We start from the raw sequence: 57,671 nt of genomic DNA on the forward strand, positions 1-57,671 counted from the left end.
TTGCATATCATAGAAGAATCTTATTTACAGACTTTTTCTCACAGTCTCAAAATTGCGGTAGGGTTTAGGCTGTGGATTAGATGTTAGCATTTCCGGATTTGGTTCATCGTGAATCAGTCGATACAGCGGATGTTTGATAGTTTTTTCCTCGCCACCGGTACCGGTGTATTGATATACATGGACTCTGTGACCTGAACATAAAGTTTGTCATCTACTTTTGTTGCGATAAAATCCACTTCGGAATTATCCACTTTACCAATAGAGACATCATAGTCTCTACGTAGCAGTTCAAAGTAAACAACATTTTCTATTGCATGTCCGCTATCACGATCCCTGAATCCAAGCAGATAGTTTCTAAGTCCGATATCAACGATGTAATACTTTCCAAGAGTACGTAAGAATTCCTTTCCTTTAATATCAAATCTCTTGATGTCATAGAAGAAGTATGCTTCCAGTAGCGCATTCACATAGGCCTGAACAGTGTGAGCGCTTGGAGTTCATAGTGTTCGCCGGTTTTATCAAATGCTTGCTTGCGTGTGCCACCTAACGCACTTTTGGTTTCTCTTATTTCAAAATCATGGAATGTTAAAAATTCAGAGAAGGACAATGGAAGCATCTTTATTTCTACGCATCTGCCTGATAAATAGGTAGCATATTCAGAGGAGAGCATATAAGCATTCGAACCAGTAACATAAATATCGCAATTGAAATCAACATGGAAAGAGTAAGCATAAACTCATGAAAAAAATTAAGTTTATGCACTGAAATGCAGAAACTATTAAAATTTGACAATTTTTGTATTTTACAAGAAGAGAATGCCTCTATCATTGTAGACAGAAGCACCGGTATTATTTCCACAGCGGATAGCACGGTCGAGCTCATGATGGGGAGATTATTTGATGAATTATGTGCTAATATTCTGCAATTCTACTGCTGGTCGATTGATTTATGTACACTCTCATTATAATATGTGTGCAGGAGGTGGATATATGTATCAGATTAGTAATGAAAAATTCGGTTTATTTGTAACCGAATTAAGAAAGGAAAAGAATTTAACTCAAAAGGATTTGGCTGAAAAATTATATGTATCAGATAAAACAGTTAGCAAATGGGAACGTGGTCTTAGTATGCCCAATGTCGTATTACTCATACCAATAGCTGATATATTAGATGTTACCGTTACAGAATTGTTACGTGGAGAAAAAATAGATACACAGAAAAATATTGATAAAAAAGAAATCGAGGAATTGGTAGTAGGCTCTCTCGATATGGCTGTTAGGAATTCTATTCACCAGCATAGAAAAAACTGGATATTAGCATATTTGTTATGCTTTTTTATATCTATTACAGAAATTATTATGTTAGTTGTATCTGGAAGTTCGTTAGCTGAGATGAAAAGGGATATATTGCTAGTTACCGGGGGAATGCTTTTATTTGGTGCATGGTTTTGTTTCTTTGCAAAAGACATATTACCAACATATTATGATGCCAACAAGATAAATTATGTTTCACAAGGAATTTTTAGAATACATCTAGTTGGTTTATCTTTTAACAATGGAAATTGGATATATATCTGCACAACTTTAAAAATATGGATACTTGCAACAGTTGTTTTATATCCTCTTGCAGGTATTATAATAATCAATTGTTTCAATATAGCTTTATGGGATATTTTGAATAAAATTTTCCTAATTATGATATTAGGCGGTATGGTAGTTTCGATTTACATTATCGGGAAAAAATACGAATAATTAAATTACCTGTTATTGTTGTGGATAGTACTAATTTACAACATTCTTCATGGGAAATATGGAATGATGCAGAAGAGGTTGTGTTAAGAGAATTAGTGTACATTTAAAACGTGGAAAGCCCCTTCGGGAGCTTTTTTCTGTTTATAAGATAATTTCTGCCGGAGATTTTGATTTAATAATTTGATTTATAAAACTGGCAATGATACAATTAGCGTAATTTGAAAGAAAGCAGAGAAAATATGAGTGAAAACTTACTGATTGTTGAAGATGACAAAAAATTAAATGATGGAATACGTCTCGCATTGAAGAATGATTCCTATTTCTTTTATCAGTGCCAGACTTTGCAGGAGGCTAGAGAAATCTTGAAAAAGGAAGATATCACATTGGTTTTATTAGATGTGAACTTGCCGGATGGGAATGGGATTGATTTTGTAAGAGAAATAAGGAAAAACAGTCAGGTGCCGATTATCCTGCTTACAGTAAATAACATGGAAGTAGATATCGTAACAGGATTGGACGCTGGGGCAAATGATTATATTACGAAACCGTTTAGTTTGATGGTTTTGCGTGCAAGAGTGTCTGTGCAGCTTAGAAATAAAGATGCAGTAGTTAAGAATTCTATGGAGTTTGATGGATTCGAGTTCTATTTCGATAAAATGGAATTTTTCAAAAATGGAGAACTTATTGAACTGAGTAAGACAGAACAAAAACTCTTGAAAGTGCTGTGCGAAAACAGAGGAAAAGTAGTGAAGCGAGAATACCTGATTGACGAGGTATGGCAAGGAGATACAGAGTTTGTGGATGCTCATGCTCTGACTGTTGCAGTTAAACGTCTCAGAGACAAATTAGAAGATGATACGCAGAAGCCTAAATATATCAAAACGGTTTATGGAATTGGTTATACCTGGGCGGTGAATGGATGATAGAAATAATTATATTGATTGTAGGAATATTTGTTTTAAGTGGAATCTTCTGGCATAGCATTTTTTATCAGAAAGAAAAAAAGCTTTTGAACCGGCTGCAGCAAATGCTGGATTGTGCTATAGATGGAGAACTGGAACGGACAGAAATATCAGAAGAAAAGTACTCTGCTCTTGAAAACAGCATGAAACAACATTTAGACAGTAGCTTTCTGGCAAGAAAGAACCAACAGGAACAAAAAGAAGTGATACAGAAACTTATTTCCGACATTGCGCATCAGACGTTGACTCCTATTTCAAATTTGAAAATTTATGGTGAAATACTCTCTGAAACAAATCATGAAAATCAGGAGGAGATAGATACCATTTTGGAGCAGACAGAGAAATTAGATTTCCTGATACAATCATTGGTCAAATTATCACGGATGGAGAGTGGAATTATCGCAGTACATTCGGAGGATACTACTATTACACAGATGCTTGAATCCATACAGCAGCAGTTTAGCGTGAAAGCAAGGGAGAAGAATATTACTCTGAGCCTATGTGACACGGATTTGCATGTTCTATGTGATCCAAAATGGACTGTGGAGGCACTCGGAAATATTGTAGATAATGCGATTAAATACACAGCATGTGGGGGAAATGTTCAGGTAAAAGCTGAGCAGAATTCTTTCTTTGTAAAGATTGATATTATTGATGATGGCATTGGAATAGAAAAAGAAGAAATACCAAAGATATTTGGAAGGTTTTATCGGAGTCTGTCAGTGGCAGACCAGCCAGGAGTAGGAATTGGCTTATTCCTTGCAAGAGAGATTATTCAGGCACAAAAAGGGTATATAAAAGTGACATCAGAGAGAGGAAAGGGCTCTATCTTTTCTGTGTTTCTCCCGATATCAAAAAAGGAATAGTATCAAAACTGTGATATTTCAGAAACCGGATAGAGACATTGTTGTGATAAAGTCTGTATTGTAAAGAGCAATACAGGCTTTTTTAAAATATAAGACAGGGAGGAAGACATGAATATATTAAAAACGGTAGATTTACAAAAAATATATGGACAAGGAGAAACAGAAGTCAAAGCCCTTGATGGTGTAAATTTAGAAGTGGAAAAGGGGGAGTTTGTAGCGATTGTTGGAACTTCCGGGAGCGGAAAGTCTACGATGCTTCATATCATTGGAGGATTAGATAATCCAACATCTGGGCAGGTAATTGTGGATGGACAGAACTTAAGCCATATGACAGATGAAGAGCTTACCATTTTCCGACGCAGGAATATTGGTTTCGTATTTCAACAGTATAATCTGGTTCCGATGTTGAATGTATGGGAGAATATTATTCTTCCCGTGAAGCTGGATGGAAAAAAGATTGAAAAGAAATATGTAGATGAAATCATTGATACACTTGGTATTCGAACAAAATTGGAAAATCTGCCAAGTGCTCTATCCGGCGGACAGCAGCAGAGAGTGGCAATTGCGAGGGCTTTAGCTGCAAAACCTGCCATTTTGCTCGCTGACGAACCGACTGGAAATTTGGATTCGAAGACAAGTCAGGATGTATTAGGGCTTCTGAAAGTAACCAGTAAGCGTTTTCACCAAACCATCGTTATGATTACCCATAATGAAGAGATTGCCCAGATGGCAGACCGGATTTTACAGATAGAAGACGGAAAAATTGTTTCAGACAGTGGTGTGGTATAGCAGGGGGCGATTTTATGGTAAAAGTAGAGAATAAAGAGACGTTACGATTATTAACGAGTCGTTTTATGAAAATGAATCGCGCCAGGAATGTTATTGCCGTTATTGCAATCATTCTGACTTCCCTTTTATTCACAAGTCTCTTTGTGGGAAGTGTATCTATGATTCTTTCCAAAAGAGCAACGGAAATTAAGCAGTTTATGGATTCTGCCCATGCCAGTGCACAGAATCTGTCAGAAGAAGATGCAAAGCGATTGCAGCAAACAATCGAACAGAGTGAAGATGTTAAGCGATATGGTTCCGGTATTTTTCTGGGAGCTGGAATGGACGAAAGGTTTGGTTTTTCCGTAGAGGTCCGATATGCAGATGAAAATACGGCAGAAAGTTTTAATTGTCTGCCAACCACAGGAAGACTGCCGGAGAAAGAAAATGAAGTAGCACTTAGCAGCATGGTATTGGAATCTCTGGGAGTTACACCAAAGATCGGGGAAGAAGTAACGCTGACCTGGGAAGTAAATCCCATGCTGAAACAATATAAGACAGATACGTTTCAGATATGTGGATTCTGGCAAGGAGACAAAGCTGTTTTAGGTCAGATGGTCTGGGTATCCGAAGCCTATGCAAAGGAGAATCGTTATCCCGTTACGCAGGAAGAATTAGAAAATGGTATCTACAATGGAGGAAAAGAGTATTTTCTCTGGTACAAGAACCTTTGGAATCTGGAAAAGAAAACGGAAAAGATATCTAAAGCAGCGGGATTTACGAGAGCTGGGACAGGAATGGAAGTCAATCCGGCATATAATCTCTTTGAAGAGGATTCATTTTCATTTTCTTCCTTAATTATAATGATTCTATTTGTTATATTAGCTGGATACCTGATTATTTATAATATCTTTAACATTTCTGTGAAAACTGATATCCGGGCTTACGGATTGTTAAAGAACGTGGGAACAACGGGAAAGCAGTTGAAAAAAATTGTACGTATGCAGGCGTGGAGATTATCAGCTATTGGTATTCCAATCGGATTGCTTTGTGGTTATCTTGCAGGTCTTTGTATGGCTCCGTCCTTGACAGCAGATGCTGAAATTAGTGCACAGGCAGGACAGACTGCTCAGACAGTAGTATCAGCAAATCCTTTGATTTTTCTTGCAGCAGCGCTTTTGACACTTTTAACGGTGTATCTCTCTAGTCTGCAGGCTTGTAAAATGGTGGAAAGGGTATCTCCTGTGGAAGCTCTGCGTTTGGCAGAGGGAGAGCAGTCACATAGGAAAATAAAAAAGAATACTTCTGTAACCTGGTGGGGAATGGCAGTTCAAAATGTGTTACGAAATTGGAAAAAGGGATTGATTGTTATGCTTTCTATCGCTCTTTCTATGGTGGTTGTCAACTGTATCGTGATGCTGGTGCAGGGATATGATTTTGATTCTTACCGAAAAGTGCTTTTAGCTTCCGATTTTCAACTGGATCAGATGACGGGAAGTTTGTTAAATACGAATTTCAACGGTATTACACCTGAAATCAAAGAGATTCTGGACGAATGTCCTGATAGTGCTAAGACAGGATATGTGTATTATTCTGAGGAAACCCACAAGATGGAGCCGGAACTTCTGAAAACATGGGAAGCATTCGCAGATAAATATGAAAAAAACTGGAACGATTATGAAAAACAGGTTTGGGAAGAGGCAAAGGCTTCCAATACAGTAAGTGTTCATTTTCTCGGAATCAGCGAGTCGGTGTTTGACAAATTAGAATGGAGAGGGGAAAAATGCTCTTGGGATACATTTAAAAGCGGAAATTATGTGCTTGTAGATTATGGTAATAAATATGCAGAGCGTCCGGTTTCTTATTATCAGACTGGGGGTATTTTTCAGATGGATTACAAAAATGGAAACCAAAAAGATTACGAAGTCATCGGAGAAGCACTGATGCCATATGCATTGGATTATCCGTATGCGGACTGTATCTATATCACGGTATTGGTTCCCGAAGAGGAGTATATCACCCAGACAGGAAATGAATCAGCCATGTATGCTGCCATTGATGCAAAGAAGGGCGAGGACAAGCAGATAAAAGAATACATTGATAAAAATATTTTGAAAGAAAATGATATGATCAACGTGTTTTCTGTATTGGACATGAAAGAGAGCTTTCAGCGGTATGTCAGTAAATATTATATGATCGGTAGTTTTCTTGTTGTTATTTTAGCTTTTATTGGCATTATGAATTTCTTTAATACAACAGCAACCTCTGTAATCAGCAGAAAAAAAGAACTGGCACTTTTGGAAGTTGTGGGAATGACGAAAAAACAGGTATCGAAAATGCTAGTGACTGAGGGATTCCTATATTTGGGAGGCGCATTTGTGATTGCAGTATTGCTAATTGTATTTGGAGCAAAGCAGATTTTAGTAAATACGCTCGGTACGGCATTTTTCTTCCGGCTGCATCTTACAATCGTGCCATGTGTGCTTATGATTCCAATTTTGGTTGGGATTGCGTATGTGATACCAAAGTATCAGCTTGAAAAGATGAGTCGGGAAAGCATTGTTGAAAGGATTCGGAAAGAATAATAACAATATGTAAATTAGGCGTATGGATTTGATGAATCCATGCGCCTTTTTAGAAAAATATAAATATAAACAAAAGAATCCTAACTTTTTTTATAGTAGGATTGTTATATTATTTAGAAAACAGAGGGAGGCAAATTTGCGAATGGAATACAAAACTGATTCTTTGTTAGTACATCTAGCAAGAGCAGGAGATGAAGATGCGTGTGAAAAACTGGTCAAAAAATATTACTCAAGTATATATCAATATTGTTTGCTACATATCAATGATCCATATGAGGCAGAGGATTTGACACAAGAAGTGTTTACACGTTTCTTTTCCAATTTATATAGATATAAAGAATATGGAAAAGTTAAGAATTATCTTTATACAATTGCCGGAAATACCGTTAAAAATTATTACAAAAAGAAAAAAGATATTCCATCAGAGGAACTGCTAAAATCAGAGGACTGTAGTAAAAATCATGTAGAAGAGCTAGGAGTCCGATTAACTATTGAACAGGCAGTGAGAAAGTTACCGGAAGAAATTAGAGAAACGGCAGTTTTATATTTTTTTCAGGAATTGAAGCAAAGAGAAATTGCAGAATTACTTCATATCAAACTTTCTCTTGTAAAATATCGAATCGGAAGAGCAAAAGAACTTTTAATGAAAGAGTTGGAGGTGAAAAAAGATGAAGAATTATAAGCAACAAATAAAGGAATATAAAGAGGAGATTGAAGAAAAGTATGTAAGGGCTGAAGCAGAGAACAAAACAGTAAAAGCATGTCAGAATATTTTGTCAGAGTCGGTTTTATCGAAACAATCGCATAGAACATCTTATTTTGAATTTTTGTATGAGCAGACAAAATTCATAAAAAAAAGATGGTGGATTTTACAAGGTTGTGTTCTTATGTGTCTATGGATATGGTTGAGTAATTATACGTCAGACATAAAAGATATGATGAGGATTATGGGAATATCTGCCACAATATTTGTGGTTCTGATTATCCCGGAAATTTGGAAAAACAGAAGAAATGGTGCGATTGAGATTGAGCAGGCGTCTTATTACACACTGCGTCAGATTTGTACAGCAAGAATGTTAATGTTTGGAGTAGTGGATCTGGTGATCGTTATGGTGTTTTTGGCAATTACATATCAAACAACAATACTCTCGTTAAGTGATTTGGTGGTTAATTTTTTGCTTCCGGTAAATGTTTCATGTTGTATATGTTTTCGTGTATTGTACAGCAGATGGGAAAAAGCAGAATATATAGCAGTGCTTTCTTGTCTGGTATGGGTTGGTTTATGGATGATGATTGTTGCAAATGATGTTATTTATCAGAAAATTGTAACTCCGGTATGGGTGGCTATGCTGATATTGACTTTTGTATATTTTGTTTTTTGTGTTCAGAAGTCATTAGTATTTGATGAAAAAATTTTGGAGGATTACACGTATGAAATTAGAATTTAAAAATGTAACAAAACAATACGGAGAAGTAAATGCTGTTAATAAAGTGAATTGTGTTATGGAAAAAGGAATTTATGGACTGCTTGGAGTAAATGGAGCAGGAAAGACCACATTAATGCGTATGCTTTGTACGATTGTTCAACCATCAGAAGGACAAATATTATGGAATGGTAAAGATATATGGAAACTAGGAGGTGAATACCGAGAAGTTCTGGGATATTTACCACAGGATTTTGGATATTATCCAGATTTGACCGTATATGATTATATGATGTACATTTCTTCTATAAAAGGGTTAAAAATGCCGTTTGCCAGAAAAAAAGTGAAGCAATTATTAAATCAAGTAGGAATGGAAAAATTCAGTAAAAGAAAAATGAAGAATTTGTCTGGAGGAATGGTTAGACGTGTAGGAATAGCACAGGCGATGTTAAACGATCCGCAAATTCTTGTCCTGGACGAACCTACCGCTGGATTAGACCCGAATGAAAGAATACGTTTTCGTAATTTAATTAGTGAATTGTCGGAAGAACGTTTGGTGCTCTTGTCTACACATATTGTATCGGATATTGAGTACATTGCGAATAACATTATGTTAATGAAAGATGGAGAACTTTTTTATGCAGGTACTGCGGAAGATTTAGTATCTTCTATGAAAGAAAAGGTATGGCAATGTAATGTTTCGAGAAGTATGATAGACAAATATATGAATGAATATTTGGTTGGAAATATAAAAACAACAAAAACCGGAGCAGAGCTTAGAATTATTTCAATAGAAAAGCCAACAGAAGATGCTGTGGCTGTAGAAAAAAATCTGGAAGATGCATTTCTATTTTATTTTGGAGAAAAATCGGAGGAAAAATAAGATGCTTAAATTAGAATTAAAACGAATTTTTTCAAAGAAAATTAATGTATTTGCAATCGGATTGGCATTGATACTTGCTGTCATTTTTAGCGGATTTGCAGTTACAAGTAATCGCTATGTGGATGAGAATGGAAATGCTAGTACTGGAATTATGGCAACAAGAAAACTTACAGATAACAGACGAGCATGGAAAGGTACATTGACAGAAGATGAACTTGGAAAAGTTATAGAACAAAATAAAAATGCGGTGACACAATCCTCAGAAGAAAATGCGATTTACGGAACGACATTACAACCGATAGATGATATTAGGGGTTTTATAATATCGGTATTAACACCGGATGCAGAATATGATGAAAGTGTTCTGAATCAAATTACAGAAGAAAATATACAAGAGTTCTATAACACTTATCATAAAAATATGAAAAAGATGGCAGAAGAATATGGAAAGACTGCTGTTCAGAAAAAATACTTGGAAAAGAAATATAATGAAATAAAATTACCAGTAGAATACGAATCTTATAGTTCATGGGATACTATGATTATGTATGTAGAAACGTATTCTATTATTCTGGCAATCATAGTTGGTTTTATTTGTGCTGGAATATTTGCAGATGATTTTCAGACAAAAGCAGATGCAGTATTTTTCTCTACAAAGTATGGACGTACAAAAGCTGTTAAAACAAAAATACTGGCAGGAATAGTTACGACAGTTATGATTTATTGTATGGGAATTATATTACTTAGTGTGATTTGCTTTGGAATTATGGGAACCAGTGGTATGAATACACCCTATCAAATGTATCAGGCATATAGTATTTACATTATGTCATATGGACAATACTATTTGTTGACAGTTGTATGTGGATTTATAGCCAGTATGCTGGCGGCTTCAGTGTCTATGTTAGTAGCGGCTAAAATGCATACAATTAGTGTCGCTGTTTGCATTCCGTTCTTTTTATATTGCTTATTGCCATTTATAGGACGGGCACTTTCTGGGTATACAACGCTTTTCAATTTGATACCAACAATTTTGACAAATGTACAGGCAAGTGTAAAAGTCCCACTTATTTATCAGATTGGGAATTGTGTATTTCGACAAATTCCGCTTGTAATGGTAATGTATACCGTGATGGCAATAGCCTTACTGCCTTTTATTTATAAGAGTTTTCGCAGATACGGAAATAAGTAAAAATTGTATTCATACTCATGAAAAACAAAGTAAGTAAAATATTTTCTGGAAAAATCAAAGCATAATTTAAAGATTTAAGGCGGGCAAGTTGCCCGCCTTAAATTGCACGTATTATGTTAAAAGACCAGATAGAGTTTTTCCAATGGAAAATCCAATCTGTGGATATAACTCCTGAATCTCCCGATATTTTGCTTCAATCATTTCAGGCTCATCAGCCCAGATCTTTTCATATATTTTGAAAGCTTTTTTAAAATGTGTTTTGGCTTGTGAAAGATTGGCGGTCATCAGATAAATGGTTGCAAGGTTTTCCTGTACTTTGGCATAATCCAGACATTTATCGGAATGGTATTCCTTGATGATGCCGGATAATTTTTGCAATTCGGAGATTCTTCTTTCGGGTTCCTGCTGTTCTGTTAGGAGCATTGCATAATTGGCAATCTGAGGTATGCTGTCATTTATATGAAGCAGGTTAAATTGGTCAAGCAGTGAGATACTTTTTCCCATGTGTTCTCTTGCAAGATCGGGATAACCGTTCATGCGGTAAAGTCCTCCAAGATTGGCATGAAGGTTAGAAACGAGGCGAGCATTGTCAGCAGTGATATTTTCTATCTGGGCAAGTGCATTTTTTTCCAGTTTTATTGCTTTTTCAGGTTGGGTTTCAAGGGCTGCCTGAAAATCCAGTAATAACGCCCGGTCAGAGTCGGTGCCAATGCTTTTTGTCTTTAACAGTACCTTCAGTTCCTGAATGATTTCCTTCATACCTTTGTGATAGTTATAGTTATCCATGTATGGAAATGCATTTTCCAAAAAAAGCAGATACTTTGGCATATCATCTTTTTCAATCAGATCTAAGATATTTCCTATTGTTTGAAATAGCTTTTTATAATAATCTACTTCCATTCCATGCATTAAACATATGTGCTGTAAAGAATCCAGCAATGTGTGGCAACTACTTACAGATGGTTTTGTCTCTGAAAGAGTGATTTCCTGAATCATCGGATGCAGAGAGAGTGTGCGACGTGTTGTTGTCTGAACGAAACCAGTCTCAATTAAATCGTTGATTTCATTTAGTGTGGGCAGTTCCAGCCATTTGGCAAATATACGGGCAGAAATACCGGTGGAAGGAAGAAAGCATAGATTACACATGATATCCTGCTGTTTAAGAGATAAAGTGTATAGAGAAAACAGCGTATGGATATGATTGTAATAGGTGGCTTTGCTGCTTTGTCCATCTTTGATTATTTTAATTTTATCTTCGTTATGGAAAGATGCTTTTTCCGCCTGAAGTCTTGTTAATAACTGGTCTGGAGTCGAGATTCCATTTTCCAGAAGTTTTGCTGCCAGTTCCACGGCAAAAGTATGAGAGTGAACAGTTTCGATGATTTTTTCAACTGTTGCCCGGTACGTGTCTGCCTCTGAATAAAATACTGATGCCAGTTGGAAGAGAGCGTTCATATCTGATATTTCTTTTAATGGCAGAGTACAGTATTCATCCAGTCTGCTTCTGGTTGTAAACAAAATCTGGCAGCGATATTTTAATACTACTGACAGAAAGCTGTCTTGTGTAGCAGTGACATTAAAATTATCTATGATCAACAGAGTATCAGATTTCAGGGAACGCAGAAAACGGTTATGTCTTTGAAACCGTTCCTGTTCAGTGCTTTCCGGCAGATCGTCAATAAAATCCATGTCAGTAATATCCTGATGAAGATTGCCGGTATATTCTACATATAGAATGTTAGTGTAATGATCTTTGTAATGTTTTGCGTAGGCTTTGGCAAGTTCGCTTTTTCCAATACCGGCAATTCCGCAAAGAAAAACATGGCGGTTTTCTTCAAGCATGGTATATAATTCTTCCAGTTCTTTATCTCTTCCGATAAAATGACGGCATGGTTTCGGAACCTCACTGTCCATAATATAATCCAGCACAATGGGTGACAGGGCACCTCCGGCAATTAATTTTTGATTTTTAGTATCACGTTTGATAAATTGTCGCTCCATGCCAAAAGAAATCAGCTTTGCAAGAAAAAGCAGACGTGAGCTGGCTGGTTTGTACAGAGAAGCCAGATTTTTCTTTTTGGCATCGGAGATGGTGTCATCTTGTATAAATAATGTGTATATATCCTGCATAGCCATATTGCAGTCAGACATCAATGGAAGCAGATTCTGGTGAATGGTTTCTGCCAGTTTTTTCTGATTACTGGGTTTGGAATAGTAGGCAGATATTTTGGGACTGATCTTTGCTTGACCGGTCAGCCAACGACAAACCAGACCATTATCCATAGAAAAATCCTGATTTGCCGGATCATCCATAAAATCTTCAAATAATTCGTATAAAAAATCAGGCTGACTCATTTGATTACTTTCGCTGATATGATTTTTTAAGCAAGTGCTAATAGAAGAAAAATCGCATCGATTCAATAGAAATTCCCCTTTCGTAGTTAAGATTAAGTATATCTATCATAACGCGAACATATATTCGATTCAAGAAAATGCGGATATTTTTAAATTGATTGTGTCAATTTACAATCAATTTCTATTCAATGTGGTTTTCCGGCAGGTTCTGTAAAATAAGCTCAGATCAAAACAATGACGGGAGGAGCTTATGCAACAGAATATTGAATTTGAGCGGTGCATTGATTTTCTGGTACGGATGATTGATAAGTACGGCGAAGAAGTCCTCCGGGAGTTGGAGGAAGAAAAACAGAATAAGGAAGAAAAAACAGCATAGAATACTTCTGAGCGGGTATGGCTAAGAATGTTTTGGCGTATTGACAGGACATTTAAAATGACGTATACTAAGCTCAGTGATCGTTCTGTAGAAACTTGCGAAGCCTACAGGCGGGGGAGAGCCTGCGGGTCTCTCCCTCTTTTGTTTTAAGGAGAAATGATATGCAGACACCGAAAAAATTCTCTTCTTTTAGTGATCAGGTTTCCTGGATCAGTGACGAAAAGGGAATAAAAATAAACGACAGAGAATATGCAGAAGAGATGTTACGCCAAATAGGATATTTTCCTCTTATGGGAGGATATAAACATCTTTTTAGAATATCGAATACAAAGAAATATAAAGCAGGAACAAGTTTTGAAGAAATAGTCAGTCTGTATAAGTTTGATGCAGAGCTTAGAGAGTTGTTCTTTAAATATTTACTGCAGGTTGAGCGACAGATGCGTTCTTTGATGTCATACTATTTTACTGAAATGTATGGAGCAGAGCAGAAGCAGTACCTGGATGCTAATAATTATAATCATACAAAAAGAAATCATGCAACAATCGTAAAGTTGATAGCGACCTTGAAACGGGCAACAACGACCACAGATTATACATATATCAATTATTATCGCAAGACATATGGTGAAATTCCATTATGGGTTTTGGCGAATGTACTTACGTTTGGAAATTTATCAAAAATGTTCCGAGTATTTCCTCAATCCTTAAAATCAAAAGTATCAAAAAACTTTGAACCTTTGAATCAGCATCAGATGGAGCAGTTTCTATCGGTTCTCACGAAGTATAGAAACGTATGTGCACATGGAGAACGACTGTTCACATACAGAACGGTAGATGCTATTGCGGATACACCGCTTCATAAAAAACTTTCATTGCCACAGAGTGGGAATCAGTATGAAAAAGGAAAACTGGAAAAATATTACCAGATACCATTTAAAGTAAAGAAAAATCCTCTAAGAGATAGTGAAATACCTATTGTCTTAGAGGATTTTTTTTGTATTAATTATAGGATTGACAAAGAAATGAGTCAATAAGAAAATAAGTATTGAAAATAGTTGGAACAAGTACTAAAATAAAGTTGGGACAATAAAACGGAGTTATACTGCGAGGAAGATTATGAAGAATAAAAAGATTAAATGCGATATATATACCAGAGTATCCACAACCATGCAGGTGGATGGCTACAGTCTGGATGCTCAGAAAGGAAAACTCAAGAGATATGCAGAATTTCAGAATATGGAAATCGTAAATGAGTATTCCGATGAAGGTAAGTCTGGAAAGAGCGTAGAGGGCAGACCGGAATTTCAGAGAATGTTAGATAATATTGAGAATGGAACAGATGAGGTACAGTTTGTACTGGTGTTCAAGCTTTCCAGATTCGGTCGTAATGCGGCAGATGTATTAAACTCTTTGCAGAGGATGCAGGATTTTGGAGTGAATCTGATCTGTGTTGAAGATGGGATTGACAGCTCAAAAGATAGTGGAAAGCTGATGATTTCTGTTCTGTCTGCGGTGGCAGAGATCGAACGAGAGAATATCCTTGTTCAGACAATGGAAGGACGTAAGCAGAAAGCAAGGGAAGGAAAATGGAACGGCGGGTTTGCTCCATATGGCTATGAATTGGTAAATGGAGAATTGCAGATCGCAGAGGACGAAGCAGAGATTATTCGTCTGATCTATGATAAATTTATTCATACAAATATGGGAATTTCTGCGATTGCTGCATGGCTGAACCAGCATGGATATAAAAAGAAAAAACGACAGAATAATACACTGGACGCATTTGCCGCTTCATTTATAAAAGGCGTTCTGGATAATCCGGTATACTGTGGAAAGCTGGCTTATGGACGAAGGAAGAACGAGAAAGTATCTGGTACAAGAAATGAATACCGTATTGTAAAGCAGGAAAATTATATGCTACACGATGGTATCCATGAAGGAATCATTTCGGAAACAGACTGGGAGCTGGCACATCAAAAACGGGAAAAAACAGGTGTGAAATATGAAAAGACACATAGTCTCGAGCATGAGCATATTTTATCCGGAATATTGAGATGCCCGTTATGTGGAAGCGGTATGTATGGGAATGTGAACCGAAAGAAAAAGAAAGACGGAACCTTATATAAGGATTATTTCTATTATGCCTGCAAACATCGTCGCCTGGTAGACGGTCATAAATGTGGATATCGTAAACAATGGAGCGAGGAGAAGATTAATAATGCAGTGGAAGAAGTTATTCGGAAGCTGGTGAAGAATCCTAAATTCGAAGAAGCAATTCTGAATAAAATCGGTTCAAGAATAGATACAGAAGAAATAGAAAAAGAGATTGAAGGATTAGAAAAGCAGCATAAGCAGCTGACAGGAGCAAAAGCAAGACTCGGACAGCAGATGGATAGTCTGGATATCATGGATAAATTTTATGAGAAGAAATATCAGGATATGGAGACAAGGTTATACCGTTTGTATGATGAGATTGAAGGCGTGGAGAACAGTATAGAAGAAGTCAAGAATCGCCTGCTGAATATTCAGCAACAGAAAATATCAGAAGAAAACGTCTATCAATTTCTTTTATATTTTGATAAACTATATGATAAGTTCACCGACCTGGAGAAGAAAGAATTTCTTAACAGCTTTGTAGAACAGGTGGACATTTATGAGCAGGAGCAGCCGGATGGCAGATTCCTGAAGCACATAAAGTTCCGCTTCCCGGTGTATTTTGGAGACAGGGAAATACAGGAACTTTGTTGGAACAACGAAAGTACCGTTGAGACGGTAGTCTTGATGTCAAAACAAAGAAATAAGGACCAGCTTCCAGGTCGAGACGGTGAAATCCGGCAACTCAACTCCCTGCGAGTGTATGGCCAATCAGAGGTCAGAGCGGATGGATTGTGTAGGAGTTGAGCGTTCTTCACTGTCTCAACTGTCGAGACAGTAGCAGAGAGCAGCAATGTAAAAGTGCCTTGCATTATTTGGATGCTGATAAGACAGAAATTTCGTGAAACAGACGAAGAGGCTTGTCTGAAAAAAGAAGGAATGAAAAAACAGGAGAGGAAAAAAGAAACATGGCAGTAAATAAAAATGGAATCGTAGTATTAGGAGCAGTTTTTGTGGATATCAAAGGTTTTCCAGAGGACATCTACGTCCCGGACGGCAGAAACGCCGGCCATGTCGAATACATCCACGGCGGTGTGAGCCGAAACGTGGTGGAGGATATCGCAAACCTGGAACTGCGCCCGACCTTCCTTGGAATCGCGGATAATACCGCACTCGGCGAGGATGTTGTGCGCAAACTGCAGCGCCACAAAGTCAATACCGAATACATGAAAGAAATCCCGAACGGTATGGGAACATGGCTTGCTGTCTTCAATCACAACGGTGACCTGGCGGGCTCCATTTCCCAGCGCCCGAACCTGATGCCGATTCTCGATATTCTGGAAGAAAACGGAGATGAAATTATCGAAAACTGCGATTCCATTGTGGCAGAGATCGATATGGACAAAGAGATCATCAAAAAGCTGGTACAGCTCTGTGAAAAATACGATAAAAAATTGTACGGCGTTGTCAGCAACATGAACATCGCAGTCAGCAGAAGAGATCTTCTGCAGAAATTTGACTGCCTGATCTGCAACCAGATCGAGGCAGGCGTTTTCTTCTCCGATGATTACAGCGAAAAAACACCGGCCGAGATGGAAAAGATTCTCGCCGAGCGTCTGAAAGCGGCAAATGTTCCGGCCATGGTCGTAACAATGGGCGGCGACGGAGCGGTTTATGCGGAAGCAGACGGAGAGAGCGGCTTCTGCCCGGCGCAGAAAGTACAGGTAAAAGATACAACAGGAGCCGGTGATGCGTTCTGCGCAGGTGTTTCCGCCGGTCTGACCTATGGAAAAACGCTTGGCAAGGCAGTTGAAATCGGTACGCGTCTTGCTGCATCCGTCATCACATCGTCGGAAAATGTCTGCCCGCGCTTCCGCCCGGAAGAGTTCGGCATCGAGGCATAGAAGGGGGCAGAAATGAAGTTACTGTACGGAACCGGCAACCCGGCAAAACTCGACGCGATGCGTCACCGCCTTGCCGGTCTTGGGATTGAGCTGATCGGGCTGAAAGATCTTGGCGGTGTTAAGCAGCCAGAGATTATCGAGGATGGAAAAACGCCGCTGGAAAATGCCAGGAAAAAGGCGGAGGCGTATTTCAACGCGCTTCATATGCCGGTGTTCTCCTGTGATTCCGGTCTGTATTTTGACAACGTGGCAGAGGACGACCAGCCCGGCGTCCATGTGCGGACCGTGAACGGAAAGTATCTGTCCGATGAAGAAATGACCGCGCATTACGCCGCCCTTGCAGAAAAGTACGGCGGCCTGACGGGACGCTACAAAAACGCAGTTTCGCTGATTCTTGATGCGGACCACCGCTATGACGCGATGGACCCGTCAATGGAGAGCGCTCCTTTCCGCATGGTCAGCACACCCCATCCGATGAGCAAAAAAGGCTTTCCGCTCGACCGTCTGTCGATCGATCTGCGGACCGGAAAATATTATTACGATCTGAATGAGCAAGAAGCCGCGCTCGATCAGCTTGCCGTGGAAGACGGTTTTCTGCAGTTTTTTGAGCGGGCAATGGAGGAATACCATAAAATGGAACGATATGAACTTCGAACCATCCGCCAGGATGAAATGGAACAGGGCGTTGCCATTGAGCTGGCGTGCTTTCCGCCGAATGAGGCGTGCTCCGAAAAGAGCATGCGCGAGCGGGTGCAGTACGCGCCGGAGCTGTTTCTGGCGGCAGTAGACAAAGAAACCGGAAAAATCGCCGGAACGCTGAACGGACTTGCAACAAACGAGACAAAATTCCGTGATGCCTTTTTCGATGAAATCAGTCTGTACGACCCGAAGGGAGAAAACGTCATGCTGCTGGGTCTCAGTGTCCTGCCGGAATACCGCGGCCAGGGAATCGCCCGCGCGCTGATGGAAGAGTACAGCCGCCGGGAACAGAAAAACGGAAGAAAACAGCTCATTCTGACCTGCCTGCAGGATAAGGTGGAGATGTACAAAAAGATGAATTTCCACGACGAGGGAATCTCCGCATCCACCTGGGGCGGCGAGGAATGGCATGATATGACGAGAAAATTAAACGATTAAGAAAATTTGCAGAGAAAATTTTGGAGCAAAACCAAACATGTATCCACTTCCGGTTCTGATCATTGCAACATACGACAAAGATGGCAACCCGGATGCCATGAATGCTGCATGGGGTGTAGTCACAGATTTCAATGAGAGCTTCCGATGGCACTGGAGTGCAAAGTGAAAAGCTTTGACAACGGCATTCTGGTCGGCGAGATCGTGAACGTCTGCGCAGACGAGAGCGTTCTGACCGACGGAAAGATCGACCCGAAAAAACTGAAACCAATCGCCTTCGACCCGGTCAACAACACCTATCTCGCCATGGGCGACAAAGTCGGCGACGCATTCGGTTCCGGAAAAGCCCTGAAATAAACACAGATGATGACATGACAGCGAATATGTAAAAATTTTATATATTCCCCTTGACAAACCGCCTCCATAGTCTTATGATATGTATAAATTATATATATATAAATATTTTACATATCAGAAACTAACGGAGGTGGTTTTTTATGTATTTTCCGGTATCAGCACTGCTGATCGAATTTATGATCCTGTCGATTGTGAATCGGGAAGATTCTTATGGATATGAAATCAGCCAGACGATCAAACTGGTTGCAGACATCAAAGAGTCGACACTGTACCCGATCCTGAAAAAACTGGAAAAGGCGGGCTACGTGACGACGTATTCCGCAGAGTACCAGGGCAGAAAACGGAAGTATTATTCGATCACAGAAGCAGGAAAAACACAGATGGCTTACCTGCAGGGCGAATGGAAGTCCTATCGTGACACCATTGACAACATCATCGAGTGGAGGAAAAAAGAATGACGAGTGGGGAATATCTGAAACAATTGGAAAAGTATCTGAGGAAGCTTCCGCAGAGCGACTATGAAGATGCGATGGAATACTTCACCGAGTATTTTGCAGATGCCGGTCCGGAAAATGAGCAGGCCGTGATCAAAGAACTCGGAACACCGAAACAGGCAGCCGCCGAGCTGATGCGGAATCTTCTGGACAAAAAAGTAGATGAACGCGAGGCAATGGAAAAGGAAGAAAAACAGAAAGAGAAGAAAAAAACGACAGGCGCCAACGTCGTCTGGATCGCGATTCTCGCCCTGTTTGCAGCCCCGATCGGAGCCCCGATTCTGATCAGCATTCTCATCGTTCTGCTCTGCGCGGCCCTCTGTGCGGCACTGCTTGATATGAGCGTCTTTCTGATTGCAGTTGTCGGCGTGGCCGCCGGAATTAAGATGCTGCTGCGCGGCATTCTGGCAGTCTCGGTTTCCTTCGGCGGATTCTGCTTTATTACCGGAATGGGCGTTTTCATGCTGGGAATCAGTATTCTGTGCGCGGTGTTCGGAGTATACTTTGCAAAATGGATGGGACGGCTGTTCGTGTGGTGTACACGTAAGGTAACGAAAAAAGGAGGAAGCAGATCATGAAAAAATGGACAAAAACAGCATTACTGACAGGATGTGCCTGCTGTATTGCCGGTGCAGTGCTGATGTTCAGCGGATGGGCAAGCGGCGGAAAAGCATACGCGGAAACGTATGATCTGAATGCGATGAGCGGTTCTGCGAAGAAAGAAGACGGCATTTCCACACAGGAAAAGATAAAACTTGATGATTTTGATGAACTGCAGGCAGACCTTACGATCGGCGACCTGAACATCCTTCCGTCCGGTGACGATTCCTGTTATCTCGCCTGGCGGATTCCGTCGAAAAAAGGAGAGACTGCAGTGGAATATCGCGTGCGGGACGGTGTTCTGAGCATCGAAGAGACAAGCGCAGTGTCCGATACGATTTACATTAATATTGACTTTACGGAAGAAATCTTAAGTGGCGGTAAACAGTCGGAAACAGGAGTGATTCTGTATGTACCAGAAAAGAAGGTACTGAAAAAAATAGAGGTAACGATGGGATTCGGTGATGTGCAGATGAATGGCATCCAGGCGGAAAGCGGAAGACTGCAAAATGCGGATGGAGATATCACACTTTTCGGATGTGACATGCAGAATATCAAATGCAAAGCAGATTACGGTGATGTGGAACTGAAGAGTGGAACGTGGGAGAATGGGTCGATCACGCTGGAGGATGGCGATGCGAAAATCCAAAATACGAAGCTTTCCGGAGACGTGTCGGTGGAAAACTCCTACGGCGATATTGAACTTGAACTGGGTAAAAAAGATCTGGAACGGCTGGAAATTACGGCAAAGACAGATTTTGGGGAGATCGATGTACCGGATACCATGGAGAATCTGATGCAGAAAGAGGAGGACGAGCAGAGCTTTTCTTATGTACCGGATCAGCCAGCGGGCAGAATCACACTGATGACAAAGGATGGTGATATCTCGTTGGAAAACGATTAAGCGTTTCTGAATGTTCAGGGACATATGAAATTCCAGAAAAATCGCAAAGCATGCCCGCATGAATGAGCGTTTTTGGAAAATAAGACAAAAGTGACAAAAACACAGGAGGCTGTTTGGATGGTTTCACCAGAAAAAGGGAAATGATCCAAACAGTCGCTTGTTTTTTGTACTTAAATTTTCAGCTTTTAACTTGATTTGTAGATTGCGGTGCTTTAAAATAAAAGTAATCAAGCATTGTGGAACGGGCTCCACAGACCGGCAGCGGGGGAAAAGCCGGAACGAGTCAGAGAAAACAGCCCAGTGTCAGAATAGGAGTTAGGAGAAACTATGGCAAGTATTAGAGATGTCGCGATCAAAGCGGGAGTAGGAATCGGAACGGTATCCCGTGCACTCAATGGGAGCGGGTATATTTCCGATGAAACAAAACAGAAGATCATGCAGGCAGTGGAGGAACTGAACTATAAACCAAATGAGCTTGCCCAGAACCTGTTCCGCAACAAGTCCGGTTTTATCGGAATTGTTGTTAAGAATCTTTCACATCCGTTTATGGCATCTCTGGTTAAACATGTCGAGAATAATCTGTACACCAATGGCTACAAGTGCATGCTCTGCGAGGTTGGGGACAATCCGAACCGCATCGAGGAATTTGTGGAAATGCTGCAGCGAAATGTCATGGACGGCATTATCTGCTGTGCGGATATCCCGTCTTCTGTCAGCCTGGCGGAAATTCACCGTCCGATTGTCATGATTGACCGCTACGTCACCGAAGGGATTCCGTGTATACATTCCGACCATAAGCGCGGCGGTGAGCTTGCGGCGCAGGCGCTTTTGAGCGCAGGATGTAAGAATGTGCTCTATTTTGCATCGAGTGCAACAGAGCGTGGTTGCTCCATGGATCGTTACCGACGGTTTGCGGAAGTCTGCAAACAGCATAAATGTAAAATTACAGCGATTGATGCCGGAAGCAAGATTCTGAATTTTCAGAGCGGCCCGACGATCTGGAAAAAATACATCAGCCATTTTGATGGAATTGATGGACTCTTTACAGCCGATGTCACAGCGGCAGCGTGCATGAAGATGCTGCAGAAAAAAGGGATTAAGATTCCGAAAAAACTGAAGGTGGTTGGCTACGACGGCCTGGATTTTACCCGCTTTTTGACACCGGAGCTGACGACGGTCTGTCAGAATGTGCCGGAAATCGCAAAGCGGAGCGTGGACACAATCATCCGCATGATTGACGGAAAGAAGATTGAGGAGATGGAGCAGATTGTGGATGTGACCTTCCGAAAAGGAGAAAGTACCTGAAGATAACAAAACAGGGAATTACCGAATTTTGCATCATTTTCCGGGATTGCGATAGAACAGAAGAAGAACAGATATCAGAGACACTCGATCTGAAAAGAAAGGGTGTCTCTTTTTCATGTATAAAATAAAAATGAAATAAAACCAACTTATATACGGCAAAAGGGCAGAAAGACTGAGCAAAAGGATATGAAATCGCTGCTGAAACAGTTGCAATTGTCGAAAAAATAGTGAAAAACGGAAAAGTGGAACATATGGAACAGGAAAAGCATGGAACAGCGGAACATGTGGAACAGGAGAATGGGAGAAGAAAGAAGATAAGTGTGAATTTTATGAAAAACAGGATGCATATTGCACAAAAACACAAAATAAAAATTGTGAAAATATTGAAAATGACGAAAAAATATTGATGATTTGTTGACATTGGGCGAACTGCGTACTATGATACAGGTATGGAACAGGTTCCACAAGGCAAAGTGCCAAAACGGAAACGATGCAAATGTGGAACGAAAAGCGGTTGGTAAAGCTTTTAGAGAAATAAGGAGGGAACTATGAAGAAAAAAACGTCATCGCCGAAAACGGCAGAAAGTGGAAAATTGAAAAAAGCGCTCTCGTGCTGGCAGCTGTACATCCTGCTGATTCCTGCACTGATCTGGCTGATCGTTTTTGCTTACTATCCAATGTACGGCCTGATCATCGCCTTTAAAGATTTTAAAGGCCGCATGGGAATCATGGGAAGTCCGTGGGCAGATCCGATCTTCAAGTATTTCAAGATGTTCTTCAGTACCAGTATTGCCATGACGGCAATCAAGAACACGATCGTCATCAGTCTGGAGAGCCTGATCATCGGATTCCCGATTCCGGTTATCTTCGCACTCTTACTGAACCAGGTACAGAGAAGCGGACCGAGACGAATCATCCAGACCATCTCCTACGCACCGTACTTTATGTCAAACGTAGTTGTAGTCAGCCTGATTTCCGTACTGTTTTCCGCAAACGGTCTTGTAAACCACGCAGTTATGGGAGCCGGCGGAAAAGCAATCATGTTCACCAGCCTTCCGGAGTACTTCCGCAAACTCTTCATCGGAAGTAACATCTGGCAGACGATGGGATTCAACGCCATCATCTTCATCGCAGCACTGACCGCAATCAGCCCGGAATATTACGAAGCAGCAACGATGGATGGTGCTTCCAGATTTCAGAAGATCCTTTACATTGATTTACCTCTGATTATGCCGACCATCATCCTGATGCTGATCCTTCAGGTAGGTAACATTATGAACGTGGGATATGAGAAAGCTTATCTGATGCAGAACGGTACCAACACAACCGTCAGTGAGATCATTTCGACATACGTATACAAAGTAGGTCTCCAGACCGCACAGTACAGTTTTGCGACAGCCGTTGGCTTATTTAACTCCGTTGTAAACTTCATTATTCTGGTTATCACAAACGCAGTTGCAAAGAAGACCAGCGATATCAGTATTTTCTAAGAGTCAGGGGGCTTGAAAAATGGCAAATAATAACACTGTGAAAAAGAAAAAAGTAAAAATGAGTACGGGAGACAAGGTCTTTACCGTGATCAATACCGTCATCATGATCCTTGTCTGTATTGCAATTGTATATCCTCTGTATTACGTGCTTCTGGCATCTGTTACAGACCCGGTTGTTGTAAGCTCCGGTAAAATTCTTCTCTATCCGGAAGCGTGGTACACCAACGGATATGAAACCACACTGAAATACCAGCCGCTCTGGACCGGCTATGCAAACACCATCAAATATACCGTATTAGGAACGCTGATTTCCCTGGTCTGCACCATTCCGGCCGGCTATGCACTTTCCAGATACGATATGGTAGGAAGAAAACCGATTATGTTCCTGTTCACCTTCACGATGTTCTTCAGCGGCGGTATGATTCCGATGTACTTAACCGTACAGCAGCTGCACATCTACAACACAACATGGGCTATGGTCCTTCCGGTAGCAGTGTCCGCTTACAACCTGATCGTATGCCGCTCCTTCTTTGAAAGTGGTATTCCGGTCGAGCTTCTCGAAGCAGCAAAAATCGACGGCTGCAGCGATTTTGGATTCTTCTTCAAAATTGCAATTCCGCTGTCGAAAACGATCATCGCAGTTATGTGTCTGTTCTATGCAACCGCAATGTGGAACCAGTTCTTCAACGCACTGATGTTCCTGCAGGATGACAGCAAGATGCCTCTTCAGGTCGTTCTTCGAAACTTGGTACTGATGAACCAGTCCAACCAGATGGGAAGTAGTGCTTCTGAGATGGTAACAAAACAGAAACTGGCTGAGCAGTTAAAATACTGTGTCGTAGTTGTTTCCGCATTCCCGCTTCTGTGCGTATATCCTTTCCTGCAGAAATACTTCGCAAAAGGTGTTACGATCGGTGCAGTCAAGGGCTGATGCAGAACAGAAAATTTATTGTTGCAGAATTCATGGATATAGCAGACATGGTTTATGTGTAGGAATACAAAAATACTAACGTATTTCACTGCCGGAAAAGGCAGCAAAATAAAGGAGGAACAATATGAAGAAAAAAATCGTATCCGTATTACTGGCAAGCCTTATGGTAACCAGCATGCTCGCAGGCTGTGGAAACAGCTCCGGCAGCTCAAGCAGCTCCGGTGCAGGAAGCACAGGAGGAGACACCACCTCTGCATCCGGTACAGAAGCAGGTGACACAGGTCTCACAGCAGAAGAGCAGGAAGCAGTAGATGAGGGAATCATCCAGCTCGACGGTACCCTTCCGATCATCAAAGATCCGGCAAAATTCGAAGAGAAATACGGAAAAATTTCCGCTCTGATCGTAAACTCTGCAGACAGAACCGTAGAAGTAGGCGACCTGGCTATGTGCCAGAAATGGTTCGAGGACACAGGAGTAGAGTTTGACTGGCAGCCGATCCCGCAGGAGAGCGCAACAGAGAAAATCAATCTGATGCTTTCTTCCGGACAGGATCTTCCGGATGTATTCTGGAACTTCGGCGATGGTAAATCCGGAAACACCGTAGTTCAGTACGCAGACCAGGATGTATTCCTTCCGACCGAAGGCCTGATCGAAGAGTATATGCCGAACCTGAAAGCATTCCTCGATGACAATGAGCAGTATCAGCTTGAGATCACCGCTCCGAACGGCCATAAATATGGATTCCCGTACGTAGAGGAAATGAAAGGTCTTGTATTAACACCTGGACCATTCGTGATCAACAAAACATGGCTGGATAAAGTAGGCAAAGAAGTGCCGACAACCGTAGACGAGTGGGTAGACTGCCTGAAAGCAATCCGCGACGGCGGCGATCTGAACGGAAACGGCGAAGACGATGAAATCCCGATGGCAACCTGGTTCGGCGCAACCGATACCTTTGGTTCCTACAACCTGTTCTATCGTTTCACAGGTGCATTCGGATGCGCTGACTCCTACTGCGGAGGAAACTCCTATGCGGATCACTTAAGAATGGTTGACGGAAAAGTTACGTTCACTGCAACAGACGAAGCATTCAAGAAAACAGCAGAATTTTTCAACATGCTGTATGAAGAAGGACTGATCTGGAACGGTTCCTTCGAGGCAGATGAAAGTATGTCATTCAAATCTTCTCTGATCAAAGAGAATGTTGCAAAGATCGGTTCCTTCGGTGTTTGGGGCGATCAGGAAATTACAAACCAGGAAGTACATGATCAGTACGTAGCAGTTCCGAGACTGCAGGGCGAAGACGGTATGACCGGTTTCGAGTGCAACTACTCTGAGCTGCAGGATTCTTCCGATACAGCAATCACAACGACCTGCAAATTCCCGCACGTTGTTGCAAGATTTGTAGATTACATGGTAGGCGATCCGGAAATCTCTGTTACATCTAACTGGGGCGCAATCGGATACAACTATGAGAAAGACGAAGACGGCGTTCTTCGTACACCGCTCGATGAAAACGGAAACTACAAACCTCTGAATCCGGAATATAAGAACTTTGGTGAGGCTCGTGTAAACTCCACAACCTGCCGTGGTTCTATGATCGTTCAGAACGAGTACTATGACACCGTTTGCGGCTACACCTTCGATGCTGTAAAACTTCTCGAGATGCAGAAAGAAAACGGTAAAGATGACATCATGGAAGAGTATGACACCATTCCGCGTGTTCTGATGACCCAGGAAGAGATTCAGCGTCTGGCACAGATTCAGCCGACCGTCTCCGATATCGTTGACCGTTACATCACTACATGGGTAACCGGCGGCGTTGATGATGCAAGCTGGGAGTCCTATAAGACAGAGCTTGAGGGCGCTGGTTTGAGCGAACTGGTTGAGATTTACCAGGGCGCAGTAGATCGAGCAGCTTCTGCAGCAAACTAAAAATCGGGCGAAAAGCGATTACGAAAAAACAGTAACGTAAACGATTTGCAATTAATGTTCTATAACTAAAGAAATTCCAAATGTGGCCATGTTGTATCCCATATAACATGGCCATATTTAAAAAGAAGATTATTTCGTTCTTATTTCTTTTTTGTTGAAGTTCCAAATGGAAAAAGATAAAATAGGAAAAGAGAGAACAGGAAAAGAGGGATCCTATGAGTAAACAGGGAAAAAGAGATTTTAGACCGAACATTCATTTTACACCGGAGAAAAACTGGAACAACGATCCGAACGGACTGATTTATATCGATGGTATCTGGCATCTGTATTATCAGCATAACCCAAATGACGTTGTATGGGGACCGATGCACTGGGGTCATGCAGTATCGAAAGACCTGATTCACTGGGAGCATCTGCCGGTCGCCCTGTACCCGGATGAGATCGGAACGATGTACTCCGGAAGTATGGCATACGATGAAAATAACACCAGCGGATTTGCGAAATACGGTGAGAAACCGATGGTGGCTGTCTACACGGCGCACAATATGGAAACGGGCCTGGAGCAGCAGTGTATTGCATACAGCCTGGATCAGGGAAAGCATTTTGAAAAATATTATGGCAACCCGGTGATCGAAAACCCGGGCACACCGGATTTCCGTGATCCACGCGTCTTCTGGAATGACAAAAAGGACTGCTGGAGCCTTGTTCTGGCATCCGGCGACCACGCAGAGTTTTACGCATCCCAGGATTTGAAAAACTGGAAGAAAACAGGCGAGTTCGGTGTCGGTGTCAATAAAGTGCCGACTGTATGGGAATGCACCGATCTGATCCGTGCTAAAACAGGAAATGAATTTGACGGATTCAAATGGATTCTGATAGTCAGCATGATACATCCGGGAACCGAAGGCCGTGCCAATATACAGTATTTCGTCGGTGATTTTGACGGAGATACCTTCCAGTGCACCGAGATCACAGACGAGCCGCTGTGGATTGATTTCGGATTCGACAATTATGCCGGTGTAACGTATGGAAACTACGACCGTCCGGTTTACCTTGGATGGGGCGTTAATCCGCTCTACGCGAACTTTGTTCCGACCGGTGAGTATTCCGGTCTGATGACACTGCCAAGAGAACTTTCACTTTGTGAGACCGAGGAGGGCTACCGCCTGAAAACAAAACCGTTCGGGATCGATGAGTACCGTGCGGGTGCCTTCCCGATCGGAAATCAGAAGCCGCTGCTGACCGAGAGCTTTGGACTTCTCGTGCAGGGCAATTTCGGAAGAATTGCGCTGAAAAACAGCAGAGGTGAGGAAGTAGTCATCGAGGTAACGGTGGACAGCATCACGGTGGACCGCTCTAAGAGCGGCGACCTTAGTTACTTTGATGATGTAGATCCGAAGCTCTTCAAAAAAGAGGATCTGCTGGTATCTACAACAAAACGTTACATGCGCGGAAATGTCAACATGGAGATTATTTTTGACGTTTCCTATCTGGAGATTTATGCAGATGGTGGTCTGGAGACCGCTTCCGTATGCGTTTACCCGGATGCTCCGTATCAGGTGGTTTCCACAGACGGAGATCTGGAAGTGAAAATGTACACTATTAAAAAATAGGGGATGGAACATTTATAAACGGTAACGATGCAGCATGGCAGAATCGAGATGGGACTCTGAAGCGTTACTATAAATAAAAACGACGGATGTCTGCAAAGCCGATGGAAGTGGTTTTGCAGACCGTTGTTTATCTTGGGAGGTTTTACAAAAATGATGAAAAAAAGAGATTACAGACCGAAAATTCACTTTTCACCGGAAGAAGGCTGGATGAACGACCCGAATGGCATGGTTTATGTAGATGGCGTGTACCACTTCTTTTATCAGAAGTACCCGTATGATACCAGCTGGGGACCGATGCACTGGGGGCATGCAACATCCCGCGACCTGATTCACTGGGAGCATCAGCCAATCGCACTTTATCCGGATGAACTTGGATTTATCTTTTCGGGAAGTGCTGTGTATGATACGCAGAATTCTTCTGAGTATGGTACCAATGAAAATCCGCCAATCATTGCTATTTATACCAGCCATCACAAGGACGGTTTGGAACAGCAGAGTATTGCATACAGCAATGATAAGGGCCGGCACTTTGAAAAGTCCTATCTGAATCCGGTCATCAAAAACCCGGGAATTTCCGATTTCCGTGACCCGAAAGCGTTCTGGAATCCGGTCAGAAGATGCTGGAGCCTTGTTCTTGCAGCGCAGGACCGTGTCTTCTTCTACGCATCCCAGGATATGAAAAACTGGGAGAAAACAGGAGAATTCGGACCGGAAGGAAATCATGTGAAGGGGGTGTGGGAATGCCCGGATCTGTTCCCGATTGAGTATAAGGGAAAAAATGTATGGGTTCTTGTTGTCAGCATGACAAAAGCCTCCGAGGACGACCACTGCAAAATGCAGTATTTCCTGGGTGATTTCGATGGAGAAAAATTCCTCTGCACCTGTCCGTCCGATGAGCCAAGATGGCTGGATGAAGGCTTCGACAACTATGCAGCCGTTACATTCCAGAATGCGAAAGATGTTCTGCTGATGGGATGGGGTATGAACTGGCAGTATGCAGCACAGACTCCGACAGAAGAGTACTGTGGTCAGGCAACTCTGGCAAGAAAACTGTCCCTGACAGAAGTAGATGGTGCTCTGACCCTTGCGGCAGCTCCGGCCGGACTGGAAAAATTCCGCCACAGCAGTTACCCGATCGAGAACCACACAACGATTCGCACAGAGACCTTCGGACTGAAAATTTCCGGAAAGGGAGATGCGAAAATCTGCCTGAAAAACTCAGTGGGACAGAAACTGAAGATTTATGTAAGCGACACCAAAATCACGGTTGACCGTACCATGGCGGGCTACAAAGAATTCAGTGAGCATTTCATGACAGAGAAATATTCCATCAGCACCGCAGCGAGAAAGAAAGACGGAGCATGGAATCTGGAGCTTGTTTTTGATGTTTCCATTCTGGAACTGTTTGCTGAGGATGGCGTAGATGCTATCTCTACAGTGGTTTATCCGGAGACACCGTACGACCGCGTAAGCTGGAAGGGCGATCTTTCCGTTGAACTTTACGAAATTGATGCATAAGGGCTGAGAGAAAGGGGAAAAGCAAAATGGGATACTTTAAAGATGTGACACCGGAATCAGCTGGAATCAGCTCCAAAGGAATTTTGAATTTTCTCGACCGAATCGAAGAGAACCAGATTGAGCTGCACAGCTTTATGGTGATCCGCCATGGACAGTGTGCAGCGAAGGGCTGGTGGAAGCCGTATGATGAAAAATTCCGTCATCCACTGTATTCGTTCAGTAAATCGTTGACAGCAACGGCGATTGGTTTTGCAGAGCAGGAGGGAATCTTATCGCTGGATGAGAAAATTGTCGATATCTTTCCGGACCTGCTGCCGGAAAATCCATCCGAAAATCTCAAAAAAATCACGCTGCATCACCTGCTGATTATGGGGTGTGGTCACGAGACGGAGATTATGGACAATTCCGAAAACTGGATGTCCACCTTTCTTCATCATCCGGTGCTCCATGAACCGGGAACATTTTATAAATACAATACAGCCGGAACCAACATGCTGGCTGCCGTTCTGAGAAAAAAAACGGGACAGAACGTCACAGAGTTTCTGAAATCCCGTCTGCTGGAGCCGCTTGGCATCACATCCCTTACCTGTGCGCTGCTCGGAGACGGAACGGAGCTCGGTGGAGGCGGTATGAAGATGGTGACGGAGGATATGGCAAAATTCACGTATTTTCTGTCCAGACAGGGCGAGTGGGAAGGAAAACAGCTGCTTCGAAAAGACTGGTTTGAACGCGCCTGCCGCAAGCAGATTGAGACGGAGGGCGATTCGGAAGGCCACGTAAAAGACTGGGCGCAGGGCTACGGCTATCAGTGCTGGATGTGCCGTTATCCGGGCTCCTTCCGCGCAGATGGTGCGTACGGTCAGTTCGGCGTTGTGTTCCCGGATCTCGATCTGATTGTGATCCTGACAACAGCAACAGAACAGACGCAGGAGGAGTTGAGCGCACTGCAGGAGGAACTGATCCCGTATGTGAAGAAAGAGGCAGGAGAGCTGCCGCCATCCCCGCTTGCCGGTGCAGTAAAAGAGCGTACCGCAGATCTGGCTCTGCCGCCGCGCAGAGGAACGAGAAATCCTTTTATGGAAGAGAAGGTAAGCAAGCATGTTTATGTATCTGCTCCGTTGATGGGGAACCAGCAGCTACCGGATTCCGCAGAAATTCTGATCGGCGGAAGCGGTCTGTTTTCGCTGGAGACAAGTCCGATTCAGGAGATGCGATTCTCCTTTGGCAGCGATAAGATGTACTGGAAAGTACAAGAAGGCGGGAAAGAAAAGGAATTTGTCCTCTCCATGCGCCGGGATTTTGCCTATAGTGAAGCGGATGGCCATATTTATGCTGGTTCTGCTGCATGGCGTACGCTAAATACGCTCGAGATGGAGATTCGGCGGATGGACGGTTTGAGTGGTGGCCGCATGATCGTCAGATTCCAGAAGGAAAATCTTCTGCTGGAGGCAGAGGATACGCTGATTAGTGTCGGTGGACTCGGTATTTCACCACGTCAGGCACTGACTGTATTTGGAATAAAAAAAGATTAAACAGGTCGAAAGAGAGAAAAACCGGCGGAATTTTCCGTCGGTTTTTCCATAACAGTGTGAAAATCCTGTAAAAAAAGAAAAACGATATGCAAAGCCGAACGGAAGAATTGCCAAGTCTCTCTGAACATGGTAAACTTTTACCTATATTGGAAAAGAATCGACGCAAAATATTGAGATACAGGAGGCTCTATGTCAGTTTTTTCAGATTTATTATCCGAATATATCACCATGAAGGATGTCGGGGTTTACCCGCTTTCACAGTTCTGCGGACTCGATCGTTCTTTCATGTATAAGATCATCAATGGAAAACGAAATCCGTCCGGGGAGGATGTTGTGCGGAAGATGGCACAGTTCATGCAGCTGACGCCACGGGAAAAAACAGATTTCATGGATGCATTTTACATTACCCAGATGGGTGAAGAGGTTTATTACCGGCGCAAATCAGTCGGAGAACTGATTGAAACGTTCAGCTGCCGCGAGGGGAAAAAGGAATATATCTTCCATGAGGCGGAGATTGCAAAACTGGAATTGAACGGGGGGGGGGTAGCGGAGAGATTCCCTTTCGGGGCACAGTGCATGTGCGGCATGCAATTTTGCAGCTGTTTTTCGGTGAAGCTGTAAAAGAAGACGGAAAAATTTCCGTTCTGGTCCAGCCGGACTTCGATTTTGCCATGGAACTTCTGCAGGTATTCGGGGAACAGAACCCGAATTTGACGATTCAACATCTGTTCTGCATGAACAACAACGAGAAGATGGTTTCGATGCGGAAAAATTACAACCTGAGTTGTCTGCAGAAAATTCTCCCGATCTGTGCCTGCGGCTGCGATTACCGTGCGCGGTACTACTACGACAATGTGACGGCACGGCTGAATGAGTTCCGCCTTTTCCCGTACCTCATCCTGACGGAGCACTGTGCGCTTGCTTTCAGCGCCGATTACCAGAATGCACTTTTGTTCCGGGAGGAGACGACGCTGCGGATGATGCGCGAGATGTTTGAAGGCTATTTCAAACAGTCGGAGCCGTTGTTTGAACGTCTTGACACGGTACAGTCCCAGCTTGGCTATACGGAAACACTGATTCGTCACTTTATCGCATCAGATTCCCCGCGGTATTTCTTCCAGAGAATGCCGTGTCTTTCCGGCCTTCTGACAGCAGAAATGCTGGAGCGCCATCTCGTAAAAGAAATGCCGGGGCGTGAGCAGATGATACGGGCGGTTGCACAGTACGCAAAGGTGATGCAGACACAGGTACTGGATAAAAAAACGACGATGTTTTTTTCAGAGGATGGCATCAAAAGTTTCCTGGAAACGGGGCGCGTGGATGAGTATCCAAAAGAATGCTATTCTCCGCTGGACTTTGACGAGCGTATCGCCCTGATCCGCCGCTTTCTGGCGCTGCGGGATCGCGCAAATCTTCGTATGATCCGGGAAACGAAAGAGAGAGCAGAGCATGCGCTGAATATTTCGGTCAATGCAAACGAGGGCTATCTTCTGTTCCAGACGCGGACAGAGCGGCTGATTTACCTCGGTATCCGGGAGCCAAGCGTTCTTATGGCATTCTACGATTACCTGGAATCCATGAAACCGGAAGAACTCTGCACGGAAGAGGAGATGCTGGAACGTGTCGAAGCCATTCTGCATGAATTTGTGGCTTGTCATTCCAGAGAAGGTTCGATATAATAGAAAAAAGGATATTTCCAAACCGGTCATCTCGGGTGAGTTCCGGTGCGTGTCTGCTGAAAAGAAGGCTGGACACGCACCGGGCGGGAACCTGCGGATGACCGGTTTTGACTGTACGAAAAAGAAATGGGGGTTTTTACGAATGAGTACAGAAAGTAAAACAAGAATGACGGAGGGCAGTATTTCAAAAAAGATGATTCTGTTTGCGATCCCGCTGTTCCTTGGCAATCTGTTCCAGCAGTTGTACAATACGGCCGACTCGCTGATTGTAGGAAATTTTCTGGGAAGCAACGCGCTGGCAGCGGTCAGCTCTTCGGGCAATCTGATCTTTCTGATGGTTGGTTTTATTAACGGTATCGCAATGGGCGCAGGCGTCGTCATTGCAAGGTATTACGGAGCGAAAAACCGGGAAGATCTGCAGAAAGCGATCCATACGACCGTGGCGTTCGGCCTGGCGGCCGGTGCAGCGCTGACGGTGCTTGGCATGTATCTGGCGCCGAAAATCCTCGTGCTGATGGGAACGCCGTCCGATGTCCTGCCGCAGTCGGTCGAATATTTTCGTACGTATTTTGCAGGCTCTCTCGGTTTTATCATGTATAACATTTTCGTCGGCATTCTGCAGTCTGTCGGCGACAGCCGCCACCCGCTGATCTATCTGATCGTGTCATCGTGCATCAATGTTGCGCTCGATCTGCTTTTTATCGGCGGCCTTGGCCTTGGGGTCGGTGCGGCAGCGCTTGCAACGGTAATTTCCCAGTTTACAAGTGCGATTCTCTGTATGATCCATCTGCTGCGGACGAAGGAAGAGTATCGTCTTTCCATCCGCAAAATCCGCTTCGATGGCAGAGCGCTCGGTGAAATCATCCGCAACGGTGTGCCGTCCGGTTTCCAGAACTCGGTTATTTCGATCGCAAACGTTTTCGTGCAGACGAACATCAATGCATTCGGGAAAATGGCGATGGCAGGCTGCGGTTCATATGCAAAAATCGAGGGTTTTGCATTCCTTCCGGTTACATGCTTTACGATGGCATTGACGACGTTTGTCAGCCAGAATCTCGGTGCAAAACAGTATGACCGGGCGAAAAAAGGAGCGCGGTTTGGCATTCTCTGTTCCATTACCATCGCCGAGCTGATCGGGTTTGTGATCTATGCAGCCGCACCGACTTTGATTGCGGCGTTTAACAGCGATCCGGCCGTTGTCCATTGCGGCGTGATGCAGGCGAGAACGATTGCACTGTTTTATTTTCTGCTGGCATTTTCTCATTGCATCGCGGCTGTGCTCCGCGGTTCCGGGCACGCTTCGGTTCCCATGGTTGTCATGCTCTGTGTCTGGTGCCTGTTCCGCGTCAGCTACATTACCGTGACGGTCCGGCTGATCCCGGATATCCGCGTGATTTTCTGGGCTTACCCGCTGACCTGGAGTATCAGTTCTGTCATTTTCCTGTATCTGTTTTTGAAAGGAAAATGGGTATACGGTTTTGAAAAAGGAGGAAAACAAAGATGAACGCAGAATCGACGAGAGAAGCGCTTGATGTGGCATCGCTGGCGGGAGACATCCTGCTGGCGAGCGGCGCGGAAATCTTCCGTGTGGAGGAGACGATCGACCGCATTGCGCGGGCGTATGGCGTCAACTCCAGCGATGCGTTTGTGTTGAGCAGTGGTATTTTCCTGACTGCTGAGAGTGGAAAAAAGCAGGAATTTGCCCGCGTGCGTCACATTCCGCTGTCGGCGGCGCGGCTCGACAAGGTAACGGCAGTCAACCAGCTCTCCCGCGAAATCGAGGAGGGGCTACACGCGCCGAAAGAGGCGAAGGCCTGGCTGCTCGACATTCAGCGGATGCCGGACAAACCAAGATGGCACCAGGTGCTTGCATCCGGTGTCGGAAGCGCGTGCTTCTGTTTTCTGTTCGGCGGCGATGTGGTGGACAGCATGGTAGCATTTCTGTCGGGCTTTGTTCTGTACTTCTATCTGCTGTACCTGCTGCGCGGCAGAATGTCAAAAATTGCGACGAATATTTCCGGCGGCGCGCTTGTCACACTGATTGCCGTTTTTCTGTATCAGGCGGGGATCGGCCATCATCTGGACAAGGTCATCATCGGTTCGATTATTCCGCTGGTGCCCGGTGTCAATTTCACGAACGCCATCCGTGATATTGCGGATCAGGACTACATCGCGGGTTCCGTGCGGATGCTCGATGCGCTGCTTGTGACATTCTGTATTGCGCTTGGCGTCGGACTGATTATCACAGGATATCATCAACTGGCGGGAGGGCTGCAGCTATGAGTGATACCATTCGTTTAATTGCGGAATTTTTTGCCGCCTGCGTCGGAACGATTGCGTTTGCGCTGCTGTTTCAGGTGCCGCGGAAATACTACCTGTACTGCGGACTGGCAGGTGCCTGCGGCTGGATCTGCTATAAACTGATCCTTCCGCATGCGACAGAGCCGGTGTCCATCTTTTTTGCAACGGTGCTCGTCATCCTTCTGTCGCGCAGCTTTGCGGTGTACAAGCGCTGTCCGGTAACGGTATTTCTGATTGCGGGTATTTTCCCGCTGGTGCCGGGAAGCGGCATCTACTGGACTGCTTTTTACGTGGTAACCAATGATCTGGAGCGCGCCGGTGCAAGAGGATTTCTGACCCTGAAGGATGCAGTTGCGATTGTGCTTGGCATTCTCTTTGTTTTTGAGTTTCCGCAGAGCTGGTTCCGTAAGGTGTTGACAGACAAAAGCAAATAACCTATTATTGTAGTAGAGATTATAAACAAGGAGGAAGGAAAACAAATGGCATTGAATCAGTTTTCCAGAACACAGCTTCTGCTCGGACAGGAGAGCATGGATCTTCTGGCGGATGCAACTGTTGCTGTTTTCGGTATCGGCGGCGTGGGCGGCTATACCGTGGAGGCGCTGGCAAGAAGCGGTGTCGGCCATTTTGTGCTGGTAGACGATGACAAGGTCTGCCTCACCAACATCAACCGTCAGATTATTGCGACGAGAAGCAGTGTCGGAAAATATAAAGTAGACGTAATGAAAGAACGCATTCTGGATATCAATCCGAAAGCGGAGGTAGAGGTATACAAATGCTTCTATCTGCCGGAAAATGCGGACGATTTTGATTTTTCGAAGTATTCATACGTGGTGGATGCTGTCGATACGGTGACAGCGAAGATTGAGATTATCATGCGCGCCAAAGCGTGCAATGTGCCGGTCATCAGCTGCATGGGAGCCGGAAACAAGCTGGACCCGACGAAGTTCCGCGTGGCGGATATCTATAAAACGAACATGTGTCCGCTGGCAAAGGTCATGCGTCGTGAGATGAAAAAACGCGGCGTGAAGAAACTGAAAGTGGTTTATTCAGAGGAAAAATCCCTCCGTCCGCTTGAGGATATGAGCGTCAGCTGCCGGACAAATTGTATCTGTCCTCCGGGAGCTGCAAGAAAATGCACGGAGCGGCGTGATATCCCGGGCAGCGTAGCGTTTGTGCCGTCCGTAGCAGGACTGATTCTGGCGGGAGAGGTCATCAAAGATCTTTCCGGTGTCAGAGAGAGACGGCAGCTGCAGTAAAAAATAAGAATAAAAGGGACGAGCCCCGGAAAAGCAGTTGTGCTTTCCGGGGCTCGCCTTATGTTTATGGAGATTTGAAATTTGAAAAATTACATTACGGCAACAACATCATATTCGGTGCAGCCTTCGGTGAGCGGAATCAGATTTCCTTCTACTGCGGTTCCGTTTACCGTGAGGGAAGAAATACCTTTCTCCCTGTGCTCCGGATTCTGGAAGGTGATGTTATACCATGCACCGCGGAAGTATCTGCGGATCTTGAACTCTTCCATATTGGACGGAATACACGGATTTAAGGTCAGTCCGTCGTAATCCGGCTGAATGCCGAGGATGTACTGGGAAACATTGACAAAAGTCCATGCGGCAGTACCGGTCAGCCAGGAGTTCTTTGCCTCACCGAAATGAGCAGCGTCTTTTCCGGCGATCATCTGAGAGTAGACGTACGGCTCGGTGCGGTGGATCTCGCTGATGTCCTCAATATAAGCCGGGCAGATCTTGCGATACAGATCAAATGCGCGGTTTCCGTGGCCGACAACGGTCTCAGCGATGGAGATCCATGGGTTGTTGTGGCAGAAGATACCAGCATTCTCTTTGTATCCCGGCGGATAGGAGGAAACCTCACCAAGATTCAGGTAATACTTGGTGTAAGCTGGCTGCAGAAGAACGACACCGTACTTGGTTTCCAGAATATTTTTTACGGAAGTCAGAGCCTTTTCGGCCAGACCCTCTTTTACGCCGATTTCGGCAAGAACGCAGAAGCCCTGTGGCTCGATGAAAATCTTGCCTTCCTCACACTCTTTTGATCCGACTTTTTCGCCGGCAGCGTCATACGCACGCAGGAACCATTCGCCGTCCCAGCCTGCATCAAGGACTGCCTGGTAAACTTTTTCGACTTCTTTTTCTGCGTAAACAGCTTCTTCCTCATTGCCTCTGCGGCGGCAGATGGCTGCGTACTCTTTGCCGTATTTTACGAACATAGCGGCGATGAAAATGGACTCAGCAACCGGTCCCTCGGAAGGTCCTGTCGTCTGGAACGGTTCGCCCGGCTCTGCAGAGAAGCAGTTCAGGTTCAGACAGTCATTCCAGTCTGCACGGCCGATCAGCGGCAGTTTGTGCGGTCCGAGATGGGTTACGGTAAAGTCGAAGGAACGTTTCAGGTGCTCCATCAGAGGCTGTGCCTTGGTGGAATCGTTGTCGAAATCAACCTGCTCATCGAGAATGGAGAAATCTCCGGTCTCTTTGATGTAGGCGGCGCATCCGGCAATCAGCCAGAGCGGGTCATCGTTGAAGCCGCTTCCGATATCCATGTTTCCTTTCTTGGTCAGCGGCTGATACTGGTGATATGCGCTTCCGTCTTCAAACTGGGTAGCAGCGATATCGAGCAGACGCTCTCTTGCGCGGTCCGGAATCAGATGAACGAAGCCGAGCAGATCCTGGCAGGAATCACGGAAGCCCATACCACGGCCGGTGCCGGATTCGAAGTAGGATGCAGAACGGGACATGTTGAAGGTAACCATACACTGATACTGGTTCCAGATGTTGACCATGCGTCCCAGTTTTTCATCTGCACAGGAGAGCGCATATTTTGCCAGCAGGCCTTCCCAGTAGGAAGCAAGCTCTGCAAGTGCTGCGTCAACCTGCTCGTCGGTCTGATAGTGAGAGAGCATCTCTTTTGCCGGTTTTTTGTTGATCACGCCAGGAGCTTCCCATTTGTCATCCGCTGCATTCTCACAGTAGCCGAGAACAAAGATAAAGGAGCGGGACTCGCCTGGTTTTAAGGTAACGTCGATGTGGTGGGAACCGATCACACCCCATCCGCTGGCGACGGTGTTGCCTGCAGTGCCGCGCAGAACGGTCTCCGGGCGGTCATTTCCGCGGTAAGCGCCAAGGAAAGCGTCGCGGTCGGTATCGTATCCGTCGATCGGGCAGTTGACTGCATAAACAGCGTAATGTCTGCGGCGCTCGCGGTACTCAGTTTTGTGGTAAATTTCAGAACCCTGAATCTCAACTTCGCCGATGCTGAAGTTTCTCTGGAAGTTGGTCATATCGTCCACGGCGTTCCAGAAGCAGAACTCTACAAAAGAAGTCAGAGCCAGTGTTTTTTCTTCGGTGCCGTTGTTGGTCAGCATGAGACGGTTTACTTCGCAGGAATCTGCCAGCGGAACAAAAGCGGTCAGTTCAGCGGCAACTAAGTTTTTGGAAGAAACAAAGCGGCTGTAGCCAAGGCCATGATGGCACTCGTAGGAATCGAGCGGCGTCTGGGTCGGCTGCCAGCCCGGGTTCCAGACGGTATCGCCGTCCTTGATGTAGTAGTAGCGTCCGTTCTGATCGAGCGGCGTATCGTTATAACGGTAACGGGTCAGACGCAGAAGTTTTGCGTCCTTGTAGAAGCTGTATCCGCCGCAGGTATTGGAAATCAGAGAAAAGAAGTTCTCAGATCCCAGATAGTTGATCCACGGAAGCGGAGTCTTCGGGCTTGTGATGACATACTCTTTTTTCGCATCATCAAAATGTCCAAATTGCATGTGTGATACCTCCTTCGTCGTACAATGTAATTTCATTATACAGCCGAAAAAAGAAAAAACTAGCAAGAATTTGCTAAAAATATAAAAAAACGCCGAAACCGTTTTCGTGACAGTTTCGGCGTTTGTGGATATTCACGAATTGTTCCGCGATTCTGCAAATATTCGGAATCCGCTGGCGCTACGTCCTCATGTTTGGCGGGTTCCAAATTCGAACGCTTTATCGTGCAAGCACGAACAGCTTTCGAACTTTGAACCCTGGAATATCAGATCTTCTCGTGATTCTTAAATTTCTTAATAACTTTCTGAATACGATCCGCCGGATCCAGCAGTCCGCTGATGGAGGCATCGTGATTCAGCTTGTCGATGATGAGAGCGATATATTTGCTCAGGTCGCAGCTGATGTAGTACTCGCGGGAGAGAAGCTCCGGTGTCTGGTATACGACGTTGGTGGTCAGAACTTTTGTGAAGAGTCCTTCCTCATAAGCCTTGTCGAATTTCTCCAGTCCGCTGGTGAACAGTCCGAAGGTCGAGCACATGTAGATGTTGCGTGCCTCACGATCCTTTAAGAGTTTGGCAACTTCCAGCATACTCTCGCCGGAGGAGATCATATCGTCGATGATGATCATATCCTTACCTTTGACATCAGCACCGAGAAACTCATGGGCAACGATCGGGTTGCGTCCGTCAATGATGGTAGAGTAGTCGCGGCGTTTGTAGAACATACCCATGTCAACACCGAGGTTGTTTGCCATGTAGATAGCACGGCCCATACCGCCCTCATCCGGGCTGATGACCATCAGATGATCCTTGTCGAGCTTCATATCCGGTGCATTGCGCAGGATGTTTTTGATGAACTGGTAAGCCGGCTGGATGGTTTCAAATCCATGCAGCGGAATCGCGTTCTGGACACGCGGGTCGTGAGCGTCGAAGGTGATGATGTTTTCTACGCCCATAGCAGTCAGCTCCTGCAGACCAAGTGCGCAGTCGAGAGACTCTCTTCCAGATCTCTTGTGCTGGCGGCTCTCATACAGGAATGGCATAATGACATTGATTCTGCGGGCTTTTCCACCGATGGCTGCGATGACACGCTTCAGATCCTGGAAGTGGTCGTCCGGAGACATGTGGTTGGTGTAGCCGCACAGAGAATAGGTCAGGCTGTAGTTGCAGACATCGAGCAGAATGTAGATATCGTCACCGCGGACAGATTCGTTGATGATACCCTTTGCCTCGCCTGAACCGAAACGCGGAACCTGAGACTGGATAATGTAGCTGTCACGCTCATATCCTTCATAGGCAGCGACATATTTTTCCGCAAATTCATTGCCGCGTCCCTTTCTCCAGCTGACCAGATAATCGTCGACCTTTTTTCCAAGTGCGGCGCTGCTGTTCAGCGGGATCAGTCCCAGTCTTCCGATTGGCAGTGTGTCAAAATGTCCTTCAGTTCCCTTACTCATGCTTTGGTTCCTCCCAAAAGTTTTTTCTGGATCCGAATATCGTTTCCAAAAAGTTTAATGATGGTGTAGTTACTTGAAATTCGTGAAAAGGTACGTTCCGAGTACGTCTCCATGAAGCGGTCAAGGGGCAGGTTCGTGGAGATGATCGTCGATTTCTTCCGCAGGATGCGTTCGTTGATGCAGAGAAAGAGCTGGGAAGAGACGAAGCTGTTGGTCAGTTCCGTACCTAAATCATCGATGATCAGAAGATCGCAGTCAAAGATATTGGCGTGAGCGTCTTTTGCTTCTTCTGAACTGGAAAAGGTGTAGCGTGCAAACAGGTCAAACAGATCAAATGCAGTAAAATAAATCACACAGAACGACTGCTCGATCAGTTCGCGGGCAATACAGTGCGAAAGAAACGTTTTTCCGACACCGGTGTCGCCGTAAAAGAAGAGATTTTCAAACGACGAGCCGAAATTGCGGACGAACGCCTGGCTTTTTTCGAGCGCGGCAGCAGCGGCCTCGCGGGAAGTGAGCGGTGTTCCGGTACTGGTCAGGCTGTCCGAGTAGTAATCCAGAGAGAACTGGCTGAAATTTTCGGCTTTCAGAAGCTCCTCCACGTTGGACTGCCGGTACAGAAGATCGACGGCAGCTTTTTTGAAGCAGGCGCATTTCTGCGTGCCGTTGATGTAGCCGGTGTCGCGGCAGAGCGGGCAGTCATACGTCAGCTCGAGATAGTCTGCCGGGTAGCCGTGCATGGAAAGGAGCGCCGCGCGTTCCTGGGAACGGTCACGGATGGCAGCATTCAGGTCGAGATCCATGGAAGCGTCTCCGTTCAGCATCGCTTTTGCTTTCCGAACCGAGAGGGATGCAATCTCGGCGTCGATTTCCGCAAGGCGCGGAATCTTTTCATAAGCAATGCGGATGTGCTCCTGCTGTTCTCTCTGGTGGCGGAGCTGCCGTTCGTTGTACATGCGCATAATCGCATCGTATTGCGGGTTTGTCAGTGCCATAGTTGTTTCGTCCTCCGGGCGTTATTTCAGAAGCTGTTCTTCTAACTTCTGGTAGTCGTATTCTCTCTGATGGAAATTGTTGAAGCGGTTACTTGAAGCAGCAGGAGCGGTTTTTCGTGCCGCATTCTGATCAGAAGCGGTTTTCTTCCTTTTCTGGTGCTCCGCATCGCGCTGTTCGACGTCTGCCATGGAGCGGACGCCCTGTTCCTTCCATTTGGAGAGAATGCCTTCCGCGTACTGGAAGCTCGGCTGGCCGATCTTGGAAACGGTGCGCTGACAGGCTTCGGTGATAAGATCAATCGTAAAACCGTAGGTATTCAGCCAGCGGTCCATCATCTCGGCTTCTTTTTCCACCGGTGCGCGGTTGCGGATGCCGAATGCTTTCAAAATTGTGTAGTAATGTTTGTTGAATGTCGTGGTCTCCTGTTTGGCAGAGGCAACATCGCGGATTCCGCTTTCCTGCCAGGCGAGTCCTACCTTTTTCAGGTAGTGGATGCTGGTGCTTCCCTTCGAAACACAGTATTCCACCAGGTATTCCAGAAGATCCGCGGAAAAGTGGAGATCATCATAGAAAAACATGATGCATTCGATTTCCGTTGGCGACAGAAGATGACCGAAATACGTCTGCGCAACGTAAAGAACGTGCTGCAGTTCTTCGCGGCTGCCGGGAGCGTGTTTTTTTTCTACTGACTGTCCGGAAATACCGGAACTGGAAAGATCATCTGCCGGAGAAGAGGCAGATGGGGCAGAAACGGCCGGCTGTGGTGATGGAGCCGGGGTCTGTTCCGTCTGCGGGATTTCAACGGATACAGCAGAAACAGCCGGTGCAGCCGCAATCGGGCCGGAAATCGAGGATTCCGGTGTTGGAAGGATTCCGCTTTCTTCCTTCCGGACAAGCGGCAGAAAGGCGATTCCGGTCGGAACGCTTTCCCCAGTGGTGTAGGAGAGCGAGAGGAGTCCCTGCTTCTCCCAGTATTTCAGCGCCCGGACGATATCGTTTTCCGTGCAGGAAAAAAAATCTGCCATCGATGACAGAGTGGAATCCTGCTGATGGTCTTTGACCAGCTTCAGCAGATAAAGGTACACTTTTACAAATTCTCCGTTGGCTGCGGGCATATATTGTTCCAGAAAAAGATCCGGCACAGCAGTCACACTGGCCAGGCAGTCATTGTTTAATGTCAGCATACTCAAAATTACACCATCCTGTTCTTATCGTGCGGCAGATTTTTACTTTTAGCGATCTGTTTTTTATTATACGTCTTGCCTTCTCATACACAACCAAGTATAACACAGTATTTTCGACAAGTGAATAGGTGTTTTGCGGAAAAAACATTCCGGGAAAAAGGCACGGTGGATGAAAAAGGACTGTGGACAATGTGGATAATGTGGAGAAATCCGTTTTGTGAAATATTATCATCTACCAAAAATGTTGAAAAATGGAGGAAAACAGGGAAGTATAGGACTTTCTGGTGATATCGTTATGTAAACAAAGTTATACACAGGAAATCCACATTGTGTGGATCGTAAAAATGTGTATAAAATTGTGGACAATGTGGATAACTCTGAAAACAGGCGAAAATACAGGAAAATAGCTGTGAATAAAAATGTGCGTAACTATTTGGCGAAAAGACAGATTGTGTGGATTCGGAGCAAAAAAAGACCCTGTGGAAAAAAGGAAAACTCCATTTTCCACAGGGAGCAGGTAAAGCGAAAGAATGATTTTATTTTTCGGAAGCAAGAAGCTCCTCACCGATTTTTACAACGTCTCCGGCACCCATGGTGATCAGCATGTCGCCCTCGGCAAGATTTTCGTTCAGATAGTTTTCGATTTCCGCAAAGGATGGGAAATATTCGCAGGCAGTGCCGAGTTTTACAATGCGTTCCTGGATATCTTTGGAGGAGATGCCGAGCGTATCGGTTTCTCTGGCTGCGTAAATATCGGCGAGAACCACATGGTCTGCCAGGGAAAGAGCGGCAGCGAAATCATCGAGCAGCGCTTTCGTTCTGGTGTAGGTATGCGGCTGGAAGACGCACCACAGTGTTCTGTGCGCACAGTTTTCAGCGGCTTCCATCGTTGCACGGATTTCGGTTGGATGATGCGCATAATCGTCGATCACCTTTGCTCCGTGGTATGTACCCTTATACTGGAAACGGCGGTCGGTTCCGCGGAAGGTGGCAAAGCCTTCGTGGATGGCGTTTTCCGGCAGCTGCAGTTCATCGGCCAGTGCAATGGCAGCCAGGGCGTTGGAAACGTTGTGAAGTCCCGGAACCATCAGCGTATAGCGACCGCGCAGCTCGCCACGGCAGATGCAGTCGAAGGACGGGTGATCGAACTCATCGTAGGTGATGTTGGCAGCGGTATAATCAGCGACAGCCTGATTCTCCAGCGCGTAGGTGACAATTTTGCAGCCAAGGCCTTCGGTTACGTAATCGTATTTCGGCGTATCGGCGTTGATGATCAGCATGCCGTCGGCCGGGAGCAGACGGGCAAATTCGCGGAAGGAATGGCGGATATCATCAATATCCTTAAAAAAGTCAAGATGATCCGCATCCATATTGAGGATGATGCCGATTTTCGGGAAGAAACTTAAGAAACTGTTGGTGTACTCACATGCTTCGGTCAGGAAAGTTTCGGAATGGCCGACACGGATATTTCCGCCGATGGACGGAAGAATACCGCCGACAGAAATCGTTGGGTCACAGTCGGCTGCCATCAGAATGTGGGAGAGCATGGAGGTTGTCGTCGTCTTTCCGTGGGTACCGGAAACGGCGATCGGCGTATTGTAGTTGCGCATGATCTGTCCAAGCAGTTCAGCACGGGTCAGCATCGGAATGCCGGCAGCTTTGGCGGCGGCAAATTCCGGGTTGTCCGGGTGGATCGCTGCGGTGTAAACGACAAGGTCGATGCCAGGAATGATATTTTCCGCCTTCTGGCCGTAGAAAACCTGCGCGCCAAGAGAAGTCAGGTGGCGGGTCAGGTCACTTTCCTTTGCATCGGAACCGGAAATCGTAAAATTTTCTTTTAAAAGAATTTCAGCAAGGCCGCTCATGCTGATGCCGCCGATGCCGATAAAATGTATATGGATTGGTTTACTGAAATCTACTTCGTACATAGTATCTCCTTCAATGTGTCTTTTCACTGAATTGGGGAAATTTTCTCAATTAATCATAGGAAAGAACAGAGTAAAATCCAAAGCCGTTTCCCCGGAATCCGGCCGGAACTGTTCTGGCTAATAGTATACACGTATTTGCCGGAAAAGTAAAAGAAAAAAAGCACAGGAAAATGAAAATGAAATAAAAAATAATAGATAAACATTATGGAGCAGATCATGTGCAAAATGCAATGTTGCAAAATGAAAACGACGGGAAATGACAAAAACTGGTAAAAAAATAATAAACGGTTTGTCGAAAATTGTTGAAAATCATGATGCGGTTCTGACAGGTTGAAAAATGCATAGTCAAAAGTAATAAAATATAAGAAAAAAATAAAGAAAAATTATAAAAAACGTTCACAATGTGACGGAAGTGTGGTATAATTTACCTTGTAGTTATCAAAGAAGTGCGTGGATATGAAAAGCCAGGACCGACAGGGGATCATTTCTGAAGGCAGACAGGAAGTATGCCGTACATTCTTACAGTTACTGCAAATCTTTAGATACGACAAGAGGTGATTGCATGATTAAGAAAGAGATGATAGCAATGCTGCTGGCAGGCGGCCAGGGAAGCCGTCTCGGTGTGCTCACGGAGAAAGTGGCAAAACCGGCAGTAGCATTTGGCGGAAAGTATCGAATCATCGACTTCCCGCTCAGTAATTGTATCAATTCAGGAATTGATACGGTAGGCGTACTGACCCAGTATCAGCCGCTGCGGCTGAACACCCATATCGGAATCGGCATTCCGTGGGATCTCGATAAAAACGAAGGCGGTGTAACCGTTCTGCCGCCATACGAAAAAAGTACAAGCAGTGAATGGTATACAGGAACAGCAAATGCAATTTACCAGAACATGGCTTATATGGAAACATACAATCCGGAATATGTTCTGATTCTTTCCGGCGACCACATTTACAAAATGGATTACGAGGTGATGCTTGACTATCACAAAGCAAATCACGCAGATGTGACCATCGCATGTATGCCGGTACCGATCGAAGAAGCGAGCCGTTTCGGTGTCATGATCACAGACGGAAACGGAAGAATTACCGAATTTGAAGAAAAACCGGAGCACCCGAGAAGCAACCTCGCTTCTATGGGCATCTATATTTTCAGCTGGAAAGCATTAAAGGAATCTCTGACAGCCCTGAAGGATCAGCCGAGCTGTGACTTCGGAAAACACATTCTGCCGTACTGCCGCGACAACGGAAAACGTCTGTTTGCGTATGAGTTCAACGGCTACTGGAAAGATGTCGGAACGCTTGGCTCATACTGGGAAGCAAATATGGAGCTGATCGATATTATTCCGGAATTCAATTTATATGAGGAGTTCTGGAAGATCTATACCAAAGGTGATATCATCCGTCCGCAGTATGTTTCAGGGGACGCTGTCGTCGACCGCTGTATTATCGGCGAGGGCGCTGAAATCTACGGAGAGGTACATAATTCCGTCATCGGTGCGGATGTGCGCATTGAAAAGGGTGTTGTTGTAAGAGATTCTATTATTATGCGCCACAGCACAATCGGCGAGGGAACCCAGGTCAATAAGGCCATTATTGCAGAAAACGTACATGTCGGCAAGCATGTTGTGATGGGCGTTGGCGAGGAAGCGCCGAACGTCTTAAAACCGAATATTTACGGATTCGGACTTGTGACCGTTGGAGAAAAGGCAGTCATTCCGGATGGCGTAACCATTGGAAAGAATGTCTGCATTTCCGGCGAAACTTCCCTTGAGGATTACCCGGATGGCACACTTCCGTCCGGCGGAGCAATTGTAGAAAAGGACGGTGAGTAATATGAGAGCATTGGGAATTATTCTTGCAGGCGGTAACAACAACAAAATGAGAGAGCTGTCCAATAAAAGAGCCGTTGCAGCTATGCCGGTCGCAGGCAGCTTCCGCAGCATCGATTTTGCGCTGTCAAGCATGGCAAACTCTCATATTCAGAAGGTGGCTGTCCTGACACAGTACAACGCCAGATCCTTAAATGAACATTTGAGCTCTTCCAAATGGTGGGATTTCGGAAGAAAACATGGCGGTCTGTTTGTATTTTCTCCAACCGTTACATCAGATAACAGCTGGTGGTACCGTGGAACGGCAGACGCGATCAGTCAGAACCTGAGCTGGCTGAAAAACAGCCATGAACCGTACGTAGTCATCGCATCGGGAGATGGCGTATACAAACTGGATTTCAATAAGGTACTGGAATACCATATTGCAAAACGTGCGGATGTTACCGTGGTATGCACGGATTCAAAGGAAGCAGATACCAGCCGCTTCGGCGTCCTGAAGATGAATGAGGACTGCCGCATCGAGGAGTTCGAGGAAAAACCGATGGTTTCGAGCTCCAACGTGATCTCTACCGGTATCTATGTCATCCGCCGTCGCCAGCTGATCGAAATGATTGAGCGCAGCGCACAGGAAGACCGCTACGACTTTGTAAAGGATATTTTAATCCGTTACAAAAACCTGAAACGGATTTACGGATACAAGATCAATACCTACTGGAGCAACATTGCTACCGTAGATTCCTATTACAGAACCAACATGGATTTCCTGAAACCGGAGGTAAGAGATTACTTCTTCGGACAGTATCCGGGCATCTACTCCAAGATCGACGATCTTCCGCCGGCAAAATACAATCCTGGCTGCACAGTGAAAAATTCTCTTGTATCCAGCGGCTGTATCATCAACGGACAGGTTGAGAACTCTGTTTTGTTCAAGAAGGTATATGTTGGAAACAACTGTGTGATTAAAAATTCTATCATCTTAAATGATGTATATCTCGGAGACAACACTCACATTGAAAACTGTATTGTGGAGAGCAGGGACACCATCCGTGCAAACTCCTATCACTGTGGGGAGGACGGCATCAAAATTGTTGTCGAAAAAAACGAAAGATACGCCATCTGATTATGGGGTGAAAGGGGCATAAAAGTTTATGAACATTACAGACGTGAGAGTACGCAAGGTAACAAAAGAAGGAAAAATGAAGGCGGTTGTGTCTATCACAATCGATGACGAATTTGTCGTACATGATATTAAGGTAATCGAAGGAGAAAAAGGACTGTTCATCGCAATGCCGAGCCGTAAGGCTACGGACGGGGAGTACCGCGATATCGCACATCCGATCAACTCCGGAACCAGAGAAAAAATTCAGACCATTATCCTGAAACAGTACGAACAGGCGATGGCAGAAGCGGAAGCAGAGGAAGCTGCTGCAGAGGCCTGAGCAAAAAGGAAGAAAGAATGCCCCCGGGCGGAAAACGGAAGTGGTTACGTTTTCCGCCCGGGGGCGTTTTTGTCAGTAAAAACAAAGATGACGATATACAAAAGTATATCGCCATCTTTTTATGAGGGGGGAGATAGTGAGTGGTTTATCAACTATCCGAGCTTTATTATAAAAGGAATATGTGAGCAAAGTGTGTCCAAATTCTAAAAGAAATGGAAAAAATATAAAGAAAAGAAGAAAAATTGTGGGAAGAGGTATGGACAGAAGAGAGAAGAGAGCGTAAAGTGAGAGAAAAATGTATCTTCGGAGTCTTTTTTTGTGCCTGTATTTGCGCGAGCTGAAAAATTCCGGGAGTACATCATAAAAAGAGGAGGAAACAGGATGAGACAGAAGAGAATCAGCGATTACGGATATCGGATCGGACATCATGAAAACGGACCGCGAAACAAAATTACGGATGTGCCCGGTGTGCGGGTAGGCCATGCGACGGTGGAAAGTGGAAATCAGCATACCGGAGTGACGGTGATTGTGCCGGGAGAAGGCAATCCGTTTCTGAAAAAGTACCTGGCGTCTGCCTATGTGCATAATGGTTTCGGGAAAACGTGCGGTCTTGTGCAGGTACAGGAGCTCGGAACTCTTGAAACGCCCATTGCCCTGACCAATACACTGAATGTCGGAAAAGTGGCGGATGCCATGATTTCCTGGATGATACAGCAGACCAAAAAAGAAGGGGAAGATGTTTTTTCTATCAATCCGGTTGTCGGAGAATGTAATGATTCGAGAATCAATGAGATTTGTAACCGGGTAGTGGGGGAAAAAGAGCTGTATCAGGCACTGGAGCAGGCGGATACAGACTTTGCGGAAGGTGATATCGGTGCCGGAACAGGAACTATCTGCTATGGGCTGAAAGGGGGAATCGGATCAGCATCCCGCACGCTGGTGCTTGACGGAAAAACATATACCATTGGTGTTCTGGTACAGTCAAATTTCGGGGCAACCAGAGATTTGAAAATCAGTGGAAAACCGGCAGGAGAGAAGATTCTGGAGCGGATCCGGAAGGAAGAATGCGGAAGCAGCGCCGAAGACCGGGGATCAATTATGACGGTTCTGGCAACAGACCTTCCGGTATCGGAGCGGCAGCTGTACCGGATTATCCGCCGCTGTGGAGTTGGAATCGCCAGAACAGGAGCCTACACCGGCCACGGAAGCGGTGAAATCATGATCGGATTTACAACAGCAAACCGCGTAGACACAAAGAGTACATGTGAGGTGGAAGTGTGTGCCCGGATAAAAGAAGAAAAAATCAACGAGGCATTTGAAGCAGCGGCAGAGGCTGTGGAGGAAGCGATCCTGAACTCTATGGTAACCGCAAAGGAAAAAAGAGGCCTGGACGGAGCCAGATACCGCAGCCTTGCCGAGTTTCTGGAAATACCGGGATTCCCGGAATAAATTATTTTTCCAGAACCATACGCCCCAGCTCGGAAATTTCACATCCGCCTTTTGTCCGGTGCACGATGAGATAACCGGCGGAAGAAAGCTCTCCGAGTACGGTGCGCAGAGCCGCTTCGGATACAAAGGTTTCTCCGTCGGCCAGTCCGTTTTTGATTGCCAGGCGGCCTGCTTTTGGATGTGTCGATACGAAAGAAAGAACCTGATATTGAAGGTTGGTGAGGGAAACGTCAGCCATCTGGCGGGAACGGAGGTATGTCGGCAGATCGGAAAGCTGCAGCTTATGGCTGCTGTACCGGGTAAACAGGCTGCAGGACAGATTGTACAGCTCATGAATATTTCCGGGGTACGCATATTCCTTCAGAAAGCGCAGAAGCCCTTCCGAAAAGATCCGGTCGCAGGTCATATCGGTGTTGTGGAAAAACTGAAGCAGAAAGTAATTGAGAAGATCGGGAATATCCTCCCTGCGTCTGCGGAGCGGGACTGTCTGAAGCTCTGAAGCACTTAAAAGGTGAAAAAGTTCCCGCAGGAAGGTTCCTTTTTCTACTTTTTTGTAAAGGTTATCATCCGCAATAGCAATGATCCGCACATCGAAACGGCGGGTTTCCGGTGCGGAAAAGAAGTTACCATGAACATTGGTAAGAACATTGACCAGCAGATCCTGAATGGAAAGCGGAAAACGGTCCACCTGGGAAAGAACGAGTGTGCCATGGTTGGTTTCGGCAAGAAGCCGGAGCAGGGAGGCTTCGGTCAGATCATTTCCCGGAGAATGAAGAACGGAAAACGGATAATGATGGCGGCGCGAAAAATTGTGGATCGCACGTGCGAGTGTCCTGCGCTGTGTACCGCTTTCTCCCTGGATCAGAATCGGAAAATCAAAAAGTGCAAGATGTCTGGCCTGCGCCATCAGATTCTGGACGGAATCTGCGTGGGACAGGGAAAGGGAAAAGGTACGGGAGGAAGCGAAAAAAGTGCTTTCTTCCGTTTTTTCGTCTTTCGGTACCGACATTTCCGTGGATCTGCTCTCGGGAAGAAACGCAAGAAAAACAGGCTCTGTATCCGGAAAAACCATAGAGAGAACGCTTAACGTGATCTGTGTTTTCTGATCCGAAAGGAGAATGGTCCAGTCACCGTTGCGGTCGAAAGCAGTGTCCGCGTAGGCAGGCGGAAGACATTCCGAAAAAGGCTGTCCTTCAAAGTTGGAGGAAGGAAGCGAGAAGGCATGTGCAAATTTAGCGTTCATGAACTGAATGCGGCCATCCGCACCAAACAGACAGATGCCAATGGGAAGAGAGAACAGGATAACCTGCATGAGCTGTTCGGTCTGTACATAATTTGTATAGTAAGTTTCTGAGGTCTTGACGGTGTGAAGAATCTGATTGACATAATTGCGCGATACACGGTTTACGGTCTGCAGAGGAATGTTGAAATATTCGCAGAGCTGTAAAATAGTGGAAATATCGATGATACGGTTGCCGATATCCAGCACATTGGGGATGCGGGAAGGAACGAGCTGCGGCTCGCCGGCGGTGATGGCAAACTGAATGTCAGACTCGGTATCCTTGCATCCGGGATAAAACGGAACAAAGTCATATTGTGTGATGCCGCATTCCTCAAGCTGGGAAATGATAGCGAGCGTGGAATATTTATCATCGTTTACCAGATAGACACGTTCGTGCGGCGGAATCTGAATGATTTTATCCAGGAACATATGGTTGAAAACGCGGTCGCAGGGGAGCTGCAAAATGGAGGAGTCAAGGGTAAGCGGAAAGGTTTCCATGGCGCGGACGCTTGGAAAAAGGACGCACTGGTATCCCCGGAAGAGAGAGGGGTCTGTGGCCTGCTCTCTTAAAAGGGTGTTGAAGGTGAGATATTCACCGAGCACGGAGTGAAGATAAGACTGAAATTCGGAAAGCATTCGTTTCCGGGAAGAAATGATCAATACGTTGCCAAGCTTTTGTTTTCTGTTCATAAAGGGACCTCTTTTCCTGCTAAAAAGTGGTAATGGGTTAAAAATTAGGATAATTATATCATTTTTGACGAAAATAAACAACCTAAATGCAAAAAGACAAAAAAGAAAAGAAAAAATCAAGAAGAATGCTTTGACATAGTGACGCATTACATCTATAATACCGATTAAGCAAAGGGGCTGTAAAAAAAAGGTAAGGCATCTTTGCTCTTTTTTATATCATGGTTCTGTTATCTGTGAAAAGAAAGAACAAAGAAAACAGCAACACTTGCAGAAAAGGAGGAGACAACAATGAAAAAAAGACATGTAATGCGTGCTCTGGTTGCAGCAGCAACGGCACTGGCACTGACAGCATGTGGATCGACAGGTTCTTCTGACACAAGTAAGAGCACATCAACAGCATCCGCTGCATCGACCTCATCCGGTTCAGAAGCAGGTACGGAGAATACCATCACGATTCCGGCAGGCGAGTCGGTATCCCAGGATTCTGATGTTACGGCAATGGTAGCTGTAGACTTTACCACCATGGATCCGATGGATACTTCCGATACACTTTCCGGTGGTGTACAGCGAATGATGATGGACGGTCTGTTTGGATTCGATGAGAATATGCAGATCATTCCGATGCTGGCAACCAGCTATGAAGCAAATGATGAAGCAACCGAGTATACGATTCATCTTCGTGAGGGCGTAAGCTTTACCGATGGAACTCCGTGGAATGCAGATGCCCTGATTGCAAACGTAAATAAATGGGCAGACAAGAGCCTTGGACTGAAACGTACTACATTCCTCTGCAATGTTCTGGATCATGCAGAGAAGATAGATGATTATACCGTTAAAATTTATTTATCACAGTCATTCGGTGCTTTCATCAGCAACCTGGCACATCCGGCTACGCTGATCATGAGCCCGAAACAGATTGAAGCAGGAGAAGATGCCTGTGCACAGGCACCGGTAGGAACCGGCCAGTACAAATTTGTTGAGTGGGTTGCCGGTGACCATATGAAGGTAGAGCTGAACAAAGACTGGTGGGGATATGACGCAGACGTCTGCGGCGGAACTGCTCTGGCAGATGCAGATGCAGGATTTAAGAGCATCACATTCAAACCGGTTGCAGAAAGTGCTACCCGTGTATCTGCAGTTCAGGCAGGTGACGCACAGATTATGTGGTCTGTACCGACCGAAAGCGTTGACACCTTAAAAGGTGACAGCAACGTATCCGTTGGAATGGGCGACAGCATCACCGTATGGTACTTCTTCATGAATACACAGAAAGCACCGTTCAACGATGTTAAGGTTCGTGAGGCAATGGCTTATGCAATCAACAAAGAGGCATATATCCAGGTTGTTATGAACGGTTACGGTTCTGTGGCAACTTCTATGGTAGGAGAAGCAGTACAGCACTACAAAGGAAATGATCCGTATTCCTACGATCCGGAAAAAGCAAAAGAGCTGTTAAAGGAAGCAGGATATCCGGATGGATTTACCACAACACTGATGTACAGCAACACGACAGCAAATCAGAAAAAAGCAGAGTTCTACAAACAGCAGCTTTCTGAGGTTGGTATTGATCTGGAATTGAACGGAATGGAAAGTGCCGTTCTGAATGAAAAGGTTCAGGGAGCTGACTGCGCAGGAGCAGATGCCGAGGTTGACTGCTACTTAAGCGGATGGTCTACTTCCACCGGTGATGCCGACTGGGGACTTCGTCCGATGCTGGCAACCGAGTCTGAGCCGCCGATGAGCTACAATATCAGCTACTATGAGAATGAAAAAGTAGATCAGCTTCTCAAAGACGGTCTTGCAACTGCAGATGAAGACAAACGTGGTGAGATCTATGGAGAAGTACAGGATATCGTATGGAAGGATCTCCCGCTGCTCTGCATCGCAAACGATAAAAACATCTGGGCAACCAGCAACAACATTACCGGAGTATATCTGTTAGGCGATGGAAGCATCGGCATGAGAAATGCCAGAATGGCAGCCGAATAACGGCAGACTGAAATAAGGATATGAAAAAGACCCCGGCGTCCTTCCATCAAAAGAGGGCGCCGGTTTCTTACAAACAGGAAAGCAGGCAGTGATCCGTGGGATTGTACCTGTAGGATAAGCATGAAAGTAGGAGATACAATATGCCAAAATATATACTGAAGCGTATTGTGGGTACGATCCCCACACTGATTATTGTTGTTACATTTGTATTTTTCTTTGTCCGCCTGATTCCGGGAGATCCGGCGAGACTCGTTGCAGGAGAGCAGGCAACACAGGATGACGTAGAGGCAGTAAGAGAAGAGCTTGGCCTCAATAAATCCATTCCGACACAGTATGTTACCTACGTGACAGGACTTTTAAAAGGAAATCTCGGAACCTCCCTTCGAACAAAGCAGCCGGTTACAAAGGAAATTGCGGGAAGATTCGGAAATACCGTCCGTCTGGCATTTGTCACATTGCTGTGGAGCTCGGTTGTTGGTGTGCTCTTTGGTGTGTGGTCCGGAACACACCGGGGAAAATGGCAGGATTATACCGGAATGACGATTGCGGTCTCGGGTATTTCACTCCCCTCGTTCTGGATCGGCTTTCTGCTGATTATGCTGTTTGCGGTAAAACTGCGAATTCTGCCGACAACAAGCGGAACAAGCCTGAAAAGTTTGATTATGCCGTCGATCACGCTCGGCGTCGGAATTGCAGCCGTGATCGCACGATTTACAAGATCCTCCATTATTGAGGTTTTAAAAGAAGATTACGTCAGAACAGCAAGAGCAAAAGGAATCAAAGAAAAGGTTGTGATCTGGAAGCATGTTTTCCGCAACTCCATGATCTCCGTCGTGACGGTTGTGGGTCTGCAGTTCGGCTTTCTGCTGGGAGGTTCTGTTGTCACAGAAACGGTATTTGCCTATCCTGGCCTTGGCTCCCTTCTGATTGAATCGGTCAATTACAGAGATTATCCGGCAATCCAGTCCCTGATTCTGATCTTTTCGCTGCAGTTTATCGTCATCAACCTGATTGTCGATATCCTCTATGCGGTTCTGAATCCGGAAATTAAACTTCAGTAGGAGATGAGTGGAATGAAAGAAAAGAAAAAAGTACAGACCGAGAACCAGGAGAGAATTAAAACTCCGTTTTCTGAGATGGTTCGAAAATTTAAAAAACAGAAAAATGCAGTAGTTGCGCTTTGTTTTATCATTTTTCTCATTTTCCTTGCGTTTTTCGGAAGCAAAATTGTGCCGTACGGAATCAATGAGTATGATTACAATGCGATTCTGCAGGGACCAAGTATGAAGCACCTGTTTGGAACGGATGAGTTTGGACGGGATCTGTTTTCCCGTATCGTCTGTGGAACCCGGATTTCACTTGCAGTCGGATTCGGCGCTGTTACGGTCGGTGCAGTCTGTGGTACCATTCTCGGACTTCTGGCCGGATATTACGGCGGATGGATTGATTCTATTATTATGAGAATCTGCGATGTCCTGTTCGCTTTTCCGGGACTGATTCTTGCAATCGCCATCGTGGCAATCCTCGGAAGCGGCATGACAAACGTTGTGATTGCGGTCGCTGTCTTTTCTACACCGACCTTCGCACGACTTGTCCGAAGCAAAACGCTGAGCCTGAAAAATTCCGTCTTTGTCCTGGCGGCACGGAACATCGGTGTTTCCGATGCAAGAATTCTGTTTCACCATATTCTGCCGGGAGCCATTCCGGACATCATTGTACAGTATTCCATGTCATTTGGATCTTCCATTCTGACGGCATCGAGCCTTTCCTTCCTGGGAATGGGAGCACAGCCGCCGACACCGGAATGGGGACTGCTTCTTTCCAACGGAAGAAACTATATGACGAGCGCAATGTATGTGACGATTTTCCCGGGTCTTGCGATTTTCCTTACCGTACTGAGCTTTAACCTGTTAGGCGACGGACTTCGCGATGCACTCGATCCGAAACTTTCCGATTGATAAGGAGGAGCAGAAGTGGCTACTGATAACGTACTTGAGATAAAAAATTTACATACGTATTTCTATACCGATGGCGGTGTGATCAAAGCAGTAGACGGTGTCGATGTGGAGCTTCGACGCGGCGCAACGCTTGGCATCGTAGGCGAGTCGGGAAGTGGAAAGAGCGTGACATCCCTCTCTGTGATGGGATTACTGACCGGAACGAAAGGAAAAATTGCTGATGGCGAAATCCTGCTGGATGGCGATGACATTGTAAAGCTGACGAAGGAACAGCAGAGAAAGCTGCGCGGAAGCAAAATTTCCATGATTTTCCAGGAACCGATGACCAGTCTGAATCCGGTCATGAAGATCGGAGACCAGGTGGCAGAATGTGTTCTGCAGCACGAAAAAATATCAAAAAAAGAGGCACTGAAAAAGGCAGAGGACATGCTCCGGAAAACGGGTGTTCCGCGTGTGGAGCATATGATGAAGGAGTATCCGTTCCAGCTTTCCGGCGGACAGAGACAGAGGGTCATGATTGCCATGGCGCTTGTATGCAAGCCGGAAATCCTGATTGCGGATGAGCCGACGACCGCACTGGATGTAACGATTCAGGCACAGATACTGGATCTGATGAATCAGCTGAAAAAAGAGACGGGTACATCCATCCTGTTTATTACACATGATCTTGGCGTTGTTGCAGAGGTCTGCGATGATGTTGCCGTTATGTACTGCGGCCGCGTGGTAGAGCGCGGAGATGTAAAAACAATTTTCGCCAATCCGTCCCACCCGTATACGAAGGGACTGCTGGGATCGATTCCGAGACTGGGAGACGCCGGAAAAGAACTGAAGTCGATTCCGGGTAACGTTCCAAACCCGAAATATATGCCGAAAGGCTGCAAATTTGAGCCGCGATGTCCATACGCTTCGGAAAAATGCCGCGAGGAAGAACCGGGATTTTTCCAGATCGAGGAAGGCCATATCAGCAGATGCTGGCTCTGCGAAAGCGGACAGCTCAAAACAGATCACGTAGAGAAGGCAGGTGACTAGGATGTCGGATACATTACTTAGAGTAGAGGATTTGAAAATTTATTATCCGGTTGCCGGAAGCGGATTTGGGAAAAAGGAATTCGTCAAAGCGGTAGACGGAGTTACCTTTGAGGTGAAAAAAGGAGAGGTATTCGGAATTGTAGGCGAGTCCGGCTGCGGAAAATCCACACTGGGAAGAGGGGTCTGCAAACTGGAAAATCTGACATCAGGCCATGTGTATCTGGATGGCGAAGATATTACAGAGTACAATGACCGGAGAATGCGTTCCATCCGGAAAAAAGTACAGATGGTTTTTCAGGATCCGTATGCGTCCCTGAATCCACGGATGTCCGTTTTTGACATCATTGCAGAGCCGCTGCTGGTGCATCATCTGTATCAGGATAAAGCGGATCTGGAAAAGAAAGTGCTGGATCTTTTGCACCGGGTAGGACTGGATGACTACCATGCAAACCGTTATCCACATGAATTTTCCGGCGGTCAGCGTCAGAGAATCGGAATTGCCCGTGCACTTGCGGTAGAACCGTCTCTGATCATCGCAGACGAACCGGTTTCGGCACTGGATGTGTCTATTCAGGCGCAGGTTCTGAATCTTTTAAATGAACTGAAGCATGACCTGGATCTGACCTATATTTTTGTTGCACATGACCTGAGCGTTGTGGAATACATCAGTGACCGTGTCGGCGTTATGTATCTCGGCAATTTCGTGGAGGTCGGAGAAAAAGAGAAAATTTACAGCAATCCGATGCATCCGTATACGCAGGCACTGCTTTCCGCAGTTCCGGTTCCGGATCCGACGGCAAAAAGAGAAAGAATTTTGCTTGAGGGAAGTATCCCGTCCGCGCACAAGCCGCCGACAGGCTGCAAATTCCACACCAGATGTCCAAAATGCATGGAATGCTGTAAAACACAGGCGCCGGAGCGGTATGAAGTGGATGACGGACATTACGTATATTGTCATCTTTATGATAAAGAAAGAAGGGAACAGCAGAAATGAAGCTTTTTATCAGTGCAGACATCGAAGGATGTGCCGGAGTGGCACTGACCGATGAAACGCATAAGAAGGAAAGCGTGTACCAGAGATTTGCAGAGGAGATGACCGAAGAGGTCGTTGCGGCATGCGAAGCGGCGCATGAAGCGGGGGCGGATGAGATCGTTGTAAAGGACGGTCATGGAGATGCATCTAACATTGACCCACTGAAAATGCCGGAGTATGTCACCCTGATCCGGGGAAAGAGCGGTCATCCGTACAATATGATGTATGGCATCGACGACAGCTATGACGGCGTGTTGTATCTTGGATACCATGCACCGGCAGGAGATCCGAATTTTTCGATCAGCCACACATCGACAGGAAACAGCCTGTATATCCATCTGAATGGAAAAGTGATGAGTGAGTGCATGCTGAACAGCTATACGGCAGCATCACATCACGTACCGGTGCTGTTTCTTTCCGGAGATGAAGAGATCTGCCGACAGGCCAAGGAACTGGTTCCGGGCATTACGACGGTGGAAACAAAGCATGGTGTCGGTGCGTCAACGTGGTGCAAAGCGAAAGAAAAAGTGATCTCCGAAATCCGGGAAGGGGTAAAAAAGGCAGTTGCCGGACAGAAAAAAGAGTGCCAAGTGGCCCTTCCTGAGCACTTTACGTATGAGGTAACCTATAAAGACTGGAAAAAAGCGTACACGATGTCGTTTTATCCGGGAATG

At 45.2% G+C, this 57,671-nt stretch carries 52 protein-coding genes (1 of these 52 running past the window's edge); 43 read left to right on the top strand and 9 right to left on the bottom strand.

Going from position 1 to position 57,671, the window contains the following annotated elements; translation table 11 throughout:
• Positions 1 to 113: 113 nt before the first annotated feature.
• Both DXD02_RS16410 and DXD02_RS16415 read right to left on the bottom strand, forming a co-directional pair.
• Entirely contained in the window at positions 114 to 467 is a 354-nt protein-coding gene (locus DXD02_RS16410; protein ID WP_055265580.1) for a DUF4143 domain-containing protein, read from the bottom strand.
• Positions 464 to 670, bottom strand: coding sequence for a hypothetical protein (locus DXD02_RS16415; RefSeq protein WP_416388056.1), 207 nt, complete (start codon positions 668 to 670; stop codon positions 464 to 466). The genes DXD02_RS16410 and DXD02_RS16415 overlap by 4 nt, the downstream gene beginning before the upstream one ends.
• Positions 671 to 989: 319 nt before the next feature.
• Between DXD02_RS16415 and DXD02_RS10095 the strand changes: the two genes are divergently transcribed.
• The 9 genes from DXD02_RS10095 to DXD02_RS10135 all read left to right on the top strand — a co-directional run bounded on the left by DXD02_RS10095 (position 990) and on the right by DXD02_RS10135 (position 10,431).
• Complete coding sequence (locus DXD02_RS10095) at positions 990 to 1,751, top strand: helix-turn-helix domain-containing protein (RefSeq protein WP_118666805.1); 762 nt, start codon at positions 990 to 992, stop codon at positions 1,749 to 1,751.
• A 239-nt stretch (positions 1,752 to 1,990) separates the two neighbouring features.
• Positions 1,991 to 2,674 carry a response regulator transcription factor gene (locus DXD02_RS10100; RefSeq protein WP_055265584.1) on the top strand — a complete coding sequence of 228 codons (684 nt, stop codon included), beginning with the start codon at positions 1,991 to 1,993 and terminating at the stop codon, positions 2,672 to 2,674.
• Complete coding sequence (locus tag DXD02_RS10105) at positions 2,671 to 3,579, top strand: sensor histidine kinase (RefSeq protein ID WP_118666806.1); 909 nt, start codon at positions 2,671 to 2,673, stop codon at positions 3,577 to 3,579. Before DXD02_RS10100 ends, DXD02_RS10105 begins: the two co-directional genes overlap by 4 nt.
• 108 nt (positions 3,580 to 3,687) lie before the next feature.
• Positions 3,688 to 4,368, top strand: coding sequence for an ABC transporter ATP-binding protein (locus DXD02_RS10110; protein ID WP_055265588.1), 681 nt, complete (start codon positions 3,688 to 3,690; stop codon positions 4,366 to 4,368).
• Positions 4,369 to 4,382: 14 nt separating this feature from the next.
• Positions 4,383 to 6,932: an ABC transporter permease gene (locus tag DXD02_RS10115; protein ID WP_118666807.1), complete on the top strand. Its 2,550-nt coding sequence runs from the start codon at positions 4,383 to 4,385 to the stop codon at positions 6,930 to 6,932.
• Between the two features lie 142 nt (positions 6,933 to 7,074).
• Positions 7,075 to 7,614 (top strand): RNA polymerase sigma factor, encoded by a 540-nt coding sequence (locus tag DXD02_RS10120; RefSeq protein WP_005348545.1) that lies wholly within the window; start codon positions 7,075 to 7,077, stop codon positions 7,612 to 7,614.
• Entirely contained in the window at positions 7,601 to 8,380 is a 780-nt protein-coding gene (locus DXD02_RS10125; protein WP_118666808.1) for a hypothetical protein, read from the top strand. Before DXD02_RS10120 ends, DXD02_RS10125 begins: the two co-directional genes overlap by 14 nt.
• Positions 8,364 to 9,239, top strand: a complete 876-nt coding sequence (locus tag DXD02_RS10130) for an ABC transporter ATP-binding protein (protein WP_118666809.1) — start codon at positions 8,364 to 8,366, stop codon at positions 9,237 to 9,239. Before DXD02_RS10125 ends, DXD02_RS10130 begins: the two co-directional genes overlap by 17 nt.
• 1 nt (position 9,240) lies before the next feature.
• Complete coding sequence (locus DXD02_RS10135) at positions 9,241 to 10,431, top strand: ABC transporter permease (protein WP_055265598.1); 1,191 nt, start codon at positions 9,241 to 9,243, stop codon at positions 10,429 to 10,431.
• Positions 10,432 to 10,542: 111 nt separating this feature from the next.
• On the opposite strand, the gene DXD02_RS10140 is transcribed toward DXD02_RS10135, so the two are convergent.
• Positions 10,543 to 12,786 (bottom strand): tetratricopeptide repeat protein, encoded by a 2,244-nt coding sequence (locus DXD02_RS10140; RefSeq protein WP_118666810.1) that lies wholly within the window; start codon positions 12,784 to 12,786, stop codon positions 10,543 to 10,545.
• Between the two features lie 250 nt (positions 12,787 to 13,036).
• Here DXD02_RS10140 and DXD02_RS15955 point away from each other — a divergent pair, with 250 nt between their 5' ends.
• The 24 genes from DXD02_RS15955 to DXD02_RS10245 all read left to right on the top strand — a co-directional run bounded on the left by DXD02_RS15955 (position 13,037) and on the right by DXD02_RS10245 (position 36,213).
• Positions 13,037 to 13,162 (top strand): hypothetical protein, encoded by a 126-nt coding sequence (locus tag DXD02_RS15955; RefSeq protein WP_015540934.1) that lies wholly within the window; start codon positions 13,037 to 13,039, stop codon positions 13,160 to 13,162.
• Between the two features lie 161 nt (positions 13,163 to 13,323).
• Positions 13,324 to 14,196, top strand: coding sequence for an Abi family protein (locus DXD02_RS10145; protein WP_243108244.1), 873 nt, complete (start codon positions 13,324 to 13,326; stop codon positions 14,194 to 14,196).
• Positions 14,197 to 14,278: 82 nt separating this feature from the next.
• A complete protein-coding gene (locus DXD02_RS10150; protein ID WP_226906416.1) occupies positions 14,279 to 16,063 on the top strand; it encodes a recombinase family protein in 1,785 nt (594 codons plus the stop codon).
• Positions 16,064 to 16,224: 161 nt separating this feature from the next.
• Positions 16,225 to 17,160 (top strand): carbohydrate kinase family protein, encoded by a 936-nt coding sequence (locus tag DXD02_RS10155; RefSeq protein ID WP_118666811.1) that lies wholly within the window; start codon positions 16,225 to 16,227, stop codon positions 17,158 to 17,160.
• 12 nt (positions 17,161 to 17,172) lie between these two features.
• A complete protein-coding gene (locus tag DXD02_RS16115) occupies positions 17,173 to 18,297 on the top strand; it encodes a non-canonical purine NTP pyrophosphatase (RefSeq protein ID WP_118601407.1) in 1,125 nt (374 codons plus the stop codon).
• Positions 18,298 to 18,334: 37 nt separating this feature from the next.
• A complete protein-coding gene (locus tag DXD02_RS16120) occupies positions 18,335 to 18,463 on the top strand; it encodes a hypothetical protein (RefSeq protein WP_330425958.1) in 129 nt (42 codons plus the stop codon).
• Positions 18,442 to 18,651 carry a hypothetical protein gene (locus tag DXD02_RS10165; RefSeq protein ID WP_330425959.1) on the top strand — a complete coding sequence of 70 codons (210 nt, stop codon included), beginning with the start codon at positions 18,442 to 18,444 and terminating at the stop codon, positions 18,649 to 18,651. The genes DXD02_RS16120 and DXD02_RS10165 overlap by 22 nt, the downstream gene beginning before the upstream one ends.
• 140 nt (positions 18,652 to 18,791) lie before the next feature.
• Positions 18,792 to 19,109, top strand: coding sequence for a PadR family transcriptional regulator (locus tag DXD02_RS10170; protein ID WP_022461550.1), 318 nt, complete (start codon positions 18,792 to 18,794; stop codon positions 19,107 to 19,109).
• Positions 19,106 to 19,723, top strand: a complete 618-nt coding sequence (locus DXD02_RS10175; RefSeq protein ID WP_022461551.1) for a DUF1700 domain-containing protein — start codon at positions 19,106 to 19,108, stop codon at positions 19,721 to 19,723. The genes DXD02_RS10170 and DXD02_RS10175 overlap by 4 nt, the downstream gene beginning before the upstream one ends.
• A complete protein-coding gene (locus tag DXD02_RS10180; RefSeq protein WP_022461552.1) occupies positions 19,720 to 20,649 on the top strand; it encodes a DUF4097 family beta strand repeat-containing protein in 930 nt (309 codons plus the stop codon). Before DXD02_RS10175 ends, DXD02_RS10180 begins: the two co-directional genes overlap by 4 nt.
• A gap of 327 nt (positions 20,650 to 20,976) precedes the next feature.
• Positions 20,977 to 21,954, top strand: coding sequence for a LacI family DNA-binding transcriptional regulator (locus DXD02_RS10185; protein ID WP_022461553.1), 978 nt, complete (start codon positions 20,977 to 20,979; stop codon positions 21,952 to 21,954).
• A 251-nt stretch (positions 21,955 to 22,205) separates the two neighbouring features.
• Positions 22,206 to 22,361, top strand: a complete 156-nt coding sequence (locus tag DXD02_RS15465; RefSeq protein ID WP_158565053.1) for a hypothetical protein — start codon at positions 22,206 to 22,208, stop codon at positions 22,359 to 22,361.
• 141 nt (positions 22,362 to 22,502) lie between these two features.
• On the top strand, positions 22,503 to 23,444 hold the full coding sequence (locus tag DXD02_RS10190) for an ABC transporter permease (RefSeq protein ID WP_022461554.1): 942 nt from the start codon (positions 22,503 to 22,505) through the stop codon (positions 23,442 to 23,444).
• Positions 23,445 to 23,463: 19 nt separating this feature from the next.
• The gene (locus DXD02_RS10195; RefSeq protein WP_082426161.1) at positions 23,464 to 24,375 is read left to right on the top strand and encodes a carbohydrate ABC transporter permease; all 912 of its coding nucleotides are present in this window, start codon (positions 23,464 to 23,466) and stop codon (positions 24,373 to 24,375) included.
• Positions 24,376 to 24,499: 124 nt separating this feature from the next.
• Positions 24,500 to 26,311, top strand: a complete 1,812-nt coding sequence (locus tag DXD02_RS10200) for an extracellular solute-binding protein (protein WP_022461556.1) — start codon at positions 24,500 to 24,502, stop codon at positions 26,309 to 26,311.
• Between the two features lie 215 nt (positions 26,312 to 26,526).
• Complete coding sequence (locus DXD02_RS10205; RefSeq protein WP_022461557.1) at positions 26,527 to 27,924, top strand: glycoside hydrolase family 32 protein; 1,398 nt, start codon at positions 26,527 to 26,529, stop codon at positions 27,922 to 27,924.
• A 150-nt stretch (positions 27,925 to 28,074) separates the two neighbouring features.
• Complete coding sequence (locus DXD02_RS10210) at positions 28,075 to 29,442, top strand: glycoside hydrolase family 32 protein (protein ID WP_118659498.1); 1,368 nt, start codon at positions 28,075 to 28,077, stop codon at positions 29,440 to 29,442.
• 26 nt (positions 29,443 to 29,468) lie between these two features.
• The gene (locus DXD02_RS10215) at positions 29,469 to 30,974 is read left to right on the top strand and encodes a serine hydrolase domain-containing protein (RefSeq protein ID WP_118666812.1); all 1,506 of its coding nucleotides are present in this window, start codon (positions 29,469 to 29,471) and stop codon (positions 30,972 to 30,974) included.
• Between the two features lie 189 nt (positions 30,975 to 31,163).
• Entirely contained in the window at positions 31,164 to 31,595 is a 432-nt protein-coding gene (locus tag DXD02_RS10220) for a helix-turn-helix domain-containing protein (protein WP_118666813.1), read from the top strand.
• Positions 31,553 to 32,653 (top strand): hypothetical protein, encoded by a 1,101-nt coding sequence (locus tag DXD02_RS10225; RefSeq protein WP_118666814.1) that lies wholly within the window; start codon positions 31,553 to 31,555, stop codon positions 32,651 to 32,653. The genes DXD02_RS10220 and DXD02_RS10225 overlap by 43 nt, the downstream gene beginning before the upstream one ends.
• Before the next feature lie 142 nt (positions 32,654 to 32,795).
• Positions 32,796 to 34,157: an MATE family efflux transporter gene (locus tag DXD02_RS10230; RefSeq protein ID WP_118666826.1), complete on the top strand. Its 1,362-nt coding sequence runs from the start codon at positions 32,796 to 32,798 to the stop codon at positions 34,155 to 34,157.
• Positions 34,154 to 34,936, top strand: a complete 783-nt coding sequence (locus tag DXD02_RS10235) for a threonine/serine exporter family protein (RefSeq protein ID WP_055265622.1) — start codon at positions 34,154 to 34,156, stop codon at positions 34,934 to 34,936. Before DXD02_RS10230 ends, DXD02_RS10235 begins: the two co-directional genes overlap by 4 nt.
• Positions 34,933 to 35,388: a threonine/serine exporter family protein gene (locus DXD02_RS10240; RefSeq protein ID WP_118666815.1), complete on the top strand. Its 456-nt coding sequence runs from the start codon at positions 34,933 to 34,935 to the stop codon at positions 35,386 to 35,388. The genes DXD02_RS10235 and DXD02_RS10240 overlap by 4 nt, the downstream gene beginning before the upstream one ends.
• A 45-nt stretch (positions 35,389 to 35,433) precedes the next feature.
• Entirely contained in the window at positions 35,434 to 36,213 is a 780-nt protein-coding gene (locus tag DXD02_RS10245) for a tRNA threonylcarbamoyladenosine dehydratase (protein WP_118666816.1), read from the top strand.
• A gap of 89 nt (positions 36,214 to 36,302) precedes the next feature.
• Here DXD02_RS10245 and DXD02_RS10250 read toward each other — a convergent pair whose 3' ends face one another.
• The 5 genes from DXD02_RS10250 to murC form a co-directional block, all read right to left on the bottom strand.
• Entirely contained in the window at positions 36,303 to 38,735 is a 2,433-nt protein-coding gene (locus DXD02_RS10250; protein ID WP_118666817.1) for a GH36-type glycosyl hydrolase domain-containing protein, read from the bottom strand.
• 263 nt (positions 38,736 to 38,998) lie between these two features.
• Positions 38,999 to 40,189 (bottom strand): ribose-phosphate pyrophosphokinase, encoded by a 1,191-nt coding sequence (locus DXD02_RS10255; protein ID WP_022463223.1) that lies wholly within the window; start codon positions 40,187 to 40,189, stop codon positions 38,999 to 39,001.
• The gene (locus DXD02_RS10260) at positions 40,186 to 41,184 is read right to left on the bottom strand and encodes an ATP-binding protein (protein WP_055219220.1); all 999 of its coding nucleotides are present in this window, start codon (positions 41,182 to 41,184) and stop codon (positions 40,186 to 40,188) included. The genes DXD02_RS10255 and DXD02_RS10260 overlap by 4 nt, the downstream gene beginning before the upstream one ends.
• 21 nt (positions 41,185 to 41,205) lie before the next feature.
• A complete protein-coding gene (locus tag DXD02_RS10265) occupies positions 41,206 to 42,369 on the bottom strand; it encodes a DnaD domain protein (protein ID WP_117509923.1) in 1,164 nt (387 codons plus the stop codon).
• A 536-nt stretch (positions 42,370 to 42,905) separates the two neighbouring features.
• Positions 42,906 to 44,297 carry a UDP-N-acetylmuramate--L-alanine ligase gene (murC, locus tag DXD02_RS10270; protein WP_022463226.1) on the bottom strand — a complete coding sequence of 464 codons (1,392 nt, stop codon included), beginning with the start codon at positions 44,295 to 44,297 and terminating at the stop codon, positions 42,906 to 42,908.
• A 562-nt stretch (positions 44,298 to 44,859) separates the two neighbouring features.
• On the opposite strand from murC, the gene DXD02_RS10275 reads away from it, so the two are divergent.
• From DXD02_RS10275 to DXD02_RS10290, 4 genes are all read left to right on the top strand, one after another.
• On the top strand, positions 44,860 to 46,131 hold the full coding sequence (locus DXD02_RS10275; RefSeq protein WP_117509922.1) for a glucose-1-phosphate adenylyltransferase: 1,272 nt from the start codon (positions 44,860 to 44,862) through the stop codon (positions 46,129 to 46,131).
• A 1-nt stretch (position 46,132) separates the two neighbouring features.
• The gene (gene glgD, locus DXD02_RS10280) at positions 46,133 to 47,248 is read left to right on the top strand and encodes a glucose-1-phosphate adenylyltransferase subunit GlgD (protein WP_055226716.1); all 1,116 of its coding nucleotides are present in this window, start codon (positions 46,133 to 46,135) and stop codon (positions 47,246 to 47,248) included.
• 28 nt (positions 47,249 to 47,276) lie between these two features.
• On the top strand, positions 47,277 to 47,567 hold the full coding sequence (spoVG, locus tag DXD02_RS10285; protein ID WP_022463229.1) for a septation regulator SpoVG: 291 nt from the start codon (positions 47,277 to 47,279) through the stop codon (positions 47,565 to 47,567).
• A 381-nt stretch (positions 47,568 to 47,948) separates the two neighbouring features.
• Positions 47,949 to 49,016: a P1 family peptidase gene (locus DXD02_RS10290; RefSeq protein ID WP_117509921.1), complete on the top strand. Its 1,068-nt coding sequence runs from the start codon at positions 47,949 to 47,951 to the stop codon at positions 49,014 to 49,016.
• A 1-nt stretch (position 49,017) separates the two neighbouring features.
• Here the strand turns inward: DXD02_RS10290 and DXD02_RS10295 are convergent, their stop codons facing one another.
• Complete coding sequence (locus tag DXD02_RS10295; protein WP_158555000.1) at positions 49,018 to 50,988, bottom strand: sigma 54-interacting transcriptional regulator; 1,971 nt, start codon at positions 50,986 to 50,988, stop codon at positions 49,018 to 49,020.
• Between the two features lie 288 nt (positions 50,989 to 51,276).
• On the opposite strand from DXD02_RS10295, the gene DXD02_RS10300 reads away from it, so the two are divergent.
• From DXD02_RS10300 to DXD02_RS10325, 6 genes are all read left to right on the top strand, one after another.
• A complete protein-coding gene (locus DXD02_RS10300; RefSeq protein ID WP_117509919.1) occupies positions 51,277 to 52,977 on the top strand; it encodes a glutathione ABC transporter substrate-binding protein in 1,701 nt (566 codons plus the stop codon).
• A gap of 140 nt (positions 52,978 to 53,117) precedes the next feature.
• Positions 53,118 to 54,038 (top strand): ABC transporter permease, encoded by a 921-nt coding sequence (locus DXD02_RS10305; RefSeq protein WP_022463233.1) that lies wholly within the window; start codon positions 53,118 to 53,120, stop codon positions 54,036 to 54,038.
• 12 nt (positions 54,039 to 54,050) lie between these two features.
• Positions 54,051 to 54,935, top strand: a complete 885-nt coding sequence (locus DXD02_RS10310) for an ABC transporter permease subunit (RefSeq protein ID WP_117509918.1) — start codon at positions 54,051 to 54,053, stop codon at positions 54,933 to 54,935.
• A gap of 15 nt (positions 54,936 to 54,950) precedes the next feature.
• Positions 54,951 to 55,964: an ABC transporter ATP-binding protein gene (locus DXD02_RS10315; RefSeq protein ID WP_055219240.1), complete on the top strand. Its 1,014-nt coding sequence runs from the start codon at positions 54,951 to 54,953 to the stop codon at positions 55,962 to 55,964.
• Between the two features lies 1 nt (position 55,965).
• Complete coding sequence (locus tag DXD02_RS10320; RefSeq protein WP_055219243.1) at positions 55,966 to 56,958, top strand: ABC transporter ATP-binding protein; 993 nt, start codon at positions 55,966 to 55,968, stop codon at positions 56,956 to 56,958.
• Positions 56,955 to 57,671, top strand: the 5' portion of a protein-coding gene (locus DXD02_RS10325) for a M55 family metallopeptidase (protein WP_117509917.1). It continues 84 nt past the right edge of the window; only the first 717 of its 801 coding nucleotides appear in the window; it begins with the start codon at positions 56,955 to 56,957; its stop codon lies beyond the right edge, outside the window. Before DXD02_RS10320 ends, DXD02_RS10325 begins: the two co-directional genes overlap by 4 nt.

Origin of the sequence: Blautia sp. TF10-30 (assembly GCF_003481245.1) — a bacterium.
Taxonomy (GTDB): Bacteria; Bacillota; Clostridia; order Lachnospirales; family Lachnospiraceae; genus Fusicatenibacter; species Fusicatenibacter saccharivorans.

Bases quoted from the DNA above. Each gene is read 5' to 3' on its own strand.
- DXD02_RS10170 (WP_022461550.1), top strand. From the start codon at position 18,792: ATGTATTTTCCGGTATCAGCACTGCTGATCGAATTTATGATCCTGTCG.
- DXD02_RS10245 (WP_118666816.1), top strand. From the start codon at position 35,434: ATGGCATTGAATCAGTTTTCCAGAACACAGCTTCTGCTCGGACAGGAG.
- DXD02_RS10320 (WP_055219243.1), top strand. From the start codon at position 55,966: ATGTCGGATACATTACTTAGAGTAGAGGATTTGAAAATTTATTATCCG.
- DXD02_RS10240 (WP_118666815.1), top strand. From the start codon at position 34,933: ATGAGTGATACCATTCGTTTAATTGCGGAATTTTTTGCCGCCTGCGTC.
- DXD02_RS10100 (WP_055265584.1), top strand. From the start codon at position 1,991: ATGAGTGAAAACTTACTGATTGTTGAAGATGACAAAAAATTAAATGAT.
- DXD02_RS10265 (WP_117509923.1), bottom strand. From the start codon at position 42,369: ATGCTGACATTAAACAATGACTGCCTGGCCAGTGTGACTGCTGTGCCG.
- DXD02_RS10230 (WP_118666826.1), top strand. From the start codon at position 32,796: ATGAGTACAGAAAGTAAAACAAGAATGACGGAGGGCAGTATTTCAAAA.
- DXD02_RS10250 (WP_118666817.1), bottom strand. From the start codon at position 38,735: ATGCAATTTGGACATTTTGATGATGCGAAAAAAGAGTATGTCATCACA.
- DXD02_RS10300 (WP_117509919.1), top strand. From the start codon at position 51,277: ATGAAAAAAAGACATGTAATGCGTGCTCTGGTTGCAGCAGCAACGGCA.
- DXD02_RS10200 (WP_022461556.1), top strand. From the start codon at position 24,500: ATGAAGAAAAAAATCGTATCCGTATTACTGGCAAGCCTTATGGTAACC.
- DXD02_RS10165 (WP_330425959.1), top strand. From the start codon at position 18,442: ATGGCACTGGAGTGCAAAGTGAAAAGCTTTGACAACGGCATTCTGGTC.
- DXD02_RS10150 (WP_226906416.1), top strand. From the start codon at position 14,279: ATGAAGAATAAAAAGATTAAATGCGATATATATACCAGAGTATCCACA.
- DXD02_RS10140 (WP_118666810.1), bottom strand. From the start codon at position 12,786: ATGAGTCAGCCTGATTTTTTATACGAATTATTTGAAGATTTTATGGAT.
- DXD02_RS10125 (WP_118666808.1), top strand. From the start codon at position 7,601: ATGAAGAATTATAAGCAACAAATAAAGGAATATAAAGAGGAGATTGAA.
- DXD02_RS10110 (WP_055265588.1), top strand. From the start codon at position 3,688: ATGAATATATTAAAAACGGTAGATTTACAAAAAATATATGGACAAGGA.
- DXD02_RS10175 (WP_022461551.1), top strand. From the start codon at position 19,106: ATGACGAGTGGGGAATATCTGAAACAATTGGAAAAGTATCTGAGGAAG.
- DXD02_RS10205 (WP_022461557.1), top strand. From the start codon at position 26,527: ATGAGTAAACAGGGAAAAAGAGATTTTAGACCGAACATTCATTTTACA.
- DXD02_RS10235 (WP_055265622.1), top strand. From the start codon at position 34,154: ATGAACGCAGAATCGACGAGAGAAGCGCTTGATGTGGCATCGCTGGCG.
- DXD02_RS10185 (WP_022461553.1), top strand. From the start codon at position 20,977: ATGGCAAGTATTAGAGATGTCGCGATCAAAGCGGGAGTAGGAATCGGA.
- murC (WP_022463226.1), bottom strand. From the start codon at position 44,297: ATGTACGAAGTAGATTTCAGTAAACCAATCCATATACATTTTATCGGC.
- DXD02_RS15955 (WP_015540934.1), top strand. From the start codon at position 13,037: ATGCAACAGAATATTGAATTTGAGCGGTGCATTGATTTTCTGGTACGG.
- DXD02_RS16115 (WP_118601407.1), top strand. From the start codon at position 17,173: ATGAAGTTACTGTACGGAACCGGCAACCCGGCAAAACTCGACGCGATG.
- DXD02_RS10180 (WP_022461552.1), top strand. From the start codon at position 19,720: ATGAAAAAATGGACAAAAACAGCATTACTGACAGGATGTGCCTGCTGT.
- DXD02_RS10135 (WP_055265598.1), top strand. From the start codon at position 9,241: ATGCTTAAATTAGAATTAAAACGAATTTTTTCAAAGAAAATTAATGTA.
- DXD02_RS10255 (WP_022463223.1), bottom strand. From the start codon at position 40,189: ATGAGTAAGGGAACTGAAGGACATTTTGACACACTGCCAATCGGAAGA.
- DXD02_RS10095 (WP_118666805.1), top strand. From the start codon at position 990: ATGTATCAGATTAGTAATGAAAAATTCGGTTTATTTGTAACCGAATTA.
- DXD02_RS10290 (WP_117509921.1), top strand. From the start codon at position 47,949: ATGAGACAGAAGAGAATCAGCGATTACGGATATCGGATCGGACATCAT.
- DXD02_RS10275 (WP_117509922.1), top strand. From the start codon at position 44,860: ATGATTAAGAAAGAGATGATAGCAATGCTGCTGGCAGGCGGCCAGGGA.
- glgD (WP_055226716.1), top strand. From the start codon at position 46,133: ATGAGAGCATTGGGAATTATTCTTGCAGGCGGTAACAACAACAAAATG.
- DXD02_RS10210 (WP_118659498.1), top strand. From the start codon at position 28,075: ATGATGAAAAAAAGAGATTACAGACCGAAAATTCACTTTTCACCGGAA.
- DXD02_RS10220 (WP_118666813.1), top strand. From the start codon at position 31,164: ATGTCAGTTTTTTCAGATTTATTATCCGAATATATCACCATGAAGGAT.
- DXD02_RS10190 (WP_022461554.1), top strand. From the start codon at position 22,503: ATGAAGAAAAAAACGTCATCGCCGAAAACGGCAGAAAGTGGAAAATTG.
- DXD02_RS16415 (WP_416388056.1), bottom strand. From the start codon at position 670: ATGCTCTCCTCTGAATATGCTACCTATTTATCAGGCAGATGCGTAGAA.
- DXD02_RS10155 (WP_118666811.1), top strand. From the start codon at position 16,225: ATGGCAGTAAATAAAAATGGAATCGTAGTATTAGGAGCAGTTTTTGTG.
- DXD02_RS16120 (WP_330425958.1), top strand. From the start codon at position 18,335: ATGTATCCACTTCCGGTTCTGATCATTGCAACATACGACAAAGATGGC.
- DXD02_RS15465 (WP_158565053.1), top strand. From the start codon at position 22,206: ATGGAACAGGAAAAGCATGGAACAGCGGAACATGTGGAACAGGAGAAT.
- DXD02_RS10215 (WP_118666812.1), top strand. From the start codon at position 29,469: ATGGGATACTTTAAAGATGTGACACCGGAATCAGCTGGAATCAGCTCC.
- DXD02_RS10195 (WP_082426161.1), top strand. From the start codon at position 23,464: ATGGCAAATAATAACACTGTGAAAAAGAAAAAAGTAAAAATGAGTACG.
- DXD02_RS10105 (WP_118666806.1), top strand. From the start codon at position 2,671: ATGATAGAAATAATTATATTGATTGTAGGAATATTTGTTTTAAGTGGA.
- DXD02_RS10295 (WP_158555000.1), bottom strand. From the start codon at position 50,988: ATGAACAGAAAACAAAAGCTTGGCAACGTATTGATCATTTCTTCCCGG.
- DXD02_RS10260 (WP_055219220.1), bottom strand. From the start codon at position 41,184: ATGGCACTGACAAACCCGCAATACGATGCGATTATGCGCATGTACAAC.
- spoVG (WP_022463229.1), top strand. From the start codon at position 47,277: ATGAACATTACAGACGTGAGAGTACGCAAGGTAACAAAAGAAGGAAAA.
- DXD02_RS10145 (WP_243108244.1), top strand. From the start codon at position 13,324: ATGCAGACACCGAAAAAATTCTCTTCTTTTAGTGATCAGGTTTCCTGG.
- DXD02_RS10130 (WP_118666809.1), top strand. From the start codon at position 8,364: ATGAAATTAGAATTTAAAAATGTAACAAAACAATACGGAGAAGTAAAT.
- DXD02_RS10120 (WP_005348545.1), top strand. From the start codon at position 7,075: ATGGAATACAAAACTGATTCTTTGTTAGTACATCTAGCAAGAGCAGGA.
- DXD02_RS10115 (WP_118666807.1), top strand. From the start codon at position 4,383: ATGGTAAAAGTAGAGAATAAAGAGACGTTACGATTATTAACGAGTCGT.
- DXD02_RS10305 (WP_022463233.1), top strand. From the start codon at position 53,118: ATGCCAAAATATATACTGAAGCGTATTGTGGGTACGATCCCCACACTG.
- DXD02_RS10310 (WP_117509918.1), top strand. From the start codon at position 54,051: ATGAAAGAAAAGAAAAAAGTACAGACCGAGAACCAGGAGAGAATTAAA.